General features: G+C 53.4%; 53 protein-coding genes, 1 tRNA gene and 1 pseudogene (1 of these 55 running past the window's edge). 26 read left to right on the top strand and 29 right to left on the bottom strand.

What is annotated here, in order from left to right; genetic code table 11:
* The 7 genes from CSE01S_RS15510 to tkt form a co-directional block, all read right to left on the bottom strand.
* The coding region (locus tag CSE01S_RS15510) for a two-partner secretion domain-containing protein (RefSeq protein ID WP_042290355.1) at nt 1-7,608 on the bottom strand (7,608 nt) is incomplete at its 3' end.
* Between the two features lie 14 nt (nt 7,609-7,622).
* On the bottom strand, nt 7,623-9,359 hold the full coding sequence (locus CSE01S_RS15515; protein WP_052406301.1) for a ShlB/FhaC/HecB family hemolysin secretion/activation protein: 1,737 nt from the start codon (nt 9,357-9,359) through the stop codon (nt 7,623-7,625).
* 24 nt (nt 9,360-9,383) lie between these two features.
* Nucleotides 9,384-10,388, bottom strand: coding sequence for a fimbrial protein (locus tag CSE01S_RS15520; protein ID WP_042290358.1), 1,005 nt, complete (start codon nt 10,386-10,388; stop codon nt 9,384-9,386).
* Nucleotides 10,385-12,832 (bottom strand): fimbria/pilus outer membrane usher protein, encoded by a 2,448-nt coding sequence (locus CSE01S_RS15525; RefSeq protein ID WP_233422709.1) that lies wholly within the window; start codon nt 12,830-12,832, stop codon nt 10,385-10,387. Before CSE01S_RS15525 ends, CSE01S_RS15520 begins: the two co-directional genes overlap by 4 nt.
* 175 nt (nt 12,833-13,007) lie before the next feature.
* Nucleotides 13,008-13,745 (bottom strand): fimbrial biogenesis chaperone, encoded by a 738-nt coding sequence (locus tag CSE01S_RS15530; RefSeq protein WP_042290363.1) that lies wholly within the window; start codon nt 13,743-13,745, stop codon nt 13,008-13,010.
* Nucleotides 13,746-13,823: 78 nt separating this feature from the next.
* On the bottom strand, nt 13,824-14,390 hold the full coding sequence (locus CSE01S_RS15535; RefSeq protein ID WP_042290365.1) for a fimbrial protein: 567 nt from the start codon (nt 14,388-14,390) through the stop codon (nt 13,824-13,826).
* 410 nt (nt 14,391-14,800) lie between these two features.
* Nucleotides 14,801-16,795 carry a transketolase gene (tkt, locus tag CSE01S_RS15540; RefSeq protein WP_042290367.1) on the bottom strand — a complete coding sequence of 665 codons (1,995 nt, stop codon included), beginning with the start codon at nt 16,793-16,795 and terminating at the stop codon, nt 14,801-14,803.
* A gap of 279 nt (nt 16,796-17,074) precedes the next feature.
* Here tkt and loiP point away from each other — a divergent pair, with 279 nt between their 5' ends.
* Nucleotides 17,075-17,833, top strand: coding sequence for a metalloprotease LoiP (loiP, locus tag CSE01S_RS15545; protein ID WP_042290370.1), 759 nt, complete (start codon nt 17,075-17,077; stop codon nt 17,831-17,833).
* A gap of 68 nt (nt 17,834-17,901) precedes the next feature.
* Here loiP and speB read toward each other — a convergent pair whose 3' ends face one another.
* The 4 genes from speB to yqgG form a co-directional block, all read right to left on the bottom strand.
* Complete coding sequence (speB, locus tag CSE01S_RS15550) at nt 17,902-18,822, bottom strand: agmatinase (protein ID WP_042290372.1); 921 nt, start codon at nt 18,820-18,822, stop codon at nt 17,902-17,904.
* Nucleotides 18,823-19,052: 230 nt separating this feature from the next.
* Nucleotides 19,053-21,029, bottom strand: a complete 1,977-nt coding sequence (gene speA / locus CSE01S_RS15555; RefSeq protein WP_042290374.1) for a biosynthetic arginine decarboxylase — start codon at nt 21,027-21,029, stop codon at nt 19,053-19,055.
* A gap of 8 nt (nt 21,030-21,037) precedes the next feature.
* Nucleotides 21,038-21,169, bottom strand: coding sequence for an acid stress response protein YqgB (yqgB, locus tag CSE01S_RS23130; protein WP_042290464.1), 132 nt, complete (start codon nt 21,167-21,169; stop codon nt 21,038-21,040).
* Nucleotides 21,170-21,274: 105 nt separating this feature from the next.
* A complete protein-coding gene (gene yqgG / locus CSE01S_RS23470) occupies nt 21,275-21,409 on the bottom strand; it encodes a small protein YqgG (RefSeq protein WP_269468262.1) in 135 nt (44 codons plus the stop codon).
* Nucleotides 21,410-21,824: 415 nt separating this feature from the next.
* Here yqgG and metK point away from each other — a divergent pair, with 415 nt between their 5' ends.
* Together metK and galP are read left to right on the top strand one after the other, a co-directional pair.
* The gene (metK, locus tag CSE01S_RS15570) at nt 21,825-22,979 is read left to right on the top strand and encodes a methionine adenosyltransferase (RefSeq protein WP_042290376.1); all 1,155 of its coding nucleotides are present in this window, start codon (nt 21,825-21,827) and stop codon (nt 22,977-22,979) included.
* A gap of 373 nt (nt 22,980-23,352) precedes the next feature.
* Complete coding sequence (galP, locus tag CSE01S_RS15575; RefSeq protein WP_256380057.1) at nt 23,353-24,768, top strand: galactose/proton symporter; 1,416 nt, start codon at nt 23,353-23,355, stop codon at nt 24,766-24,768.
* A 50-nt stretch (nt 24,769-24,818) separates the two neighbouring features.
* Here the strand turns inward: galP and hiuH are convergent, their stop codons facing one another.
* Nucleotides 24,819-25,229: a hydroxyisourate hydrolase gene (hiuH, locus tag CSE01S_RS15580; RefSeq protein WP_042290381.1), complete on the bottom strand. Its 411-nt coding sequence runs from the start codon at nt 25,227-25,229 to the stop codon at nt 24,819-24,821.
* A gap of 134 nt (nt 25,230-25,363) precedes the next feature.
* Between hiuH and hprR the strand changes: the two genes are divergently transcribed.
* The 8 genes from hprR (at nt 25,364) to ruvX (ending at nt 31,658) form a co-directional block, all read left to right on the top strand.
* Entirely contained in the window at nt 25,364-26,044 is a 681-nt protein-coding gene (gene hprR / locus CSE01S_RS15585) for a response regulator transcription factor HprR (RefSeq protein WP_042290384.1), read from the top strand.
* Entirely contained in the window at nt 26,034-27,389 is a 1,356-nt protein-coding gene (locus tag CSE01S_RS15590) for a heavy metal sensor histidine kinase (RefSeq protein ID WP_042290387.1), read from the top strand. The genes hprR and CSE01S_RS15590 overlap by 11 nt, the downstream gene beginning before the upstream one ends.
* A 51-nt stretch (nt 27,390-27,440) precedes the next feature.
* Nucleotides 27,441-27,941: a SprT family zinc-dependent metalloprotease gene (locus CSE01S_RS15595; protein WP_042290390.1), complete on the top strand. Its 501-nt coding sequence runs from the start codon at nt 27,441-27,443 to the stop codon at nt 27,939-27,941.
* Between the two features lie 91 nt (nt 27,942-28,032).
* A complete protein-coding gene (gene endA, locus CSE01S_RS15600; RefSeq protein WP_042290392.1) occupies nt 28,033-28,740 on the top strand; it encodes a deoxyribonuclease I in 708 nt (235 codons plus the stop codon).
* A 71-nt stretch (nt 28,741-28,811) separates the two neighbouring features.
* A complete protein-coding gene (rsmE, locus tag CSE01S_RS15605) occupies nt 28,812-29,543 on the top strand; it encodes a 16S rRNA (uracil(1498)-N(3))-methyltransferase (RefSeq protein WP_042290395.1) in 732 nt (243 codons plus the stop codon).
* Nucleotides 29,544-29,555: 12 nt separating this feature from the next.
* Complete coding sequence (gene gshB / locus CSE01S_RS15610) at nt 29,556-30,503, top strand: glutathione synthase (RefSeq protein ID WP_042290397.1); 948 nt, start codon at nt 29,556-29,558, stop codon at nt 30,501-30,503.
* A 175-nt stretch (nt 30,504-30,678) separates the two neighbouring features.
* The gene (locus CSE01S_RS15615) at nt 30,679-31,242 is read left to right on the top strand and encodes a YqgE/AlgH family protein (RefSeq protein WP_042290400.1); all 564 of its coding nucleotides are present in this window, start codon (nt 30,679-30,681) and stop codon (nt 31,240-31,242) included.
* Nucleotides 31,242-31,658 carry a Holliday junction resolvase RuvX gene (ruvX, locus tag CSE01S_RS15620; RefSeq protein WP_042290401.1) on the top strand — a complete coding sequence of 139 codons (417 nt, stop codon included), beginning with the start codon at nt 31,242-31,244 and terminating at the stop codon, nt 31,656-31,658. Before CSE01S_RS15615 ends, ruvX begins: the two co-directional genes overlap by 1 nt.
* 33 nt (nt 31,659-31,691) lie before the next feature.
* Here ruvX and CSE01S_RS15625 read toward each other — a convergent pair whose 3' ends face one another.
* Nucleotides 31,692-32,672, bottom strand: a complete 981-nt coding sequence (locus CSE01S_RS15625) for a type IV pilus twitching motility protein PilT (protein WP_042290403.1) — start codon at nt 32,670-32,672, stop codon at nt 31,692-31,694.
* Between the two features lie 17 nt (nt 32,673-32,689).
* On the opposite strand from CSE01S_RS15625, the gene CSE01S_RS15630 reads away from it, so the two are divergent.
* From CSE01S_RS15630 to CSE01S_RS15665, 8 genes are all read left to right on the top strand, one after another.
* Nucleotides 32,690-33,394: a YggS family pyridoxal phosphate-dependent enzyme gene (locus tag CSE01S_RS15630; RefSeq protein WP_042290467.1), complete on the top strand. Its 705-nt coding sequence runs from the start codon at nt 32,690-32,692 to the stop codon at nt 33,392-33,394.
* 18 nt (nt 33,395-33,412) lie between these two features.
* The gene (locus tag CSE01S_RS15635; RefSeq protein ID WP_042290404.1) at nt 33,413-33,979 is read left to right on the top strand and encodes a YggT family protein; all 567 of its coding nucleotides are present in this window, start codon (nt 33,413-33,415) and stop codon (nt 33,977-33,979) included.
* On the top strand, nt 33,976-34,266 hold the full coding sequence (gene yggU / locus CSE01S_RS15640) for a DUF167 family protein YggU (protein WP_042290406.1): 291 nt from the start codon (nt 33,976-33,978) through the stop codon (nt 34,264-34,266). The genes CSE01S_RS15635 and yggU overlap by 4 nt, the downstream gene beginning before the upstream one ends.
* A 7-nt stretch (nt 34,267-34,273) precedes the next feature.
* Nucleotides 34,274-34,867 carry an XTP/dITP diphosphatase gene (locus CSE01S_RS15645; protein ID WP_042290409.1) on the top strand — a complete coding sequence of 198 codons (594 nt, stop codon included), beginning with the start codon at nt 34,274-34,276 and terminating at the stop codon, nt 34,865-34,867.
* Entirely contained in the window at nt 34,860-35,996 is a 1,137-nt protein-coding gene (hemW, locus tag CSE01S_RS15650; protein ID WP_042290412.1) for a radical SAM family heme chaperone HemW, read from the top strand. Before CSE01S_RS15645 ends, hemW begins: the two co-directional genes overlap by 8 nt.
* Nucleotides 35,997-36,302: 306 nt before the next feature.
* Nucleotides 36,303-37,289, top strand: a complete 987-nt coding sequence (locus tag CSE01S_RS15655) for a TRAP transporter substrate-binding protein (protein ID WP_042290414.1) — start codon at nt 36,303-36,305, stop codon at nt 37,287-37,289.
* Nucleotides 37,290-37,336: 47 nt separating this feature from the next.
* Nucleotides 37,337-37,840, top strand: coding sequence for a TRAP transporter small permease (locus tag CSE01S_RS15660; protein WP_042290470.1), 504 nt, complete (start codon nt 37,337-37,339; stop codon nt 37,838-37,840).
* Entirely contained in the window at nt 37,840-39,141 is a 1,302-nt protein-coding gene (locus tag CSE01S_RS15665; RefSeq protein WP_042290417.1) for a TRAP transporter large permease, read from the top strand. Before CSE01S_RS15660 ends, CSE01S_RS15665 begins: the two co-directional genes overlap by 1 nt.
* A gap of 96 nt (nt 39,142-39,237) precedes the next feature.
* Here CSE01S_RS15665 and ansB read toward each other — a convergent pair whose 3' ends face one another.
* From ansB to trmB, 4 genes are all read right to left on the bottom strand, one after another.
* Nucleotides 39,238-40,284, bottom strand: a complete 1,047-nt coding sequence (gene ansB / locus CSE01S_RS15670; protein WP_042290419.1) for an L-asparaginase 2 — start codon at nt 40,282-40,284, stop codon at nt 39,238-39,240.
* A 189-nt stretch (nt 40,285-40,473) separates the two neighbouring features.
* Entirely contained in the window at nt 40,474-41,193 is a 720-nt protein-coding gene (locus CSE01S_RS15675; RefSeq protein ID WP_042290421.1) for a YggN family protein, read from the bottom strand.
* 50 nt (nt 41,194-41,243) lie between these two features.
* Complete coding sequence (locus tag CSE01S_RS15680; RefSeq protein ID WP_042290424.1) at nt 41,244-41,570, bottom strand: YggL family protein; 327 nt, start codon at nt 41,568-41,570, stop codon at nt 41,244-41,246.
* The gene (gene trmB / locus CSE01S_RS15685; protein ID WP_042290426.1) at nt 41,570-42,289 is read right to left on the bottom strand and encodes a tRNA (guanosine(46)-N7)-methyltransferase TrmB; all 720 of its coding nucleotides are present in this window, start codon (nt 42,287-42,289) and stop codon (nt 41,570-41,572) included. The genes CSE01S_RS15680 and trmB overlap by 1 nt, the downstream gene beginning before the upstream one ends.
* Before the next feature lie 163 nt (nt 42,290-42,452).
* Between trmB and mutY the strand changes: the two genes are divergently transcribed.
* The 4 genes from mutY (at nt 42,453) to CSE01S_RS15710 (ending at nt 46,469) form a co-directional block, all read left to right on the top strand.
* The gene (gene mutY / locus CSE01S_RS15690; RefSeq protein WP_042290473.1) at nt 42,453-43,505 is read left to right on the top strand and encodes an A/G-specific adenine glycosylase; all 1,053 of its coding nucleotides are present in this window, start codon (nt 42,453-42,455) and stop codon (nt 43,503-43,505) included.
* A 27-nt stretch (nt 43,506-43,532) separates the two neighbouring features.
* Nucleotides 43,533-43,808 carry an oxidative damage protection protein gene (locus CSE01S_RS15695; RefSeq protein WP_042290429.1) on the top strand — a complete coding sequence of 92 codons (276 nt, stop codon included), beginning with the start codon at nt 43,533-43,535 and terminating at the stop codon, nt 43,806-43,808.
* Between the two features lie 112 nt (nt 43,809-43,920).
* Complete coding sequence (mltC, locus tag CSE01S_RS15700; protein ID WP_072015011.1) at nt 43,921-45,003, top strand: membrane-bound lytic murein transglycosylase MltC; 1,083 nt, start codon at nt 43,921-43,923, stop codon at nt 45,001-45,003.
* 209 nt (nt 45,004-45,212) lie between these two features.
* A complete protein-coding gene (locus tag CSE01S_RS15710; RefSeq protein WP_042290435.1) occupies nt 45,213-46,469 on the top strand; it encodes a nucleoside permease in 1,257 nt (418 codons plus the stop codon).
* A gap of 43 nt (nt 46,470-46,512) precedes the next feature.
* Here CSE01S_RS15710 and CSE01S_RS15715 read toward each other — a convergent pair whose 3' ends face one another.
* A complete protein-coding gene (locus CSE01S_RS15715) occupies nt 46,513-48,648 on the bottom strand; it encodes an ornithine decarboxylase (RefSeq protein WP_042290436.1) in 2,136 nt (711 codons plus the stop codon).
* Nucleotides 48,649-49,075: 427 nt separating this feature from the next.
* On the opposite strand from CSE01S_RS15715, the gene CSE01S_RS15720 reads away from it, so the two are divergent.
* The 3 genes and pseudogenes from CSE01S_RS15720 to CSE01S_RS15730 all read left to right on the top strand — a co-directional run.
* Complete coding sequence (locus CSE01S_RS15720; RefSeq protein WP_042290438.1) at nt 49,076-49,783, top strand: DUF554 domain-containing protein; 708 nt, start codon at nt 49,076-49,078, stop codon at nt 49,781-49,783.
* 105 nt (nt 49,784-49,888) lie between these two features.
* Nucleotides 49,889-49,964, top strand: a tRNA-Phe gene (locus CSE01S_RS15725).
* A 150-nt stretch (nt 49,965-50,114) separates the two neighbouring features.
* A pseudogene (locus CSE01S_RS15730) lies at nt 50,115-50,291 on the top strand (GNAT family N-acetyltransferase); the annotation flags it as partial.
* A gap of 90 nt (nt 50,292-50,381) precedes the next feature.
* Here the strand turns inward: CSE01S_RS15730 and CSE01S_RS15735 are convergent.
* The 11 genes in view from CSE01S_RS15735 to fliD are tightly spaced (at most 29 nt apart) and all read right to left on the bottom strand, a layout consistent with a single transcriptional unit that may run on beyond the window.
* Entirely contained in the window at nt 50,382-51,023 is a 642-nt protein-coding gene (locus tag CSE01S_RS15735; protein WP_042290440.1) for a hypothetical protein, read from the bottom strand.
* Nucleotides 51,016-52,065 carry a plasmid segregation protein ParM domain-containing protein gene (parM, locus tag CSE01S_RS15740; protein WP_082636856.1) on the bottom strand — a complete coding sequence of 350 codons (1,050 nt, stop codon included), beginning with the start codon at nt 52,063-52,065 and terminating at the stop codon, nt 51,016-51,018. Before parM ends, CSE01S_RS15735 begins: the two co-directional genes overlap by 8 nt.
* A 29-nt stretch (nt 52,066-52,094) precedes the next feature.
* The gene (locus CSE01S_RS23475; RefSeq protein WP_304501108.1) at nt 52,095-52,865 is read right to left on the bottom strand and encodes a C40 family peptidase; all 771 of its coding nucleotides are present in this window, start codon (nt 52,863-52,865) and stop codon (nt 52,095-52,097) included.
* Nucleotides 52,866-52,880: 15 nt separating this feature from the next.
* Nucleotides 52,881-53,798, bottom strand: a complete 918-nt coding sequence (lafU, locus tag CSE01S_RS15750) for a putative lateral flagellar export/assembly protein LafU (RefSeq protein WP_042290444.1) — start codon at nt 53,796-53,798, stop codon at nt 52,881-52,883.
* Entirely contained in the window at nt 53,791-54,660 is an 870-nt protein-coding gene (gene motA, locus CSE01S_RS15755; RefSeq protein ID WP_042290445.1) for a flagellar motor stator protein MotA, read from the bottom strand. Before motA ends, lafU begins: the two co-directional genes overlap by 8 nt.
* Nucleotides 54,661-54,673: 13 nt before the next feature.
* Complete coding sequence (locus CSE01S_RS15760; RefSeq protein WP_042290448.1) at nt 54,674-55,375, bottom strand: FliA/WhiG family RNA polymerase sigma factor; 702 nt, start codon at nt 55,373-55,375, stop codon at nt 54,674-54,676.
* 13 nt (nt 55,376-55,388) lie between these two features.
* Complete coding sequence (locus CSE01S_RS15765) at nt 55,389-55,853, bottom strand: flagellar basal body-associated FliL family protein (RefSeq protein ID WP_042290450.1); 465 nt, start codon at nt 55,851-55,853, stop codon at nt 55,389-55,391.
* Nucleotides 55,854-55,866: 13 nt separating this feature from the next.
* Nucleotides 55,867-56,931 carry a flagellar hook-length control protein FliK gene (locus tag CSE01S_RS21955; RefSeq protein ID WP_052406302.1) on the bottom strand — a complete coding sequence of 355 codons (1,065 nt, stop codon included), beginning with the start codon at nt 56,929-56,931 and terminating at the stop codon, nt 55,867-55,869.
* The gene (locus tag CSE01S_RS15775) at nt 56,928-57,233 is read right to left on the bottom strand and encodes a hypothetical protein (RefSeq protein WP_042290454.1); all 306 of its coding nucleotides are present in this window, start codon (nt 57,231-57,233) and stop codon (nt 56,928-56,930) included. The genes CSE01S_RS21955 and CSE01S_RS15775 overlap by 4 nt, the downstream gene beginning before the upstream one ends.
* Complete coding sequence (fliS, locus tag CSE01S_RS15780) at nt 57,230-57,622, bottom strand: flagellar export chaperone FliS (protein ID WP_042290456.1); 393 nt, start codon at nt 57,620-57,622, stop codon at nt 57,230-57,232. The genes CSE01S_RS15775 and fliS overlap by 4 nt, the downstream gene beginning before the upstream one ends.
* Nucleotides 57,623-57,643: 21 nt before the next feature.
* A protein-coding gene (fliD, locus tag CSE01S_RS15785; RefSeq protein WP_042290459.1) for a flagellar filament capping protein FliD crosses the window boundary here: on the bottom strand, nt 57,644-57,671 show its 3' end. The gene runs 1,298 nt beyond the window's last position; the window shows 28 of its 1,326 coding nt (coding positions 1,299-1,326); its start codon lies off the right edge, out of view; the stop codon is at nt 57,644-57,646.

Here is a 57,671-nt window from a genome sequence, read left to right on the forward strand (position 1 = left end):
GTCCGTCTTCGTTTCGCTGTCTGCCGGTTTCGGCGCCGGTTTCAGATCCTCTGACTTCTGCGGCGTGACGGCCGGAACGTCTTCGCTACGCGGCGGTTTGCCCGGAGTGAAATCTGTCTTTTTCTCGCCGGTGCTACCGTTGCCTTTGTTCTTAGGCGCATCTGGCGTATCAAGATCATAGCTGCCTTTATTTTTCTTACCGATGCCCGGATCGGCCAGCGTAAAGGAGATATTGTTGCCCGCTTCCTTCTCATCACGCGTGACGACAGACATTTCGTCTTTATTGGTATTAATCTCGCCGGTCGTGCCTTTACTGGTGATATCACCAACGGAAATGGTCGATTTTTGCGTTTCATCACGATGAATTTCATCAACCGTATCAACATAAAGGTTTGCCGATGGCACGCCGCCTTTCTTGCCCGGCACGCCACCGATACCCACACCACCGCCACCGTACAGACCATCCTGTTCCACACTGTCTTCGAGGGTTCGGGCGTTAATGTCGCCAGCCACGTTCACGGAGCCGGTACCCTCTTCAGAGACAATATTCGCCCCTGTCATGTTCAGGTCGCCGCCGGTTTTCACGTTCACTTCGCCATTCGTGTGAATGCCAGATTGTTTTGCCGTGGTCGCTGCGTCATGCGCTTCGGAGCCACCACCCGCGTTTACCGCGGCGGTAGGCGTAACCCCTTTACCCGATACGGCGACACCCACCGACGCTCCCCAGTTCTGTCGGGCATTTTCGGTATGAACCGTATCCTGGACGGAGGTAATATCCAGATCCCCTGCCACGTCGACATCCGCGGTATTGGCCTCGATATTTGCCCCGGTCATGGACATATCGCCGCCGGTTTTGATCTTCACGTTATCGGCGGTAATAGTGCTGTTGGTGTAGGTGGTTGAATCACCGGAACCATTTTCTTTATTACCGCTGTAGTCAACGGACGCACCGCCGCTGATTCCGGTCAGATCCACACCAACGCCTGCCGTGACCCCTCCAGAATGTTCTTCGCTGGAGTTGGAATAGCTGGAAGTCGATTTCGCCGCATTCATCGACACGTCGCCACCGGCGTTAATTTCTACCTCCTCGCCCTTAATATCGACACCATTGAGGGTGGTGTCTTTTTTAGTATTGATAGAGATATTTTTCGCATTAATGTTGGTGATATTTTCCGATGTCGTTTCGGTAGTGGATGTCGATTTCTTCGAACCGCCGCCAATCGTTATGGACGCGCCCGCAATATCGTTAAGTAACAAATTTGACGCATCGCCAAGCACTTCTGCGGCAGTGGTCCCCGCATTAAGCTCCTGGCCATCCTGCGATTTCTCGACCAGGTTACCGGCCTTATCGGCGGAATCGGCAAGGGTACTGTGCGCTTCGCCAGAAATACCGAAATTCATCTCTTTATGCGTGGTGGTGGTCTTCTCTTCATCGAGGTATTTAGTGCTGGCGACATCTTCTGCATTAATACTCAGAGAGTCACCCGCGCTCAGGTCAGCCCCACCGATATCCACGGTTTTATTGGCGTTGATCGATCCCGACTCGGCAAAACTGATTGAGGCATTCGTATTCTTTTTACTGTCAGTAACGGTAGAATCACTTTGAGAATTAAATTCGAGACTGAAACCCGCGGTATCGTTTACCGGCGCGCGTCCAGGCTTTTTACCGATAGCCGACGTATCGGATTGTGAACCGGCACTAACGTAATCGCCTGTCGTGGTTGTATTAGACCCACCCGACATCGTGCCATAGTCCGTTTCCACTGTCTGACCACCACCGCTGACCCCAGCCCCCATACGGAATTCGCGGCTGGAGGTGTGCTCTTCCGAATGAGAGACATCCTCTGAGGTTTTAATCGTGACATTGTTTTCTGCCGAGATCGAGCCGGTCTGCGCAGAATAGGTGCCGCCTTCCATCACAACATCATTTTTAGCCTCAATGTTCATATTCCCGCCAGCCGACACATTACTGCCAATAGCGGTGCCCGTCGTGGCGGAGGTATCTGATAACGAGAAATTAAAGGCATTTTGCACATCGTTATCAATGGTGCGGGTCGCATCAATTTCATGCAGGTCGTTGAAGGTTACGTCCCCTTCTGTGGCCTTCATATTGACATCCTGACCCGCGGTAATATCTGACGCGTTTGAGGTGATTGATTTCGCTTCCATGCTGATGCTACCGCCAGCAGTCACGCCATCGTCGTAGGCATGAATAATCTGCTTGCCATCTTCACCCCGACCCACGCTTGCCGTCATGGTGATATCGCCATTTTCAGCGCTCATCGCAATATCACCGTCGGCACTGATAGCCGCGCCATTATTGTTGATATCGCCATTGGTGGTCGTCATGCTCATATCGCCACCCGCGGAAATACCGGAGTTCATACCGTTACTGACGTTATTAATATCGCCGTCAGAGACCAACGTCATGTCGCCGCCAGACGAAATTGAGCCATTCATATTGTTGATTTCACTGGCATCAACGTTCATGTCATTACCAGCATGGATTGTCGCGCTGCCGCCGTTAACGTCGCCGCTTTCCATCTGACGCAGCGTTTCCGGGCACAGATAAACAACCGGAACCAATACATCCACACCGTTTACATTTTGGTTAACAAACCAGACGATATCTTTATCCAGATTGCTACGCTGCTCCTGAGACAACGGTTCGCCAACCACCAGGCCAAGCTCACTATCCTTCGCCGCTTCACCTGCGTTATCCATTAATGCCTGGACAAGCGCATCGCCCTCCAGGCCGTCGCGAATTGAGAAGAAGCTGCCAACCGAGGCGGAAATTTCGCGGCGAATCAGCTCAGAGGTAAAATAATTATCGCCGATCACATTGACCGGCTGTTGCGGATCGTACCCCACCTGATCAAAGAAATAGTCCGATCCGGTATAACCGCTCTGGTCTATCATCGATGGACGGGTTTCAAAAATCGGCACGATATTGTTAGCGGGTCCCGGATAATCCTCGCCATTTTTCGCCGCTTCTGTGGTTTTCTTGAAATCGGTGGAGATTTCAAACATTCCCGGGATCGAGATCATATCTTTGATGGTCGGCATGGGGCTGATACCCATGGACAGCTCATCAATAGTTTTGGTATTGACGTTAACATCATAGCCCGCAATAACGGTGTCAACGGTATAATCACCTACATCAACATCGCTGATATTGGCGTTGGCGTTAATCACCCCTGCCCCGGCAATACCATTATCCAGCACCCCACCATTCTGCGTGAAGTTGCCGCCAGCGGTAATTTCGCCTTTTTCCTGCGGCACATAATAGGTTTTATTGGCCTTCAGCCCTGCATTGTCTGATGCGGTTTGTTGCGCCCAAATATTACACAATTTGTTATAATTAGACGTTTGCCAGTTTTCGCCGAAAATTCGGATCATCATGCTGTTAAATAATGTTGATTGATTACCTAACATCACTACTGCATTAAACCAGAGCTCTTTTTCCGCATCAGTGCCGCCCCCTTTTGTGTCAATTTTGTTTGCCGCACTGCCTCCGCCAAATTCAAAGTCAAGGAATTGATAAAGCGTATCGAATTCCCAGCTCGACTGGTGCTCTGATGCAAGCTCCCAGCGATAGGTAATGGAGCCTTCCTTGCTGAGCGGAAGTTGCAAGTAATCGTAAAGCGTAAGTTCGCCATAGCGCGGCGAGTTATAGACGTTACCTGTGATGGTGATATCTTTCGCCGCCTGTATCAGACCACCGGTATTAATCACATCGTGGGTATCGTAAATATCACGCTGGTTGATATTGATATTGCCACCTGCGCTGATCTCCGCCTGGTTTTCCAGTTGCAGACCGGATGTGACGGTCGGCATATATAACCCAATATGCGTATAAGATTTCGTCATTGCATGTTCGATCGTCTCATACGATACAGTTGCAATCTGCGAGCCAGTGATTGAAATTTCATCACCGCTGTAGGTGCTTTCATTGGTAATGACTTCAGCATCAAGATAAATATCTTTTTCTGACCGGATTATCCCCGCCTGGTTCCAGATTTCTTTCGCGATAATCGACAAATCACCCATGCTAAGCACATTGCCGCCAACGGCATTGATAAACTGTCCGTTGCGCGCTTCAAGACTCAAATCGCCCATTGTCCACAGCAGACTTTGCGCGCCATTAGTCACATTCTTCGCATTAATATCTAAATCACCGCCGGTGACGATAGACATGTTATTGACGAAGTCGCCTTCGGCGTCCACGTTCATATCGCCGATGATTTCCAGCATGGCATTGTTCGTAAAATCACCCTGCGTCGAAATGTTCAGCTCACTTCCTGCCCGAATGTTTTTACTGAGATTGTCAAGGGTCAAACTGGCGTCGAGATCAAGAGACAAAATCCGCCCGGCTTCCAGAATACCAGAGGTATTATTCAGGCTGGCCAGTTTGAGCGTCAGATCGCGATCGGCAACAATAGACGAGTTGTCGTCATTCGCCATAGCCCTGGCGTTGACGTTAATATCATAACCGGCGATAAGCGAATCAGCGCTGTTGTTAATATCACCGTTCGTCACGTTCAGCGTGGTGGTTCGGCCACCGACGATTACCGCCGAATTTGTGTTATTTAAAACCTGCGCAATATTCAGCGTCAGGTTATTATCAGACGAGACAATAGCGCCGCCATCATCATTCGTCAGATTATTAGCATCGATAGTCAGGTCGCCGCCCGCGACCAGAGTTGATGCGTATTCCCCCGTGCCGCCGCTGTTGGTCAAGGTATCCGCGGCGATAGTCAGCGTACCGTCAACCGCCTGAATCAAGGAACCTGACAGGTTCGTCAGCAGACCGATCGCATTGAGTACAGTATGCATACTTGCTGTAATCACGGCCTGGTCGGCGTTGGTCAGGGCATCCACATCTTCAATCGTCAGGTTACGCAAGGCCATTAACACATGGTCGCTCCCCTGGTTAATCAGGTTTCTGATATTGCGGATAATCAGATCGGTTCCGGCCTGTACAACGCCTTCATTTTTAAGCGTATCGCCATTTTGCAGGGTGATCGCACTGTTGCTAAGGATGACAGCCTGGTTAGTCAGTTCCCGAACGCCGTCAAACGTCATATCGCCTGACGCCACAATGGAAGCGTCGGAAGCGTTATTCAGCGTATCAACGGAAGTTATATTGAGCGCGCCACCTGCCTGAATCACCGCGCCACCGCTGTTGGTTAATGAATCAACATTGTTGATGGCAAGCTGCGTGCCACTGACCACCACCGCGCCATTCTGGTTTGAAATGTCGGACAGATGGCTGAGTGAAAGAGCGCCTTCGGCAATCAGCTGGGAATTATCGTTTTTAAGGGATTCAATATTCGACAATTGCAGGCTATCACCGCTGTAGATTGTCCCGGTATTGACGTTATTAAGCGTATCAATCTGATCGAGCAGGAGCGTCGTCGCCTGAATTGTCGATGCGTCATTCGTCAGCGTATTAATACCAGTAAGCGTAAGATCTTCCGTGGCTAAGATAACCCCATCCTGGGTATTAGACAGCGACGCAAGATTGGTCAACGAAACGGACTTGCCCTGGATCCAACCGGCACCGTCATTCACCACTGTCGTCACGTTTTCGCCATCCAGTGACAGTTTACCCGCCGCCAGAATTTCACCGCCGCTGGTGTTGGCGAGCTGCTTGCTCACCTTCAATTCCATATCGCCCGACGAACTGAGCGTACCGCCAGCATTGCTTAGCTTCGCGGTCTTCACCTGAACTTTCTGTTTAGCATTCACGGTGCCGCCGTTTTCAAGAGTGGCATCTGCATCAGAAGTCGTTAGCGCGATACTGCGGCCTTCAATGGTGCCGGTATTTTTCAGCGACTTGCCTTTCGCAGTGACGGTAACGTCATTTTTATTGCTGATGATATTGCCGCTGTTGTCGATATCGCCTTCAGCACTTACATCGATGGTTGCATCGTCGCTACTGATCGTACCGCTATTGATAAGGTTTCCGCGGCTGGCAAGCTGCATTTCCCCTTGCGTAACGCCGATTACCCCTTTGTTATTGAGGGCGCTGGCATTCATCACCAGTTTTTTATCGGCAAAGATTCGGCCGCTGTTATCCAGGTCGCCAACGGTGAGCGTCTGGGTGCCAGACGCATAGATCACGCCATTATTTTTCGCCGATCCGGAAGCGATAACGATATTGCCGCTGGCGTTAACGGCACCGCTGCTTTCAAACGCGCCAGTCAGATTAACCTGCAAAGTACCTTTTTTCGCCAGTACAGAGCCGCCGTTATTGGTCATACTGCCTGCGGTAATCTGAATATCTCCGCTGTGGCTGATAACCTGAACATCCGATACCAGTGAGCTGAACGCGACTTCCTTACCGTCCACCAGGACGACGAAGTCACCCTTTTTCAGCGTCACAACGCCATTGCTGATGATATTGCCATTTGCATCCAGCGCCTGGAGTTTGCCATTTAGCGTATATTGTCCGGCAACGTTGATCTGGATGGCTGGTACAGAGGTCGTCGCCGTCGCGTTGGTAATCAGCGAGGCGGCATTTTGCACCAGCGAACTGGCGTCAATACGGATCTTACCCGCAGAGGAAATCACATCGTTATTGAGGGTAACGCCAGCAAGCGCATTAAACACAATGTCATTTTGCGCTTCAACGCCCATCGCGCTATTGCTGGATTTGGTGGTCGCAATATTGTTGCCGTTTAGCGTAATATTTTTATCGCTGTGCAGACTGGCCAGCGTGATATCCCCGTCGGCGCTAATCTCTAAATCACCGCTGGAAATAATACCACCTGCGTGGCGCACACCCGCGCCAGATTCGGTGCTGATTAACTGAATTTTACCGCCGTACATGGAACCCAGCGCGCTACCATCGATAGCAACAGCAGGCCCCTGCCCATCGCCCTGGCTACGAACGGTATGGCTACGGTTGGCAAGCTCATAGTCGTTCTGTCCGGCCAAAACCTTCAGGTCTGCCTTACCGGCGATTTCGCCTTCAAGCTGGGCGCTGCGGCTGACGATATCAAAATAGCTTAAGCCTTCAGTGTTAATACCCTGCCCGGTGACGGTGATGTTTCCCTTATCGACGGCAAGTTTATAAGTACCGTCCTGATTTGCCTGTACTTTACCGGTGCTGAGGGTCAGACTATTGGCGTTAATGGTCGTCGCGCCGTTGACGCTAATACCATTTTCGTTCGCAATAATAATGTCGGCTTTTTTACCGAAAACTTCCATCGTGCCATTAATATACGAGGCCTTCGCACCTGTGACTTCGCTGATAATCGCACTGGCTTCCTGCTGCAGTTGACCATTTTTAACCGCGTAACCTCCAATTTTGGTCACGCCTTCTTGCATGCTGTTATTAAAGACAACGTCTTTCTGGTCAACGTTAAATTCAGTGAATTTATTTAATGAAACGCCCTTCGCATTAGGGTTAGCGATATTAATCAACGGCGTGCCATTCGCCGTCTGGCCCATCGTGGGACCGTTCGATTGACGATTGTCCGGTGTGGTGGCTGCTTCAACGGCAGGCGATAAAATACTCGCCAATGACAGATATAATGGGCCAAGTTTTTTATGCAAATTGCTGGCATTCAACTTCTCAGCTTTAACATTTTGTCGATTCATAATGTGTCCCTAAATTAAAAAGTAATTTCCGTTTTGTAATAGACAACTGCATCATCTACAGTCTGTTCATCCATTGAATCTGGTTTTCTGATGGGCCAACCTGCCATAACATAGGAGGAGAAATATTTACCGCTTGCTTTGATACCTACTGACGCGCCCATCATGAACTGCCCATCACACGCATCGACACCCTCAGGACAATTATCTTTAGTGAATCCGAGATCGTAGCCCATATAAGGCGTCAACTGATAAACACCAGCCACACCCACATCAAAAGGGAATTGCAGAGTATTTGCGATCCATGCTCCGCTATCGCTCATTACATTATCGTCTTTGAAGCCCCGAACCGTATATTCATCGCCAATTGTGACTTTTGCGTCACTCACCAGCACATCTGGCGAATACTGGAAGCCACTGTTTAATTCATACGTAACCCCCAGCCTTCCCACTTTATAAAGAGGGCGAGTCCAGCTGACAATGCCGTTATATTTAATATAATTGAGGTCAAAACCCTCCAGGTCCGGATCGCCTTTCCAGGCCGAACCAAACCATGGAACCCCAGCCGTTACGCCAATATCACCATAGACCCAACCACCGCCCAACGCGCCGACGTACGTCAGGCCAGAAGCAAGCGAGGTGTATTTTTTTGAACTGACATCGATTTGCGAATGTTCAATTCCATTGTAGTTATCCCGGCGCTCAACTTTCATCCACGCGCTTGTTTTACCGGTTGCACCACGCATAAGCATACGGCTTACACGCAGTGACGCGCGTTCTGAGTTTCCGTCTGACTCATAAATGTCGTACCCACCATCAATGCTTTTAGTGTATTGAGATTTATAGTAATTCGCATCAAATCCCCAATATCCCAATGGGACACCATAGCTAAAAGACCAGGAGTCCTGTTTGTCATCCGGATTATTAAGGTTGTTCCAGGAGTAATAAGCATTAAAAATATCATTTAGCCCGGCAATATTTTTACCGGTAAAACTGCCATAGTATTGCTGCCAGCCCTCCGCCTGAGTGCCCGAGTTATTGAGACCTGCGGTGAGAGATACCGGAAATGATGGCTGATGCAGTAAATTGAGATCGGAATAGCCATTAATCACCGAGGGCTGAACATGAATATTATCAGCATCCGATACGCGTAATAAATTTTCCACGCTCTGGTCAATATCCTGCATATTGAGCACCTTCCCTTTGGCAAAGGGATAGGCGGTAAATAAACGCGTGTGTTCACGAAATGAAGGTTCTTGACCGTTCACTTTAAAATCGTTAATCTTTCCCCACAGTACACGAAGCGTTAACGAGCCGCTTTTAATATTACCAGGTTCAATACTTATAAGGGTTGTAGCATAGCCACGAGCAATATAAAAATCCGTCAGTTCTTTGACCAACGAAAAAATTTCGGCTTTTCCCAGTTCCTTTCCCACATAGCGCTGAACGATTTCTTCTCGTTGCGGCGAGCTGTCGAACCGATCGTCATCCAGAATGACAATTTTATCGACTTTAAATTTCCACTGTGAATCAGCCGGCAGCCCGCCTTCTTCTTCGCTACCGCGCAGCGCTCTTTGTTTTTGCAAAAGCGCTTCTGTACGTTTCGCCTCTTCAATTAAAAACTGATTACTTTGTCTTTCGAGTCTGTCCAGTTCTTGCTTATTTTGCTGACCGGGAAGCATAGCGGCATGTGCCACTTGTAAAAGTGGCACAATTAAAACCATCTGTTTTAATAAAAAGCGTGAATATATCATCACATCATTCCCTGATATTTATATTTAATTTATCATTGTGTATACAACAACGCCCACAACTTTTCCGGCTGTCAGCTGCGAATCGCGCTGGATGTTGGTCGGCACATATATTTGTGCCTGATAGGTATTGGTCCGCATTGATGTGACCGGGTACTCTTTAGCTTGTCCAAGCGTTAGCGCAGTAGAGCTGTAACGGCTTTTTTCATAAAGACGTATCGCAAAATTTTCCGCGTATCCCTCGCCTGTCTCAACACCCAGTACCCCCGTGAGAGAAGCGAACTGTGAGTTAATCACTGTGTCAAACTGCAGCTTGACGTTTGCGGGTTCGGGGCAGGCCACAGTAATAGTGAACTCTTTTTTATCCCCTTGCTTCGAATTATCTTTAACAAAATCAGCCAGACTATAGGTTCCCAAATCGATATAATTTGTTGATGGATAAAGAGTGCACGAACTGGGTATAACTTTAATCGCCGTGCCAAAATTAATAGATAAAATGGATAATTTATCGCTGGAATCTGCTGTCGGAATAACCGAGGCCTCTGCAACGCTTCCTACCGGAATATAACTCTCCCCAGCATTGAGCGTCCCCGTCTGAACAAACTCGACCAGCACCGTGCTATTTTTTATCGAACATCCGGCAGCACATGTCACCGCAGCTCCTGAGTTACCGGGTAACCAGGCGTCAGCGGCTTGAGTAGGCCACTTCATGCGGATACCGATACCCGGAATTTCCGTGACATAGACATTATCGATCTGCGAGGTAATGTAATTGCGCGTATAAGAGGAATGCCAGGTTGACTGCGTAGCGCTATTACACTTATAGCTAATATCCGGCACCGAAAAGGTTTTACTCCAGAGTACAGTACCTGCAGCCCCCTTCTCTGCAGGCTTAAGTGTAATATCATCTGTGATATTCAACATCGCCAACGGTGACGTTAATTCACAAAGCGCAGCATAAGCTTGATTACTACTGACCGAAAACAGTATGCCCGCCGCTAACATCAATAGCCCTGATAAAATCCGTTTCATTTTGTTAATTCTTCCTTTTCGCAATGAATATCGACAGCTTTAAAAGCGCTCTCTGATTCATCAGCATTATGTTCTTTTTCAGTCACGTCATAACTTGACCGGCACTGGAATGACTGCTTTTGTTTTTTCCATTTAATTAAAAGCGTATTTTTCCCTTTTTGCAGTGAAACCATAGCAAGACCATTCTGGCCAACCATGCCAATATTATCCCCCTCGCCATTGAGTATGGGCGCGCCAAAAGGAATAATCTCCCCCGTATTCAATACGAAATGGACAAAAGTTTGCTTATCCTTTTGCGCATCCATTTTTATGAGGACGGCTGCCCCGGCGGTAGGAACAATTGTACGGCGCGTATCATCGACTTCTACGTCAAAGCGAGTACCTTTAGGATCGGCGTACACTTCATTGTATCTGTAGGGTGACAGATAACTGATAATCCCATATCCATTATCTTTAATGATTGCATTCGAGTCCGGATACACATGCGATCCTTCAGCCCCTTTCGCTTCAACAATACCAATGGTATCAGCGAGCATTGGCACAAAGTTAACCCCGCCCTGGTGCACTACCATTCCGCCGTTGAAGTTCACGCCTGCCATGAAACTGTCTCTGGACTGGCTGTAGGTCACGCCGCCGGAAGCACTTTCTCCCGTATAGGACAGGTTCATACCGAAGTTGGTTTCTGGCTGGTTTGACTGGCTGAAGTAACCGCCAAAACCGAACTGCGAACGCTCGCCGGCAGAGCCATTTAAGGAGGTACGGAAATTCGCGTCGTCGCTGTTATAGCTAAAGTTAGCGCCGAGGCGCACGTTTCTGTCGTACTGGTTGCCAAGCGGCAGACTGACGTTTAGATAAACCGTATCTTCACGTTCGCCATCTTCGCTATGCGTGCGGCCAAAAGAGATACCCCAGGTCGTTCTGCCAAACTGGTTGTTATACCCAACGACAAAGTTGGACTTTTCATTCTGTCCTAACTCATCATTCCAGACGTTGCCAACAAATCCGCTCACATAAAAACTTCCCCAACCGGGAGGTAATGTCTGATTGATGTTGGCTTCAAGACGCTCGCGATAGCGTGATGGATAGTAATCCGTATCGCCCGTATCAAGGCTGCGTTTAAGGCTTATCGCATCGGACAAGGAGTAGTAATTTTTGCTCGAATAACGGTAGCCGACCAAACTGAAGTTGGTGCCGATATCCGGCAGGCTCTTCGCCAGGCTTATCCGCAGACTCATATCGCAAAACGTACCGCAATCCTGAGTCTCCGGCTGATCGTCGAAGTGGGTAAAAGAACGTGTTACATCAAGACCCAGCGCGCCGAGGCGGGTATTCACCGCTAAACCTGTCATTAATGAAGCGTAGTCGCCGTCGAAAGCGCTTTGCCCACCGAGATAACCCGTGAGGTTATTGAGCAGACCATATTGGATAGTCCCTTCCAGCAGTTGCGGATCCTCGGAAAGCCACGTGTCGCGGATCTCGCCGGCAGACATGGAGTAGCGTGAATAGCCTTCTCGCAACAACTGCGGGACGCTGGAATACGGTACGGAGAAATGCGTTTCATCGCCATTGGTTTCCTTGACGGTGACCTCCAGGTCGCCGTTGTAACCGGTGGCATACAGATCGCTAATCGCAAACTCGCCCGGTGGGACGACTTTTTCGAAAATCGTATTCCCCGCCTGCGTGATAGTAACCGTGGCGTTGCTGTTCGCAATCCCACGCACCACAGGCGCGTAATTACGCACGGAATCCGGTAACATCCGATCATCCGTCGCCAGGCGCGCACCCCGTAGCGCCGTGGTATCGAAAAAATCACCAGTGGTGTTGAGATCGCCCAACACAATTGTCGACTTAATCGGCGCAATAGCGCGTTCAGCATAAGCCTGAATATGTTGTATACCAGACTCACTCGTATCACTGCCGGACATCATGCTGTCATAGGTTGTAAAACGCCACGCCCCTAAAGACAACGAGTTGTGCATGTTACCGTAGAGGTAATTCGAGTTATCCTCCCCCGGACGATAGCGCGCGCTGGTTGCGCTAAAGGTGTAGGAAGACATTAACGCAGGCACACCGTCATCCCATAATTCCGGACTGATATACCCTACCGGCGTATTTAACAGCATCGCCTGAGGAATGGTGACGTCAAGCTGTTCATCGTCCTGGTTGTATTTCACGGTAGCGCCAGGAATTAACGCCGGCAGGATAATGCAGTCTGCGTTCTTCCAGTTCTCCGGCAGCTTTGACGTATCAACGTCAAAGCGGATGATCATTTCGGGTTTCAGGCAGGCGTTGACCCCCTGTTCGTTTTGCGCCGCAACGAATGTGATCATCCATGCGTCAATTTTTGTACGATTGCTGTAGACCTCCAGCTTATAGTCCCCGGGCAGGATTTTGTCTTTGCCGTCGAACTGCGTGAGGTCAATTCCGCTATCATAAAACTTCATAAACCCACGAGAAAAATTTATGGCCTGGCCTTCACTCGCCGCCGATGCGGAAAATGAGGACAGTACCGCAACAGCAACCCAGGTCGTCATAAGTCGCTTGATTTGATGTTGTGTTATATCTTTTTTAATAAAAGGGAACATGCAGCAACCATCCTGGCAACAATATCCTTAACGTTTAGAACGTATAAGTACGTTTGATATAAGCACCTAAATCGGTAATGTAGTTGTATTTAAATACGCCTTTCCCCTGTACAGCATTAACCTGCGGAAAGTGGTAAGTCAGTTGGCTGTAAGGCGCAAGTATCTGTCCTTCCACTTCACTCTCTTTACCCTCGGCGTTGAGCAGCCAGGCGTTCGTCATACTGACGTAATAAGGCGATCTATTCGTACCCGTAACGGCATAGCCTTTCGCGGTTTTTTGTAATTCCCATGTTAAATTATCCGCCGCTTCCATCGGGTTTCCTTTCAAACCTGCCGGACGGTAGAAGAATTTAATCAGCGTCCTGAATGCCATTTTTATCTGATTCTTGTTCGCATCCTCAGGTAATTCAGGTGGGATATCTAATACGTTCAACCAGAGCATGGTTTCACGATCTTTAGGGTATTTATTAATGGCCTCGTCGGTCTGGAAGATACGGAATACTTTCCCTTTTTGGCTGTTAATGCGGGCTACCGGCGGGTTAATAAAGAAGGGTAGCTGCTCCTTCTCGGCACCGATGTTTTTCTCTGTGGTAGATAGCCACACTTGCGTTAATGTGGGCTGGGCCCCCACGTTGTTAATACGTACGCTTTGTTCTTTTTCTGCCGCATTAAGCACAACGCGCGTCGTCATAATTTGAATCGTCGACATGGCCTGAAACGAGCAAGCCAGACTTAACACCGCCGCGATACCGACACTCAACTTCCTTATCATTCAACCTGCTCCTTCAGATGAATTTAATGGCGGATGTTCTCCGCCATTTGGCTAATACATGATTAATTTATTAGGGGATCACTGATATTTGATGGAATAAACCACTTCAGTACTGACCTCACCAGCGGTAGCCGCGCCGCCGGTAGCAACATACTGCGCCCAGTAGTCAAACTGCGCAGTATTACCGCTCACCGTTTTGGTGATCGCTGATTCGTTGGCCGTCGTCAGATTCAGAATCGCTTTATTAGCATCAAGCAAACCCACCTGCACTTTATTCGCGCCGCCGCTATCTGCAGCAACGGTGTTTTTCAGGTTACCGGTAGCATTGTCGATATTTGTACTTTGCGCGAGTTCAAAGAAGACGCTGGCAACCTTTCCGTTCGCACAGTTTGCGCCGCTGAGTTTAATAAAGAATGGTGTGTCCCCTGCACGCTCACCATCCGCCGCTAATGCCGTGATGCTGATGGGTGGCAGATGTACAGTAAAGTCCGGGGTCGTGGAGGTGCCGGTAGCATCGCCCCCCGTTATTGTACAGGTCGCATCGCTAATCGTCCCTTCAAAGGTAATTGTTCCATCTTCCGCAGCGGCAACATTCCCGGCGCAAATGAGAACCGTCAGTAATGCACTTTTCGCAATATAATTCATACTATATCCATATATAAAATAATAGTGAAATGAGGATGCATTCTAGTTTTTTTTGCTTGTGTCAACTACATTCCGGTCCTAAATATAATCCTAAAATGGACCAATATTTATTTTATGAATGAATATTGCACTGTTTAATTTTGAACACAGCTGATATATAAGGAATTATTTCTTTTATTACTTGAATTTATATTTATTAAGTAAATATATAGCACGTGCAGTGTCCAAATATGGAGTTGTTTTATTCAAGAAATTCATTGAGTAAAATAATTTTTATGATGTTTTTTGCGCGGGTAAGAGGAGAAAAAAGAGAAAAAAAATCCGGAAATGCGTGTCATTTCCGGATTCAGATTTTGCGCGAATGAACTCGCGTTATGTTGCTATGCGGTCCATTTCAAGCGAGTACGCCATTATCGCAGCAGGTCTTTCGCTTTAGCCACCACGTTGTCCACGGTGAAACCAAATTCTTCGAACAGTTGCTCAGCAGGCGCGGATTCGCCGAAGGTCGTCATGCCCACAATAGCGCCGTTGAGGCCTACGTATTTGAACCAGTAGTCAGCGATGCCGGCTTCAACCGCCACGCGTGCGGTAACGGCTTTTGGCAGTACCGCTTCACGATAGGCGGCATCCTGCTTGTCAAACGCGTCGGTAGACGGCATGGAGACCACACGCGCCTTCACGCCTTCTGCGGTCAGTTTGTCCCATGCGGCCACCGCCAGCTCAACTTCTGAACCGGTAGCGATGAAGATCAGCTCAGGTTGACCAGCACAGTCTTTCAGCACGTAACCACCGCGCGCGATGTTCGCCAGTTGCTCTTCGGTACGTTCCTGCTGCGCCAGATTCTGACGGGAAAGAATCAGTGCGGTCGGACCGTCCTGACGCTCAACGCCGTATTTCCACGCCACGGCGGATTCCACCTGGTCGCACGGGCGCCATGTGCTCATGTTCGGGGTCACGCGCAGGGAAGCCACCTGTTCAACCGGCTGGTGAGTCGGACCGTCTTCACCCAGACCGATGGAGTCGTGGGTGTAAACCATCACCTGACGCTGTTTCATCAGCGCAGCCATACGCACCGCGTTACGGGCGTATTCAACAAACATCAGGAAGGTGGAGGTATACGGCAAGAAACCACCGTGCAGAGAGATACCGTTAGCGATAGCGGTCATACCGAATTCACGCACGCCGTAATGGATGTAGTTACCGGCAGTGTCTTCGTTGATCGGCTTAGAACCAGACCACAGGGTCAGGTTAGAAGGCGCCAGGTCAGCGGAGCCGCCGAGGAATTCAGGCAGCAGAGGACCAAAGGCTTCGATCGCATTCTGAGACGCTTTACGGCTGGCGATTTTAGACGGATTCGCCTGCAGCTTCGCGATAAACTCGTTCGCTTTCGCGTCGAAGTCAGCCGGCATTTCACCTTTCATACGGCGGGTGAATTCTGCCGCTTCCTGTGGGAAAGCCTTCGCGTAGGCAGCGAATTTCTCGTTCCAGGCCGCTTCTTTCGCCTGGCCGGCTTCTTTCGCATCCCATTGAGCATAGATTTCAGACGGGATTTCAAACGGCGCGTATTTCCAGCCCAGTTGTTCGCGGGTCAGCGCGATTTCGGCATCGCCCAGCGGCGCACCGTGGGAGTCGTGGGTACCCGCTTTATTCGGAGAACCGAAACCAATGATGGTTTTGCACATCAGCAGGGACGGTTTGTCGGTGACAGCGCGCGCTTCTTCTACCGCACGTTTGATTGCGTCAGCGTCGTGACCGTCTACGCCGCGCACCACGTGCCAGCCGTAGGCTTCGAAACGCTTCGCGGTATCGTCAGTGAACCAGCCTTCAACGTGACCATCGATGGAGATCCCGTTGTCATCGTAGAACGCCACCAGTTTACCGAGTTTCAGGGTACCAGCCAGCGAGCAGACCTCGTGAGAGATGCCTTCCATCATGCAGCCGTCGCCCATAAACGCGTAGGTGTAGTGGTTAACAATGTCATGACCCGGGCGGTTAAACTGGGCGGCCAGCGTTTTTTCCGCAATCGCCATGCCCACTGCGTTAGCAATACCCTGTCCCAGCGGGCCGGTCGTGGTTTCAACACCAGCGGTGTAGCCCACTTCCGGGTGGCCCGGGGTTTTGGAATGCAGCTGACGGAAGTTCTGCAGTTCCGACATTGGCAGATCGTAGCCAGTGAGGTGCAGCAGGCTGTAAATCAGCATGGAGCCGTGGCCGTTAGACAGCACAAAGCGGTCACGGTCAGCCCAGGACGGGTTGCTCGGGTTGTGGTTCAGGAAATCACGCCACAGGACTTCGGCAATGTCAGCCATACCCATAGGGGCGCCCGGGTGACCGGATTTGGCTTTCTGTACTGCGTCCATGCTCAGCGCACGAATAGCATTAGCAAGCTCTTTACGTGAGGACATTTTGACTCCAGATCGGATGATGAAGGCCATGCCCGTAACGACTTGACGACAGCGCGTTTTGGGCTACGCCGGAAAAAAGTGCGAACAATGTAACCCAAGCCGCCTGCCATGTACATGGAGCATCCTTTTGCCGCTTCAGAAATCTCCGGATCGTGCTCGCATGTTGCGCAATCTGCTCGCCCGCTTGTTGTTCTTTTCTTTATACTTAGTCATAAGCGCCGGTTCATCTGCTCAGGCGCACTTTTAGAACAATCCTCATTTCATGCGGAAGAAAAAAACATGAAGATTCGCGCTTTACTGCTTGCTATGGGCATGGCGACGGTGTTGACCGGCTGCCAGAATATGGACTCCAACGGACTGCTTTCATCGGGCGCCGAAGCGTTTCAGGCCTATAGCCTGAGCGATGCGCAGGTGAAAGCGCTAAGCGACCAGGCTTGCGCAGAGATGGACGGGAAAGCCACTCTCGCGCCTGCCAGCAGCGAGTACGCGAAACGCCTGAGTAAAATCGCCGCCGCGCTGGGCGATAACATCAACGGACAGGCGGTTAACTATAAGGTTTACATGGCGAAAGACGTGAACGCTTTTGCTATGGCGAACGGCTGTATCCGCGTCTACAGCGGCCTGATGGACATGATGACGGATAACGAAGTGGAAGCGGTTATCGGTCACGAAATGGGTCACGTGGCGCTCGGCCACGTGAAGAAAGGGATGCAAGTTGCGCTGGGCACCAATGCTGTACGCGCGGCGGCGGCATCCGCGGGCGGAATTGTCGGCAGTCTGTCCCAGTCACAGCTCGGGGATCTGGGTGAAAAACTGGTGAACTCGCAGTTCTCCCAGCGCCAGGAATCAGAAGCTGATGACTACTCTTACGACTTATTGCGCAAACGCGGCCTCAGTCCGGCGGGTCTGGCGACCAGCTTCGAGAAACTGGCGAAGCTGGAAGAAGGCCGTCAAAGCTCTATGTTTGACGATCACCCGGCATCGGCTGAACGTGCGCAGCATATTCGCGATCGCATGAAAGCGGACGGTATCAAGTAACGATTTTTCACCCCGGCAACGCCGGTTATGACACGGGCAGCGCGCTGCCCGCTTTCAAAATGGCGAGATTACTCGCCTTTCTTCGCCGCCTGGATATAAAGCATCTCTAATGCCAGCGTCGCGGCAGCCAGTGCGGTAATTTCCGACTGGTCATAAGCTGGCGCGACTTCCACCACGTCCATACCGACGATATTCAGATCCTTCAGGCCACGAACCAGCTTAATGGCGCGATCGGAAGTCAGACCGCCAATAACCGGCGTACCGGTTCCCGGAGCAAACGCCGGATCCAGACAGTCGATGTCAAACGTCAGGTAAACCGGCATGTCGCCGACGATCTGCTTCACCTGCGCGAGGATATCGTCCACGCCGCGATCGTTGACCTGGCAGGCGTCCAGCACGGTAAAGCCGTTGTCTTTGTCAAACTCGGTACGAATACCGATCTGTACAGAATGATTCGGGTCGATCAAGCCTTCGTTCGGCGCGGTGTAGAACATGGTGCCATGGTCAAATTCACAGCCGTTCGCGTAGGTGTCGGTATGCGCATCAAAGTGCACCAGCGCCATTTTGCCGAAGTGCTTCGCGTGGGCGCGCAGCAGCGGCAGAGTCACGAAGTGGTCGCCACCGAAGGAGAGCATCCGCTTGCCAGCAGCCAGCAATTTCTCTGCGTGCGCCTGCAGCTTTTCGCTCATTTCACGGGCATCGCCGAACGCATACACCAGATCGCCGCAGTCAACAACGTTCAGGCGCTCGCGCATATCGAAGTTCCACGGGAAGCGGTTGTGCTCCCAGGCGAGGTTAGTCGAAACCTGACGGATCGCCGCCGGGCCATGACGCCCGCCTGCGCGCCCCGACGTCGCCATATCAAACGGAACGCCGGTGATCACCCAGTCAGCGTCGCTGTCGTACGGCTGGAAGTTCATTGGAAGGCGTAAAAAACCAAACGCGTTAGATACCAGAGAGTTATCGTACTGATGACCTAAAGTGCTCATGACCAGACCTCATTTAAAGTCGATACATTAAAAACAGATGAAAAAAAATCCCTTCCGCGTCGTTAAACCCGACGAGGAAGGGATTGATTCGTAAATCGCTTATTGGGACGAATTATCGCCGTTAATTCATACGGGTTCAAGTGAGTATAGCATCCTGCCGGTTGACGGATTCACCCTATCCGGCGCGGAATTGTCGGCCCGGACAGCGCAGCGCCGCCGGGCATCAACCGCTACTCGTCTTCCAGATACGTGTACCCGTAAAGACCGGCTTCAAACTCTTCAAGGAACTGCTGCTGTAGCGCATCGTCCAGTCCGGTCTGTTTCACCTGATCGCGGAAGTGGGTCAGCAGCGTTTTCGGATCTAATTGCACATATTGCAACATGTCCGCCACGGTATCCCCTTCGTCTGACAGCTCAACCTCGACGCTGCCGTCAGGGAAGACAAACACGTCAACCGCTTCGGTGTCGCCAAACAGGTTATGCATGTTGCCAAGGATCTCCTGATACGCGCCGACCATAAAGAAGCCAAGCATTGGCGGGTTATCCGGATCGTATTCCGGCATCGGCATCGTGGTAGCGATACCGTCACCGTCGATGTAGTGATCGATAGCGCCGTCAGAATCGCAGGTGATGTCCAGCAGTACCGCGCGGCGCTCCGGCACCTGATCCAGTCCTTCCAGCGGCAATACCGGGAACAACTGATCGATCCCCCACGCATCCGGCATCGACTGGAACAGGGAAAAGTTGACGTACATTTTGTCCGCCATCCGCTCCTGCAGTTCGTCAATGATCGGGCGATGCGCGCGGTTGCTCGGGTCGAGCTGTTTCTGCACTTCATGACACATGTTCAGATACAGCTGCTCGGCCCAGGCGCGTTCCTGAAGGCTAAAGGTTCCGGACGAATAACCCACATGAATATCGTGCAGGTCCATCTGGCTATCGTGCAGCCATTCACGCAGCGAACGGCGGGTGCCTGGTTCATGCATTTCCTGCCAGGTTTCCCACATGCTTTGCAGCGCGCGCGGCGCGTCGTCCGCAGGCGGCGTTGCTTCCGTGTATTCGTTACGCTCTACGCCGATGATATTGGAAACCAGCACCGTATGGTGCGCGGTAACGGCGCGACCTGACTCGGTGATCACCGTCGGGTGCGGCAGGCCGTGCTCGTCGCAGGCATCGCCAATCGCCCAAATAATATTGTTAGCGTATTCATTAAGGCCGTAGTTTACCGAGCAGTCAGACTGCGAGCGGGTGCCTTCATAGTCCACACCAAGACCGCCACCAACGTCGAAACACTGGATGTTCACGCCCAGTTTGTGCAGCTCTACGTAGAAACGCGCCGACTCACGCACACCAGTGGCGATATCGCGAATGTTGGCCATTTGCGAACCGAGATGGAAGTGCAGCAGTTGAATGCTGTCGAGACGCCCGCGTTCGCGCAGAATCTCCACCAGTTGCAGCACCTGCGCCGCCGCCAGGCCGAATTTCGACTTTTCGCCGCCGGAAGACTGCCATTTACCCGAGCCTTGCGAGGCCAGGCGGGCGCGCACGCCGAGGCGCGGCACGACGTTCAGACGCTCGGCCTCTTCCAGAACGATAGCGATTTCCGTCATCTTCTCGATAACCAGATAGACCTTATGGCCCATCTTTTCGCCAATCAGCGCCAGACGGATGTATTCACGGTCTTTATAACCGTTACACACGATCACGCTACGGGTCATGCCCGCGTGCGCCAGTACCGCCATCAGCTCAGCTTTTGACCCCGCCTCCAGCCCCAGCGGTTCGCCAGAGTGGATCAAGGATTCAATGACGCGACGGTGCTGGTTTACTTTGATCGGGTAAACGAGGAAATAGTCGCCGTTATAGCCATACGATTCCCGCGCGCGTTTAAACGCGGCGTTAATGGAACGCAGACGGTGTTGCAGGATCTGCGGAAAGCAGAAGAGTGCAGGCAGACGCTGCCCCTGCGCTTCGCGAGCCTTCACCAGTTTGGCGAGGTCGACGCGCGCTTGCGGAACGTCAGGATCCGGGCACACGCTGATGTGGCCCAGCTCGTTGACGTCATAGTAATTATTGCCCCACCAGGCAATATTGTAAGTACGCAGCATCTTGCTGGCTTCCTGGGAGCTCATTGCAACCTCCTGCATGGAGCGTAGTACACCCTGTTCGCCCGCTGACGAAGGCGAACCCATAGACATATCGTCAGACATAGCGAACCTCAACTCTTTGTATTAAGTGTAAAACAGTTGACTACTATCGCAGCGTAACACTGCGATAACAACCCATAAACGGCGCTAAGTTTCAGCACATCGTGCTGAAAGCGAGGCCGTGCGACCGGTTTCTTATTCATATCATTGTAAAACACGTAACCGAACTTAAGTATGACAAGGTTCGGCGAAACCACGAGAAACCTCCTGAGATTCAGGAGTGCCCTTGTTCAGAAATCACAAAGCGATCAACCGGCCCTGGAGTCCTGAGAAGCGCCGAGATGGGTATAACATCGGCAGGTATGCAAAACAGAGATGCAGAATGCGGGGGACATGCGCACACCAGAACGGTGCGTCAGATTCAGCAGTAAACAACGGTTCATTATTTCGTATCACCTCCACGGCCGCCCCGCAGGACAAGCCAAAAGCCAAAGCATTCGTTTTAACCCGGCTGGAAGTGGCGACACGATGAATCCATCGAGCGCTTTTTTGTGTGAGCCGCGCGCCGCGATTTATACCGATAAGCGATTTAAAAAGCAAAACATAAATGCGCAGATTGCCATCAGTGTTTGTAAAAATTTCCACACACGTTTACAACGCAGTGAGAGATGATTCAAAAAAAACTGGAAATCGGGTGAAGAAGTAACCTAAAATAGCCGTCCAGATGTTAATCCATCCATACTGATTAACACTCAGACTGCCAGTGTCACTAACCTGCAAGCCCTGGTGGAATCTTCTACCCTGGCTTTTCCGCACAACAGTTTGAGCTAACCAAATTCTCTTTAGGTGAAACAAAAAATGGCTAAACACCTTTTTACGTCCGAGTCCGTATCAGAAGGGCATCCTGACAAAATCGCTGACCAAATCTCTGATGCCGTGCTGGATGCGATCCTGGAACAGGATCCGAAAGCGCGCGTCGCCTGTGAAACCTACGTCAAAACCGGTATGGTTTTAGTGGGTGGTGAAATCACCACCAGCGCATGGGTCGATATCGAAGAGATCACCCGTAACACCGTGCGCGAAATTGGCTATGTGCATTCCGACATGGGCTTTGACGCCAACTCTTGTGCGGTTCTGAGCGCCATTGGCAAACAGTCGCCAGACATCAACCAGGGCGTAGACCGTGCCGATCCGCTGGAGCAAGGCGCGGGCGACCAGGGTCTGATGTTCGGCTATGCCACCAACGAAACCGACGTGCTGATGCCTGCGCCGGTCACCTACGCGCACCGTCTGGTACAACGTCAGGCTGAAGTCCGTAAAAACGGCACCCTGCCGTGGCTGCGTCCGGATGCGAAAAGCCAGGTTACCTTCCAGTACGATGACGGTAAAATTGTCGGCATCGACGCGGTCGTGCTGTCCACCCAGCATGCTGAAGATATCGAGCAGAAAACGCTGCAGGAAGCGGTGATGGAAGAGATCATCAAGCCGATTCTGCCAACCGAATGGCTGTCTTCCGCCACCAAATTCTTCATCAACCCGACCGGTCGTTTCGTTATCGGCGGCCCGATGGGCGACTGTGGTCTGACTGGCCGTAAAATCATCGTCGATACTTACGGCGGTATGGCGCGTCACGGCGGCGGCGCATTCTCCGGTAAAGATCCATCAAAAGTTGACCGTTCCGCAGCCTACGCGGCGCGTTACGTGGCGAAAAACATCGTTGCAGCGGGTCTGGCTGACCGTTGTGAAATCCAGGTGTCTTATGCCATCGGGGTGGCTGAACCGACTTCCATCATGGTGGAAACCTTCGGTACGGAAAAAGTGCCGACTGAACAGTTAACCCTGCTGGTGCGTGAATTCTTTGATCTTCGCCCTTACGGCCTGATTCAGATGCTGGATCTGCTGCACCCGATCTACAAAGAAACCGCTGCGTATGGTCACTTTGGCCGCGAACATTTCCCGTGGGAAAAAACCGACAAAGCGCAGGTACTGCGCGACGCTGCCGGTCTGAAATAATCCCTTCTCTGCATATCCGGCCCGCATCCTACAACGCAGGCCGGATACGCGTTGCCCTTCCGGCAAAACCTCCCTGCGTCATCTACACTTTACACGACCTCATAACGTATTCATGAAAGCGATTACATTCGCTTTTCTCCCCCTCTGACCGCCATTTCCCTTCGCCATGATCCCGCTCGCAGAGTTGTTACATTGTTTTTCAGCTTTGTCTTAAATTCAGACAAACGCTCCCGTACTAAGGTTAGTAAAAGGTTTTAATTTCAGAAAGTTAAAACATTAATGGGATAAATGATAGTGTAACCGATTACACCAACGTGATAACAATCACATATTTTTACGGTGCACTGACCTACCCTTACCATCATCAAAACTGATAACCCAATCGGAGGGCATAATGCCTGACAATAAAAAACAGGGGCGTTCAAATAAGGCGATGACATTTTTTGTCTGCTTCCTTGCAGCCCTGGCAGGATTACTTTTTGGCCTGGATATCGGCGTTATTGCCGGCGCGTTACCGTTTATTACTGACGAGTTCCAGATTTCCGCCCACACCCAGGAGTGGGTTGTCAGCTCCATGATGTTCGGTGCGGCAGTGGGCGCCGTCGGCAGCGGCTGGCTCTCCTTCAAGCTCGGGCGTAAAAAAAGCCTGATGATTGGCGCGATCTTGTTTGTTGCTGGTTCGCTGTTTTCCGCCGCTGCGCCTAACGTCGAGGTGCTGATTCTTTCCCGCGTACTGCTGGGGCTGGCCGTCGGCGTCGCCTCTTACACCGCCCCGCTGTATCTGTCTGAGATTGCGCCGGAGAAAATTCGCGGCAGTATGATTTCCATGTATCAGTTGATGATCACCATTGGTATTCTCGGCGCCTATCTTTCAGATACCGCCTTTAGCTACAGCGGCGCATGGCGCTGGATGCTGGGCATTATCATCATTCCGGCTATCCTGCTGCTGATCGGCGTTTTCTTCCTCCCCGACAGCCCGCGCTGGTTTGCCGCGAAACGCCGCTTCCACGACGCGGAACGGGTGCTGCTGCGCCTGCGTGACACCAGCGCTGAAGCGAAGCGCGAGCTGGACGAAATCCGTGAAAGTTTGCAGGTAAAACAAAGCGGCTGGGCGCTGTTTAAAGAGAACAGCAACTTCCGCCGCGCGGTATTCCTCGGCGTGCTGTTACAGGTGATGCAGCAGTTCACCGGGATGAACGTCATCATGTATTACGCGCCGAAAATCTTCGAACTGGCGGGTTACACGAACACCACCGAACAGATGTGGGGTACCGTTATTGTCGGTCTGACTAACGTACTGGCCACCTTTATCGCTATCGGCCTGGTTGACCGCTGGGGCCGTAAGCCGACGTTGACGCTGGGCTTCCTGGTCATGGCGGCAGGGATGGGAATTATGGGGACGATGATGCACGTTGGCATCCACTCGCCGGCAGCCCAGTACTTCGCCATCGCCATGCTGTTGATGTTTATCATCGGGTTTGCCATGAGCGCCGGTCCGCTGATCTGGGTCCTGTGTTCTGAAATTCAGCCACTGAAAGGTCGCGATTTCGGTATCACCTGCTCTACCGCCACCAACTGGATCGCCAACATGATCGTCGGGGCAACATTCCTGACCATGCTCAACAACCTGGGCAGCGCTAACACCTTCTGGGTGTACGCCGCGCTGAACGTGCTGTTCATTCTGCTCACGCTGTGGCTGGTGCCGGAAACCAAACATGTGTCGCTGGAACACATCGAGCGTAACCTGATGAAAGGCCGCAAGCTGCGCGAAATCGGCGCGCACGACTAATCTTCCCTGCGCGTCCTCTCGTCTGAGAGGACGCCCGTTTCTCTTAACGCTTAGCTTCCCCGATAGGTCGAGTAACCGTATTGACTCAGCAGTAAGGGAACGTGGTAGTGTTCGCTGGTATTGCTGATATGAAATTCAACGGGAACTTCAGGGAAAAAACTCGCCTGCTGTTTGCTGTCGAAGTACGGTTTGGTTTTAAACGTTACGCGATAATCCCCAGGTTTTGCCGCCTGTTCAGGCCATAGCGCCTTAATTCTGCCGTCCCGATCGGTGCGGCCGCTGTTTAACTGCTGCCAGCCGTCCTGACGTTTTTGCTCAAGGATAACCTCAACATTCGCCGCAGGCTTGCCGGTTTGCTGATCGAGAATATGTACGCTCAGCAGGTTAGTGGCTGCCGCCATCGCCATGGCGGGTACAGACATTGCGCTGAGTAACGCTACGGTCAAAATAGTTTTTTTCATGTGTCGCTCCGTATGGGGTGAGTGAGACAAATGTAGATGAACCGCCCGCTGCTAACCTGACATTCGCATTACATTTTCGTCATCTTTGGTGTTATTTTTAGCCGTGACCCGCCGCGTGTGACATAGTGAATTCCATGAAGATTTTGCTGATTGAAGATAACCAGAAAACCCGCGACTGGGTAAGCCAGGGGCTGACGGAAGCAGGCTATGTCGTCGACCAGGCCAGCGATGGCAAAATGGGACTCCGTCTCGCGCTGCATGAACCTTATAGCCTGATCGTTCTGGATATCATGCTGCCAGAACTGGACGGCTGGCAGGTGTTGAAAGCGATCAGAACCGCACAGCAAACGCCGGTCATTTGTCTGACCGCTCGCGACGCCATTGAGGACCGGGTAAAAGGGCTGGAGTCCGGCGCCAATGATTATCTGGTGAAGCCTTTTTCTTTCGCCGAACTGCTGGCGCGGGTGCGCGCGCTGTTGAGAAATCACAGTCGCGGCCAGACCCGAATAAAAATCAGCGGGCTGGAAATGGACTCCGTCAGGCAAAGCGTTTCCCGCGAAGGAAAGGCCATTGTCTTAACCCGGAAAGAGTTTCTGCTGCTCTGGCTGCTGGCGTCCAGAGCCGGAGAAATCATCCCCAGAGCGGTCATCGCCAGCGAGGTATGGGGAATCAATTTCGACAGTGAGACCAACACGGTAGACGTCGCCATCCGCCGCCTGCGGGCAAAAATCGACGATCCGTTTGAGGTGAAGCTGATCGGCACCGTCAGAGGGATGGGTTACCGCCTGTGCGCCGGAGAAAACAATGAAGCGTGAACTCTCCATGACGTTGCGCCTGACGATGTTATTTGTGTTGGTGCTGACCCTCGCCTGCGCTGGCGTCAGCTGGACGCTGTATCGCGCGCTGAGTAAAGAGCTGACCTGGCGTGATGACATCACTCTGATTAACCGCGCGGAGCAAATCCGACAACTGCTTGTTGACGGCGCGAAAGCGGAAAATCTTCCCCTTTATTTCAACCGGATGATGGACACCCGCCAGGATATTCTGCTTATCCACTCCCCCACGTCGGAAAATATTGCCGTTAATCATACCGGGGTCAATCCAGCGGTTCTGGATGCCCTTCCGGCGCAGCAAAAACCGACGCTGGCGTCCCTCGCCAAAAGGGATATTGCCGGTACGCAACTTTCAGCGGTGCGCATCATCGCGAGTAGCGACGCCCGCCCTGTCACCATTACCGTCGCCAGACTGGCATCGGAACGCCAGGACATGCTTGAGCAGTACCGGAATAACAGCCTGGCGATCGGCATCCTCGCCATCCTGGTGTGCTCAGCGCTCAGCCCCTTTCTGGTCAGGCGAGGACTAAAAGCGATAACATCGCTCAGTCAGCAGACGGCTAATATCGACAGTCGTGGGCTGAGCCAGCCGCTGGACGAAAATGCGCTCCCCGTCGAGTTGAAGCCGTTGGGCAGCGCGCTGAACGTAATGCGCCAGAAGCTCTGTGATGACTTTACGCGCCTGAATCAGTTTGCTGACGATCTGGCGCACGAGCTGCGTACCCCGGTCAATATTCTGTTGGGCCATAACCAGGTGGCGTTAAGCAAAGCGCGCACGGCTGAACAATATCAACACACGCTGGCGAGCAATATTGAGGAGCTTGAGGGACTTTCGCGTCTAACGGAAAACATCCTTTTCCTCGCCAGGGCGGAGCATCATACTATTTTGCTCGCCAAAGAAGCGGTGGCTTACTCCGCGGTCATCAACAACCTTGTCGAGTTTCTTGAGTACGAAGCCGAAGAAAAGAACATCCGCTTTTTCGTATCAGGCGATGCAACGATTCAGGCGGACCGGACGTTGCTGCAAAGGGTATTAATGAACCTGCTCAGTAATGCGATCCGCTATTCGCCGGCGCAGGCGACCGTGGAGATTGAGGCCAGTGGCAACCCTGACCAAACGGTTATCGAGATCCGTAATCCAGGCACCGTCGCCCTGAACGCCGATAAGCTGTTTCATCGCTTCTGGCGAGGAGACAATGCTCGTCAGTCTGCGGGTTATGGGCTGGGATTATCGCTGGTTAAAGCCATTATGACTCTGCATTCCGCCACAGTGAGCTACCGCTTTCGCGACGGAAAGCATATTTTCGCCCTGCACTTTCCTGCCTGACAGGTAAGCGCTGGTTGCAGTCGCCTTTTTTAGCCATTATTCTCTGCCGTTATGAAAACAGCCCGTCTCCCCATCGCCGTCCAGCAGGCCGTTATGCGCAGCCTGCGGGAAAATCTCGCCAGGGCAAACCTGAAACTGGCGCGCAGCTATCCTGAACCTAAGCTGGTTTATCAGCAGCGTGGCACCTCCGCCGGCACCGCCTGGCTGGAAAGCTACGAAATTCGCCTGAACCCGGTCTTGCTGATGGAGAACACTGACGCATTTATCAGCGAAGTGGTTCCCCACGAGCTGGCGCATTTGCTGGTCTGGAAGCACTTTGGCCGCGTGGCGCCGCACGGTAAAGAGTGGAAATGGATGATGGAAAGCGTACTTGGCGTGCCTGCACGGCGCACCCATGAGTTTGCGCTCCAGTCAGTGCGCCGCAATACCTATCCTTATCGCTGTCAGTGTCAGGAACATCAATTGACCGTCCGCCGCCATAATCGTGTGGTACGCGGTGAGGCCACCTACCGCTGCGTTCACTGCGGCGAACCCTTAGTGCCACTGAAATAATCAGAACTATCAGGAACTTTCCTGATCTGACTGATTGCATCCCAAATCATCTTTCGCTACGTTGCGGGCTCGTTTTGACACGGAGTGTGTGATGTACCGTCATTTGAGTGTTACCGCTGCGCTGCTGGCAACGGTATTTTCAGGCCCGGCCCTTGCTGCCGGAATCAACAGCTTTTCACAAGCCAAAGCCGCTGGCGTCAAGATCTACGCCGACGTACCTGGCGACTTCTACTGCGGATGTAAAATCAACTGGCAGGGGAAAAAAGGGGTCGTTGATCTCGCATCCTGCGGCTATAAAGTGCGTAAAAATGAAAACCGCGCCAGCCGAATTGAATGGGAACACGTGGTTCCTGCATGGCAGTTTGGCCACCAGCGTCAGTGCTGGCAGGACGGTGGGCGTAAAAACTGCGCCAAAGACCCGGTCTATCGCAAAATGGAAAGCGACATGCATAACCTGCAGCCCGCCGTTGGCGAGGTTAACGGCGATCGCGGCAACTTTATGTACAGCCAATGGAACGGCGGCGACGGTCAATACGGGCAGTGTGCAATGAAGGTCGACTTTAAAGCGAAGGCCGCCGAGCCGCCCGCCCGCGCTCGCGGCGCCATCGCCCGAACGTACTTTTACATGCGCGACCAGTACGATCTGACCCTTTCCCGCCAGCAAACCCAACTTTTCAACGCGTGGAATAAGATGTACCCGGTCAGCGACTGGGAGTGCGAGCGCGACGAACGTATCGCGAAGGTGCAAGGCAACCACAACCCGTATGTGCAACGCGCTTGCCAGGCGCAAAAGAGCTAACCTACACTAGCGGGATTCATATTAAACCTCCCCGCGCCAACGGGCGTGGGGCAAGACGCGGACTGTTAACCATGCGAATTCCCCGCATTTATCACCGTGAACCCATTATCGCTAACACGCAATTTTCATTGTGCGAAGATGCCGCGAATCATATCGGGCGCGTACTGCGGATGGGGCCGGGTCAGGCGCTGCAGCTGTTTGACGGCAGCAATCAGGTTTTTGACGCCGAAATTACCCATGCCAGTAAAAAGAGCGTGGAGGTAAAGGTTCTGCGCGGAGAAACAGACGATCGCGAATCGCCGTTACATATTCACCTTGGACAGGTGATGTCGCGCGGTGAAAAAATGGAATTCACCATCCAGAAATCGATCGAGCTTGGTGTAAGCCTCATTACGCCACTTTTTTCTGAGCGCTGCGGCGTTAAACTGGATAATGAACGTCTGAACAAGAAGCTGCAGCAGTGGCAAAAAATCGCCATCGCCGCCTGCGAACAGTGTGGCCGCAACCGGGTGCCGGAAATCCGCCCGGCGATGGACCTGGAAGCCTGGTGCGCGGAACAGGAAGAAGGGTTAAAACTGAACCTTCATCCCCGCGCCAGCAACAGTATTAATACGCTGCCGCTGCCGGTTGAACGCGTTCGTCTGCTGATTGGCCCGGAAGGCGGGCTGTCGGCAGATGAAATCGCCATGACCGCACGCTACCAGTTTACTGATATTCTGTTAGGACCTCGCGTTCTGCGTACTGAGACAACTGCGCTCACCGCCATCACCGCGCTGCAGGTGCGTTTTGGCGATCTGGGCTAACGGAGAAGAATAATGATCAAGCTCGGCATCGTGATGGACCCCATCGCAAGCATCAACATCAAGAAAGACTCCAGCTTCGCTATGCTGCTGGAAGCGCAACGTCGTGGTTACGAACTTCATTATATGGAGATGGCCGATCTTTATTTGATCAATGGTGAAGCCCGCGCGCATACGCGCACGCTGAGCGTCGAGCAGAACTACGACAAATGGTATGACTTTACCGGCGAGCAGGATCTGGCGCTGGCGGATCTCGACGTGATTCTGATGCGTAAAGATCCGCCGTTTGATACCGAATTTATTTACGCCACCTACATTCTGGAGCGCGCCGAAGAGAAAGGTACACTGATCGTGAACAAACCGCAGAGTCTGCGCGACTGTAATGAAAAACTGTTCACCGCCTGGTTCTCTGACCTGACGCCGGAAACGCTGGTCACCCGCAACAAAGCACAGTTGAAAGCCTTCTGGCAAAAACACAGCGACATTATTCTTAAGCCGCTGGACGGCATGGGCGGCGCGTCCATTTTCCGGGTGAAAGAGGGAGATCCGAACCTCGGAGTGATTGCCGAGACCCTGACCGAGCATGGCACCCGTTACTGCATGGCGCAGAACTATCTGCCGGCGATTGTCGATGGCGATAAGCGCGTGCTGGTGGTGGATGGCGAGCCGGTGCCGTACTGCCTGGCGCGTATCCCGCAGGGCGGCGAAACCCGTGGCAACCTCGCCGCGGGCGGTCGTGGCGAACCGCGTCCATTAACCGACAGCGACTGGGAAATCGCGCGCCGCATTGGGCCAACGCTGAAAGCTAAAGGGCTGATTTTTGTCGGTCTGGACATCATTGGCGATCGCCTGACCGAGATTAACGTCACCAGCCCGACCTGTATTCGCGAGATTGAAGCGGAGTTCCCCGTCTCCATTACCGGCATGCTGATGGACGCCATCGAAGCGCGCCTTGCCAGGTAAAATCTGACGCCGGACGCGACGCCTGGTCGTCGTGTCCGGCTGACATTTTGCGTCCCTGTTCGCCAGATAAAGCGAAGCCCCATCCGGCAACGCGTTTCTAAGAGTGACAATTTAACGCTTTCCACACATACTGACCCCTGTTGATTTTTTAAACCAGGACACAGAACCTCTGACAATGAATTTACAGCATCACTTTCTTATTGCCATGCCTGCTCTCCAGGATCCGATTTTCCGCCGCTCTGTGGTCTATATTTGCGAACATAATGAAGATGGCGCAATGGGGATTATTGTTAACAAACCGCTGGAAAACTTGCAGATTGAAGGAATTCTGGAAAAGCTGAAAATCACCCCGGAACCGCGCGATCCGGCTATTCGCCTGGATAAAGCGGTGATGCTCGGCGGCCCGCTGGCGGAAGATCGCGGGTTTATCCTGCACACCCCTCCGTCGCGTTTTTCATCAAGCATTCGCATTTCCGATAACACGGTCATTACCACTTCCCGTGACGTACTGGAAACCTTAGGCACCCGCGAACAACCCTCTGAAGTGCTGGTCGCGCTGGGCTACGCGTCGTGGGATAAAGGCCAACTGGAGCAAGAGTTGCTGGATAACGCCTGGCTGACCGCACCCGCCGATCTCAATATTCTGTTCAAAACGCCGATAGCCGACCGCTGGCGCGACGCTGCCAGACTGATTGGCATCGACATTCAGACCATGCCCGGCGTGGCGGGGCATGCCTGATGAGCGGAACGTTACTGGCCTTTGATTTTGGCACCAAAAGTATCGGCGTGGCGATTGGTCAACGCGTCACCGGCACCGCCCGCCCGCTTCCGGCCATTAAAGCGCAGGACGGCACGCCGGACTGGCTACTCGTCGAACGCCTGCTCAAAGAGTGGCAGCCGGATGAAATCATCGTTGGCTTGCCGCTAAACATGGACGGCACCGAGCAACCGCTCACTGCCCGCGCGCGCAAATTTGCTAACCGCATCCATGGTCGATTTGGCGTGACGGTAACGCTGCATGACGAACGCCTGAGCACCGTTGAAGCACGGTCTGGCCTGTTTGAGCAAGGCGGCTATCGTGCGCTCAACAAAGGTAAGATTGACTCCGCTTCTGCAGTCATCATTCTCGAAAGCTATTTCGAGCAGGGTTATTGAGGCGCCCTCTGCGTTGACACGCCGCTTAGCTGGCTACACTCGCCCCTGCGCCTGACGCTGCTGCCAACTCTGGGCAAAGGTCATCATTCCTGCCTGCTGTCCGGTCTGAATGACATGGGGTAGTTGGTACGTTTTGCCCTCACGAATTAAATTTCCCGTCGCTGGGGTGTTGATCAGCAATTCAAACAGCGCAACGCGCCCTTCCTGCTTGTCGGGCTCCAGCTTTTGCGACAGAACGGCGCGCAGACTGCCCGCCAGTTGGCTGCGCACCGGCTCTTTTTCCTGCGCCGGAAAGGTATCCACCAGCCGCTCGACGGCCTGCGCCGCGCCGCGGGTATGTAGCGTCGCCAATACCAGATGCCCGGTTTCCGCCGCCGTCAGCGCCAGGCGGATGGTCTCGCTGTCCCGCAGTTCCCCGAGCAGAATAACGTCTGGGTCTTCCCGCAGCGCCGCGCGTAATCCCGCGGCAAACGATGAGCAATGCATACCGATCTCACGCTGTTGAATCAGGCAGCGTTGGCTGGCGTAAATGTACTCAATGGGATCTTCCAGCGTCAGAATATGTCCGTCGGTATGGCGGTTGAGCCAGTCCACCATTGCCGCCAGGGTGGTGGATTTACCGCTGCCCGTCGCTCCGGTCACCAGTATCAGTCCGTTCTCGCTGGCAAGCAGTTCAGGCAGTGCCGCAGGCGTCGCCAGCGCTTCCAGGGTGGCACAACGGGAGGGCAACAAGCGCAGCGCCAGCGATATCCCCCGCTGTTGACGAAAGGCGCTGGCCCGCAAGCGCTGGTTACCCGTAAGCGTGACGGCGAAATCAAGCTGCCCTTCCTGCTGAAACACCGCCTGCTGTCGCGCATCAAGCCATTGCGCCAACAGGCTGTCCATATCCGGTATAGGGAATGGCGCCGCCTCAAGCCGTCCTCGCTTGCGCCATCGCGCCGGCCACGCATTGCTTAGGTGTAGATCCGAGACATTATGCTTTACACTAAGGGCCACAATTTCTTCCATATTCATAGATGCATCCTCGGAAAATGAACGATATCGCGCATAACCTGGCACAGGTCCGGGACAAAATCTCAGCCGCCGCATCGCGTTGCGGTCGCGCTTCAGAAGAAGTTACGTTGCTTGCAGTCAGTAAAACCAAACCTGCGAGCGCCATCGAAGAAGCCATCGCTGCCGGACAGCGTGCATTTGGCGAAAATTACGTGCAGGAAGGGGTGGAGAAAATCCGCCATTTTCAGGCGCAAGGCGTTGAAGGCCTGCAATGGCACTTTATCGGCCCGCTACAGTCCAATAAAAGCCGTCTGGTGGCGGAGCATTTTGACTGGTGCCATACCATTGACCGTCTGCGCATCGCCGCGCGTCTGAGCGAGCAACGTCCGGCTGAACTTCCTCCACTTAACGTGCTGATTCAAATCAATATTAGTGATGAGAACAGCAAGTCCGGGATTTCGCTGGAGGCCCTGGATGCGCTTGCTGCGGAGGTCGTTGAATTACCCCATCTTCGCCTGCGTGGTCTGATGGCGATTCCGGCGCCAGAGTCAGATTATGTAAGGCAGTTTGAAGTCGCACGCCAAATGGCTGTAGCATTTGCCGGGCTGCAAGCGCGCTATCCTGACGTCGACACGCTGTCACTGGGCATGTCGGACGATATGGATGCCGCTATCGCCGCCGGTAGTACGATGGTCCGTATCGGCACCGCCATCTTTGGCGCCCGGGATTACACAAAAAATTAAGGAAAACTGAGGAACGCGATGAATACGTTGACCTTCCTGCTCTCAACGGTAATTGAGCTGTACACCATGGTGCTGTTGTTGCGCGTGTGGATGCAGTGGGCTCGCTGCGATTTTTACAACCCTTTCTCCCAGTTCGTGGTGAAAGTCACGCAGCCGATTATTGGCCCCTTGCGCCGCATCATTCCACCGATGGGCCCTATCGACAGCGCCTCTTTGCTGGTGGCGTTTATCCTCAGCTTTATCAAAGCGATCGTGCTGTTTAAGGTGGTGACCTTCCTGCCGATTATCTGGATTGCCGCGCTGCTGATCGTGCTGAAGACTATCGGTCTGCTGATTTTCTGGGTGCTGCTGGTGATGGCGATTATGAGTTGGGTCAGCCAGGGCCGCAGCCCGATCGAATTCGTGCTGATGCAGTTGGCCGACCCGCTGCTGCGCCCGATACGCCGCATTTTGCCCGGTATGGGCGGTATTGATTTCTCCCCGATGATCCTTGTTCTGCTGCTGTATGTGATCAACATGGGGATTGGCGAGCTGTTACAGGCCACCGGAAACATGCTGCTGCCGGGGCTGTGGATGGCGCTATGAGTGCCGTAACGCGCTGCGAAGACGGTCTGGTTTTACGGTTGTATATTCAGCCGAAAGCCAGCCGTGACAGCATTGTCGGTTTACACGGCGACGAACTGAAAGTCGCCATTACCGCTCCGCCGGTAGACGGCCAGGCGAACAGCCATCTGGTGAAGTTTCTCGGCAAGCAGTTCCGCGTGGCGAAAAGCCAGGTCATTATTGAAAAGGGCGAACTTGGCCGCCATAAACAGGTTAAAATTCTTCATCCGCAACAGATCCCGCCCGAAGTCTCGGCGTTAACAGATTAGGTATCCTATGCAAAAAGTTGTCCTCGCTACCGGCAATGCCGGTAAAGTGCGTGAGCTTGCATCGCTGCTGAGCGATTTCGGGCTTGAAGTCGTGGCGCAAACGGCACTCGGCGTCGATTCCGCCGAAGAGACCGGCCTGACTTTCATTGAAAATGCGATCCTGAAAGCGCGCCATGCGGCTCAGGTTACCGGTTTACCGGCGATTGCCGACGACTCCGGTCTGGCGGTTGACGCGCTGGGCGGCGCGCCGGGGATCTACTCCGCGCGCTACGCCGGTGAGGACGCCACTGACCAGCAGAATCTGGAAAAGCTGTTGCACACCATGCAGGACATTCCGGACGATAAACGCCAGGCGCGTTTCCACTGTGTGCTGGTTTATCTGCGCCACGCGAACGATCCGACCCCATTGGTCTGCCACGGCAGTTGGCCGGGCGTTATCACACGCGAAGCGGCAGGTAGCGGCGGCTTTGGCTACGACCCCATTTTCTTTGTCCCTTCGGAAGGCAAAACCGCGGCTGAACTGACCCGCGAAGAAAAAATCGCGATTTCCCACCGTGGACAGGCGCTGAAGCTGTTACTGGAAGCCTTGCGTAATGGTTAAGCTACCGCCGCTGAGTCTTTATATTCACATTCCGTGGTGCGTGCAGAAATGCCCGTACTGCGACTTTAATTCGCATGCGTTAAAGGGCGAAGTGCCGCACGACGATTACGTTCAGCACCTGCTGAGCGATCTGGATGCGGACGTCGCATACGCACAGGGGCGTGAAGTAAAGACCCTTTTCATTGGCGGCGGTACGCCGAGTTTGCTTTCCGGCCCGGCGATGCAAACGCTGCTCGATGGCGTGCGAGCGCGCCTGAATCTGGCCGCCGATGCGGAAATCACCATGGAAGCGAATCCCGGAACGGTAGAGGCCGATCGCTTCGTCGACTATCAACGCGCTGGCGTTAACCGTATCTCCATCGGCGTACAGAGCTTTAGTGAGCCGAAGCTGAAACGGCTTGGGCGTATTCACGGCCCGGAAGAAGCGCTACGTGCGGCGAATCTGGCCTGCGGGCTGGGTCTGCGCAGTTTTAACCTTGATCTGATGCACGGCCTGCCGGACCAGACGCTGGAAGAGGCGCTTGGCGATCTGAAACAGGCGATTGCGCTTAATCCACCGCATCTTTCCTGGTATCAGCTGACCATTGAACCGAACACGCTGTTTGGCTCACGCCCACCGGTACTGCCGGATGACGATGCGCTGTGGGATATTTTCGAACAAGGACACCAGTTGCTGACCGCCGCCGGTTATCAGCAATACGAAACCTCTGCCTATGCCAGACCGGGCTATCAGTGCCAGCACAACCTGAACTACTGGCGCTTTGGCGACTATCTGGGGATTGGCTGCGGCGCACACGGCAAAGTCACCTTCCCGGACGGCAGGATCTTGCGCACCACGAAAACCCGTCATCCGCGCGGCTATATGCAAGGACGGTATCTGGAAAGCCAGCGTGATGTGGCGCAAGCGGACAAACCGTTCGAATTCTTTATGAACCGCTTCCGTTTGCTGGAAGCCGCGCCCCGTCGCGAATTCAGCGAATACACCGGCCTGAGCGAAACGACGATTCGCCGGCAAATCGACGACGCGAAAGCGCAGGGTTATCTGACCGAAAGCGAAGAATACTGGCAGATCACTCAGCACGGTAAACTGTTTCTCAACTCTCTCCTCGAACTATTTCTTGCCGAATAAATAGCGCGCGCCTTTTTAAAGGCGCCCATTCCTCCGACCAATAAATTCGATAAAACCGAACGGTAAGCGCGGTATTTCCACATAATATTCTTCTTCATTATTTTTATTGAAATAAAAAAACCCTGCACTGCGAAAAATATATCCAACATGGCGCACAAAACAGATACAAACTCCTTTCGGCTGACGCATTAGTGATTAAGATGGCGCACAGATGTACGACAACTATGTCAATCTATCATACAGAAATTAAATTACTGACAGCAGATATAAACCACTATCTTCCCTCTGGAGCATGGAGCCTACCTTATGAAGATCAGATCGTTTTCTCGTTCATTATTATGCGCTTCCCTTCTTGCACTATTGAGCGCCGGCGCCAGCGCGGCGGAAAAAGTGACGCTAAAACTGGCGCACAATCTCGAGCGTAGCCATGTCGTCCATCAGGCGTTTGAAGAGCTGGCAAAAGAGGTGAAACAACTTTCTGACGGTAAAATGACGGTGCGTATTTACCCCAGCAGCCAAATGGGCAATGCCCGCGAAACAATGGAACTGCTACAAAATGGCGCGCTGGATATGACAAAAGGTTCCGCCAGCGATCTGGAATCTTTTGATAACGTCTACGCAATTTATAATTTGCCTTTCTTATTTAAAGATCAGAATCATTTCAATAAAGTGGTATTTGGCGAAGTCGGTAAAGAAATTATGGATTCCACTAAAGACAAAGGATTCTTTGCCCTTTCCGCCTATGTTGCCGGTACGCGTAGCTTTTACGCCAAAAAACCCATTACCCGGCCTGAAGACCTGAAAGGTTTAAAAATCCGCGTTCAGGCCAGCCCGACGACCATTAAAATGATCGAGCTGATGGGCGGTTCGCCCACGCCCATCTCCTTTGGGGAAGTTTATACCGCCATGCAACAAGGGGTGGTAGATGGCGCGGAGAACAACGTGCCTTCCTGGGTACAGACGCGTCACATTGAAATCGCCAAAGTGTTTTCTGAGGACGAGCATGCCTCTATTCCTGATTTTCTGGTGATCTCAACGAAAACCTGGGACAAGCTCACGCCTGAACAGCAGCAGATCCTGAGTACCGCAGCGAAAAACTCTGAAGCTCATCAGCAAAAACTGTGGGACAAGATCGACGCCGATACCCGCGCGCAAGCGAAAGCCATGGGCGGCGAAATCATAAAAGTCGAGAAAGCCCCGTTCCGTGCAGCGGTACAGCCCCTGTTTGATGACTTCAAGAAAGATTCCAGGCAAGCCGCGCTGCTGGAAAAATTTGAAAACGCCGCGCAATAACCACTCTTCCGGGCCAGCCGCAGGCCCGGCACACCGGGATTTTAATGATGATATTTAACCGCCTAAAACTTGCGGTAGACCGCGTCATTGCCGCATTTTCCGTCATCGTCATGATTGCGCTGGTGATCTGCGTGGTCTGGCAGGTTTTTAGCCGCTATGTGCTCAACCAGCCCAGCACGTTAACCGATGAACTGGCGCGCTTTTTAATGATTTGGGTTGGCCTGTTGGGCGCGGCCTATACGGTCGGCGCACAGCGCCACCTGTCAATTGACCTGCTGGCGATGTCGCTCGACAAACGCAAGCAGGCCCTGCTTAGTCTGCTGATCAACGTGATGATTTTCGGCTTCGCCGGATCCGTCATCGTTACCGGTGGCCTGAAGCTGATCGAGAAAACGCTGGCGACAGCGCAGGTGTCTGCGGCGATGCAGATCCCGATGGGCTACGTGTACTTTATCCTGCCGCTGTGCGGCGTGGTGATGATGTTCTATGCCCTGTGCTTTATTTATCAAAGCCTTCAACAACTGAAAAACGGTACGCAGGGAGTCGTCTGATGGACAGTTATATCGCTCTCACCCTCTTTGGCTGCTTCTTTATTCTGGTCTTTATTGGCGTTCCGATTTCCTTTTCCATCGGCATTGCCACCGTCGCCTCGATGCTGTTGATGTTCCCGTGGGATATCGCCGTTATCACTGTTTCACAGCGACTGGCAAACGGCCTGGATAACTTTGCGCTGCTGGCCATTCCCTTCTTTATTTTCGCCGGTACGCTGATGAACAGCGGTGGCATCGCCATCCGCCTGATCAATCTGGCGCAGGTGATGGTGGGCCGGGTACCGGGATCGCTTGGCCATGTCAACGTACTGGCCAACATGATGTTTGGCTCCATTTCGGGTTCGGCGGTAGCCGCTGCCGCCGCAGTGGGCGGTACGCTTAACCCGATCCAGACAAAACAAGGTTACGATCCCACGTTTTCCACCGCGGTGAACGTCTCCTCCTGTATCACCGGACTGTTGATCCCACCTTCCAATGTGCTGATCGTCTTTTCACTTACCGCAGGCGGCGTTTCGGTGGCCTCGCTGTTTATGGCGGGTTATTTGCCGGGCATTCTGATGGGACTGGCGATCATGGTGGTCTGCGCGATCATCGCCAAACGCCGCCATTATCCGCTTTCAGAACGCCCAACCTGCGCTCAGGCCTTCAGGGCATTGATAGACGCTCTGCCCAGCCTGTTGCTGGTGATTATCGTTATGGGCGGCATTCTCGGCGGGATTTTTACCGCGACGGAAGCCTCTGCCATTGCGGTGGTGTATACCTTTATCCTGTCGGTGCTGATTTATCGTGAAGTGAAATGGCGTGACCTGCCGAAGCTGATTCTGGAGTCAGTGGTGACGACCTCGATCGTCCTGCTCCTGATTGGCTTCTCGGTCGGGATGTCATGGGCGATGACCAACGCGGACATTCCGTACATGATCAGCGACACGCTGATGGGCATTTCGGACAATCCGATCATCATTCTGCTGTTAATCAATATCGTGTTGCTGATCGTCGGTATCTTTATGGATATGACGCCTGCCGTACTGATCTTCACGCCCATCTTCCTGCCTATCGCGCAGGAGCTGGGAATGGATCCGGTTCATTTCGGTATTATGATGGTTTCCAACCTCTGTATCGGGTTGCTTACGCCACCGGTGGGAAGCGCGCTGTTTGTCGGCTGTTCCATTTCCGGCGTGAAGATTCAGCAGCTGATTCGGCCACTGCTGCCGTTTTACGCCGCGCTGCTGATCGCGCTGATGATGATCGTCTACATCCCGCAAATTTCGCTGTTCGTGCCGCAACTGCTGGGTTTAATGTAAACACGAAAAGCCGGGTGAGGCAGGACCTTCACCCGGCAAGCGCCTGATGGCGCTACGCTTCTCTGGGCTACAACGACACGTAGCCGCCCTGCGCTATTAGTACTGATTAAACATCGTCTGGATTTGCTTCGGATCTTTAGTCTGGGTTAACGCCAGTTGCAGCAGCACGCGCGCTTTCTGCGGGTTCAGCGTACCGGAAGCCACAAAACCGTACTTCGCGTCGTCGATTTCTGCATCCTGAGTGGTAGAACCGGTCGGAACGCGAGAAGAACGCACCACTACCGTACCTTTATGCGCCGCCGTCGCCAGGGTATCGAAAACCGTTTTATACAGGTTGCCGTTACCCACGCCCGCGCTCACAATCCCTTCATAACCGGCATCCACCAGCGCTTTAGCCGGCAGATCAGAAGCGTTGGCGTAATTATACACAATGCCTACTTTCGGCAGTTCGCTCAGCTTAGAGACGTCGAATGGGGTAGATGTCGTGTGCTTACGCGCCGGGGTGCGCTGATAGTCAATTTTACCGTTGTGAATGTAGCCCAGCGGCCCGTAGTTAACGGACTTAAAGGTGGCGACATCGGTGGTGTTAGTCTTGGTCACGTCACGCCCGTCAAGCACAGTATCGTTCATCACCACCAGCACGCCACGGTTAGCGGAGGCTTTGTCTGCCGCCGTTACGACCGCATTATAAAGGTTGAACGGACCGTCGGCGCTCATCGACGTGGATGGACGCATCGCCCCCACCAGCACCACCGGCTTGTTGCATTTCACGGTAAGATCGAGGAAATAGGCCGTTTCTTCCATGGTGTCGGTACCGTGGGTGATCACGAAACCATCGGTGCTGTCGCATTCGTTATTGATTTTCTTCGCCAGGGTTAACCAGACCTCGTCGTTCATATCCTGCGAGCCGATATTCACCACCTGTTCGCCTTTGACGTTCGCGATCTCCTTCAACTGAGGTACCGCGTTCACCAGGTTTTCCACACCGACTTTGCCCGCTGTGTAGTTAGATTTGGTGGCGGAATCACCGCCGCCAGCAATGGTGCCACCGGTCGCTAAAATAGTGACGTTCGGTAAGGCCAGCGCCGCGCCGCTAAAGCCCATCACCAGTGCGGCAAGTGCCGTTTTCCTGAAAAACTCCATGTTATTTCTCCAGTTACGTGAATTTGCCGCATTATCCCAATGCCACAGATGAATAATGTGATTTCATCCAATTAACCAGATAAATATATTTTTCAGATTGTTAAATTTAGAGGTGGCTATCAAAACGAAGCGGAAAGGGAAGATAAAACGGCACAGAGACGATCTGTGCCATTGTTTTTTAAGAAAGAATTATTTCAGGCTGCTGACCAGCGCCTTGCGGTTGTCTTCCAGGGTGACCACACGGCTACAAACATCTTTGCCGAACTGCTGGAAGTCTTTTTCCTGATTCTTCCATTCATTCTGGATGGCGGTTTGCAAACCACCGAGGCTGCCGAGTACGCCCTGGAGCGGATTACCGCCGCCTTTGAGCACGGCTTTCGCCCCCATCTCGTTAATGCTGTCCTGCAAAATGCCGCCCATCGCCTGGTTCACCAGTTGTTGACCGTCGGCGCGCACTTGATCAATCGCTTTATAGTGGAACGTCAGACCGTCGGTACGGTGCTCAATGATCCGGTTCATTTGCTCTTTAAGTTGAGCATCAAGTTTGGTCAGGCGACCGCGCATGTTGCTGCTCTCGCCGACTTCTTTAGCGATAATGTTGTCCAGCGCGACGCGGCCTTTTTCCACGCGTGAGCGGGCGCCTTCATCAATCCACGGCAGGGTGCTGCGCAGCGCCGCCTGATAATCTTTCGCCTGTTCGCGTTGCGCCGCGCTCAGGGAGTATTGCTTGCCGTTGTACATCACATTGCCGTCCGGCGTGATGACCAGATTGCCGTTTTCGCCCTTCACTTGCACAGTTTGCGGGCTAAGAATCACATCGTCACGCGGCGTGACGCTGCACTGGTAATCTGCATGGGCGGACATCGCAGTAACAGAAAGCGCTGCCGCCAGCAGCATTTTGCGCATCATAACTTTCCCTCAAGACAAATCGGGCCGGCATTTGCCGACCCTTTGCTTTATTAGTCCCACCAAACGTCAAAAAGTTCGCTGGTGCGCACTTCTTCAAGTTTGTGATCTTCTAACCATTTACGCACGATGGTCTGGTGCTCTTCTGTGCATTTGCCGATTTCCTGCATGCAGATCAGACCTTCCCAGGCCAGATAACCGCTGCCGTCAAAGGCCAGTTTGTTCGGTTCGATCACGTCGTTGATAAAGTCATCAACGGTTTTATCAATCTGATCTTCAGAAGTGCCTTCCGGGAAACGCCATGCAACCGAAAACCCTAATTCCTGGAATTCGTCGATGTGCATTTTTTTACGCAGACGACGGCTACGGTTCTTTGCCATTATTTCACCCTCTCGAACATTAAGTCCCATACGCCGTGACCAAGACGATGGCCACGTTGTTCAAATTTGGTTACCGGGCGCGAGGCCGGGCGCGGTACGTAATCGTGACTCTCCGACAGGTTTTTATAGCCGTCAATTGAAGACATCACTTCCAGCATATGTTCCGCATAGGCTTCCCAGTCGGTCGCCATGTGGAACACGCCGCCCAGCTTCAGCTTGCTTTTCACCAGTTCAGCAAACGGCACCTGAACGATACGGCGTTTATTATGACGTGCTTTATGCCACGGGTCAGGGAAAAAGAGTTGAACCATCGATAAAGAATTGTCAGGAATCATTTTGTGCAGTACTTCAACGGCGTCGTGACACATCACGCGCAGGTTTTCGACGCCTTCTTCATGGGCGGAAGCCAGACACGCCCCCACGCCCGGCGAATGCACTTCAATACCGAGGAAGTTTTGCTCCGGGCGCGCTTTCGCCATCGCCACCAGCGAAGCCCCCATGCCGAAACCAATCTCAAGCGTCACCGGCGCTTCGCGGCCAAACAGCGTCGCGAATTCCACGGGATCTTCGCTAAACTCAACGCCCATCACCGGCCAGTAGTTTTCCAGCGCGTGTTCCTGCCCTTTGGTCAGTCGCCCCTGGCGACGCACAAAACTGCGAATCCGGCGCAGCGGGCGGCCGTTTTCATCAAATTCCGGTGAAATGACGTCGTTTTTCATAAAAGTTAAGTCTGCTTGTGATTGAGTTCTGAAAACGGGCATTATCCAAAGTTAGTTGCCGGATGCAAGTAAAGGAAGATGACACGCTGCGGAAAGTTCCGGTTTACACCCTGTTGCCGCTGTGCTGCAATCTGGCCCCCCGACAATAATGATTTTGGTGACCATGCAAGCGTCTCAATTTTCAGCCCAGGTTCTGGACTGGTACGACAAATACGGGCGAAAAACCCTGCCCTGGCAAATTGACAAGACGCCTTACAAAGTATGGCTCTCGGAAGTGATGTTGCAACAAACGCAGGTTGCGACGGTTATTCCCTATTTTGAACGGTTTATGCGTCATTTCCCGACGGTGACCGATCTCGCTAACGCGCCGCTGGACGAAGTGTTGCATCTGTGGACCGGACTGGGCTACTACGCCCGCGCGCGCAACCTGCACAAAGCCGCCCAGCAGGTCGCCACGCTGCACCGCGGCGTCTTTCCGGAAACGTTTGATGAGGTCGCGGCGCTGCCCGGCGTTGGCCGTTCCACCGCCGGAGCGGTACTTTCTCTGTCACTGGATAAACCTTTTCCGATTCTCGACGGCAACGTCAAACGCGTGCTGGCACGCTGCTATGCTGTTAGCGGCTGGCCGGGGAAAAAAGAGGTCGAGAAAAAACTGTGGGATCTGAGCGAAGACGTGACGCCGGTCAACGGCGTGGCCCGTTTTAACCAGGCGATGATGGATTTAGGCGCGATGGTCTGCACACGCTCAAAACCGAAATGTACGATTTGTCCGCTACAGCACGGTTGCGTGGCGGCGGCCACCGACAGTTGGTCGCGTTATCCCGGGAAAAAACCGAAACAAACGCTGCCCGAGCGTACTGGCTATTTTTTACTGATGCAGCATCAAGATGAAGTCTTACTCACCCAGCGTCCACCCAGCGGACTGTGGGGTGGGCTGTACTGCTTCCCGCAGTTTGCCAACGAAACAGAATTACGCGAGTGGCTGGCGCAACGGCAGGTTAACGCGGATACTTTGACCCAGCTTAACGCGTTTCGCCATACCTTCAGCCATTTCCACTTAGATATTGTGCCTATGTGGCTGAGCGTGTCCTCAACGGGTTCCTGCATGGATGAAGGCAGCGCGCTCTGGTATAACTTAGCGCAACCGCCGTCCGTTGGTCTGGCGGCTCCCGTGGAGCGTTTATTACAGCAGTTACGCACCGGCGCGCCGGTTTGACGCATCGGTCGATAAAGAGGATTTGTTATGAGCAGAACGATTTTTTGCACTTTCCTGCAGCGTGAAGCAGAAGGCCAGGATTTCCAGCTGTACCCGGGCGAACTGGGAAAACGCATTTATAACGAGATTTCAAAAGAGGCATGGGCGCAGTGGCAACACAAGCAGACCATGCTGATCAACGAAAAGAAACTCAACATGATGAACGTCGAGCACCGCAAACTGCTGGAGCAGGAAATGGTCAACTTCCTGTTTGAAGGCAAAGACGTGCATATCGAAGGGTATACGCCGGAAGACGATAAATAATGCGTTGCCGGATAGCGCCGCGCTTATCCGGCCCGGACATCATGCCGTCTCCAGGACGAGTATCCTGCGGCGAAATGGCATAACGACAAACACAACACGCACTCCCGGAATGATGAAAAAATTACTCGCGCTTGCCGTTATTGCGCCGTTGCTCATCTCCTGTTCCAGCTCGACCAAAAAAGGCGATTCTTATAACGAAGCCTGGGTCAAGGATACCAACGGTTTTGACATTTTGATGGGGCAGTTTGCCCATAACATTGAAAACTTGTGGGGCTATCAGGAAGTGCTGATTGCCGGTCCGAAGGACTATGTAAAGTATACCGATCAGTATCAGACCCGCAGCCATATTAACTTCGACGCCGGTACGATTACCGTTGAAACCATTGCCGGAACAGATCCCGCCGCGCATTTGCGTCGCGCAATCATAAAAACGCTGCTGATGGGCGACGATCCGAGTTCGGTCGACCTGTACTCGGATGTGGATGACATCCAGATCTCCCGTGAGCCGTTCCTGTATGGCCAGGTACTGGATAACACGGGTCAACCGATCCGCTGGGAAGGCCGCGCCACCCAATTCGCCGATTACCTGTTACAAACGCGCCTGCAAAGCCGCAGCAATGGGATCCGCAAAATCTTCAGCGTAACGATCAATCTGGTGCCGAATCACCTGGATAAACGTGCGCACAAATACCTCGGTATGGTGCGCAAAGCGTCGCACAAATATGGCGTTGACGAGTCGCTGATTCTGGCGATTATGCAGACTGAGTCGTCATTTAACCCTTATGCAGTGAGCCGCTCCGACGCCCTGGGCCTGATGCAGGTTGTGCAGCACACCGCAGGCAAAGATGTCTTCCGCTCCCAGGGGCGTTCCGGAACGCCAAGCCGCAGCTATCTGTTTGATCCGGCAAGTAACATTGATACCGGGACGGCCTATCTGGCAATGCTCAGCAATGTTTACCTGGGCGGCATCGACAACCCGACTTCCCGACGCTATGCGGTGATCACCGCCTATAACGGCGGCGCGGGGAGCGTCCTGCGCGTCTTCTCAAACGATAAAGTTCAGGCGGCGAATATTATTAACAGTATGACGCCAGGAGATGTCTACCAGACCCTGACCACCCGCCACCCGTCGTCGGAATCGCGTCGCTACCTTTATAAAGTGAACTCCGCGCAGAAATCCTACCGTCGTCAGTAATCCCCTCTGCCCGCCCGGCAAATTTGCCGGGTGGGCAGCTTCAGAATGTTAACTTCGTCACTCTTTTGCATTGCAAAAAGATATTGTTTGCAATTATTTGTCACAGGTAACAAAAAACCAGCCGTAGTCGTTGATAGAATTACATCATATTGAAACGGCAAATGTGCCAATTGGAACATTCAATCGCCTTTTGGTGTGAGGAAATTAACATGAATCTTAAGCTGCAGCTGAAAATACTCTCGTTTCTGCAGTTCTGCCTGTGGGGTAGCTGGCTGACGACGCTCGGTTCCTATATGTTTGTCACCCTCAAATTTGACGGTGCTTCCATTGGCGCGGTGTATAGCTCGCTGGGGATCGCGGCAGTCTTTATGCCGACGCTACTGGGGATCGTTGCCGACAAATGGCTGAGCGCGAAATGGGTTTACGCCCTCTGTCATATCGTCGGGGCGGCAACGCTATTTATGGCCGCGGAAGTTACCACGCCGGGCGCGATGTTCTTTGTGATCCTGCTGAACTCGCTGGCCTACATGCCGACGCTCGGTCTGATCAACACCATTTCCTATTATCGTCTCCAGTCTGCGGGGATGGACATCGTCACCGACTTCCCGCCAATCCGCATCTGGGGCACCATCGGGTTTATCATGGCGATGTGGGGCGTGAGCTTCTCCGGCTTTGAACTAAGCCATATGCAGCTGTACATTGGCGCAGCGCTGTCGGTACTGCTGGTGCTGTTCACCCTGACGCTGCCGCATATTCCGGTTGCAAATCAACAGAAGAACCAGAGCTGGTCCTCCATGCTGGGTCTGGACGCGTTTGCGCTGTTCAAAAACAAGCGTATGGCGATCTTCTTTATCTTCTCCATGATGCTGGGCGCGGAGCTGCAAATTACCAATATGTTCGGGAATACCTTCCTGCACAGCTTTGATAACAACCCGCTGTTCTCCGGAAGCTTTATCGTTGAACACGCGTCGGTGATGATGTCGATTTCGCAGATCTCCGAAACGCTGTTCATCCTGACCATTCCGTTCTTCCTTAGCCGCTACGGCATCAAAAACGTTATGCTGATCAGTATCGTAGCGTGGATGCTGCGCTTCGGTCTGTTCGCCTACGGTGACCCGACGCCGTTCGGTACCGTGCTGCTGGTTCTGTCGATGATTGTGTACGGCTGCGCCTTCGACTTTTTCAACATCTCCGGTTCTGTGTTTGTGGAAAAAGAGGTTCGCCCGGAAATCCGCGCCAGCGCGCAGGGCATGTTCCTGATGATGACCAACGGCTTCGGTTGTATTCTCGGCGGCGTGGTAAGCGGAAAAGTGGTGGAGCATTACACCCTGAACGGCATTACCGACTGGCAAACCGTGTGGCTGATCTTCGCGGGCTACTCGCTGGTGCTGGCCTTCGCCTTCGTGGCGCTGTTTAAGTACAAGCACGTTCGCGTACCGACGGGTACGCAGTCTGTGGCGCATTAATCCGATTGCCGGATGGCGTTCGCCATCCGGCCTGGACGCGGCGTTACTTCAACACGTAGCCATACAGCCGCTTAATGCCATCGGCGTCTTTTTCACTGTAAACTCCCTGTAATTCCGGCGAGAAGCCCGGCAGCATATTCACCCCTTCTTCCAGCGCCAGGAAATAGCGCTGTACCGCGCCGCCCCATACTTCACCGGGCACCACGCACAGCACGCCCGGTGGATACGGCAGTGCGCCTTCTGCGGCAATACGCCCTTCGGCATCGCTAATGCGTACCAACTCAACGTCGCCGCGAATAAAGGCGCTGTTGGCATCCTGTGGGTTCATTGCCACCTTCGGCAGGCTTTCCTGACGGAACATTGCCTTTTGCAACTCTTTGACGTTAAAGCTGACATACACATCGTGCATTTCCTGACACAGCTCGCGCAGCGTGTAATCGCGGTAGCGCACGGGATATTTGTTGAAGATGGTCGGCAGTACGTCCGCAAGCGGCGTGTCGTCTTCGATATGCTGTTCAAACTGGGCCAGCATCGCCACCAGGTGGGCCATTTTCTCTGCGCTTTCGGCAGGCGTCAGCAGAAACAGGATGGAGTTGAGATCGCATTTTTCCGGTACAATGCCGTTTTCCCGCAGGTAGTGGGCGAGTATCGTCGCCGGAATGCCAAAGTCGGTATAGCGTCCGGTTTCGGCATCAATGCCCGGCGTTGTGAGCAGCAGCTTACACGGATCGACAAAATACTGGTCATCGGCATAGCCTGCAAATCCGTGCCATTTGGCGCCTGGCTCAAAGCTGAAGAAACGTCGCTCGCGGGCAATCCGTTCCGTCGGATAATCCTGCCAGGCTTTGCCGTCCACCACGGGCGGGATAAACGGCTGGAGCAACTTACAGCTGGCGAGGATGGCTTTACGCGCTTCAATTCCCAGTTCTACGCACTCCGCCCACAGTCGTCGGCCGCTCTCCCCTTCATGGATTTTGGCGTTCACATCCAGGGCGGCAAACAGTGGATAAAACGGGCTGGTGGACGCATGCAGCATAAACGCGTTGTTCAGTCGCTTATGTGGACAAAAACGCGCCTGACCACGAAGGTGGTTATCTTTTTTATGGATTTGTGAAGTCTGCGAGAACCCGGCCTGCTGCTTGTGTACCGACTGGGTGACGAAAATACCCGGATCGTTTTCATTCAGTTCCAGCAGCAGCGGTGAACCGTCCGCCATCATCGGGATAAACTGCTCGTAGCCCACCCAGGCGGAATCAAACAAAATGTAGTCGCACAGATGGCCGATGTTGTCGATCACCTGTCGGGCGTTATAGATGGTGCCGTCATAGGTGCCAAGCTGGATGATCGCAAGGCGAAACGGACGCGGCGCCCCGGCTTTGTGCGGCGCTACGCGACGAATCTGCGCACGCAGGTAGTCTTCATTAAAACAGTGATTATCGATCCCGCCGATAAAACCAAACGGATTGCGCGCCGCTTCCAGATACACCGGCGTCGCCCCGGCCTGGATCAGCGCCCCATGATGGTTTGACTTGTGGTTATTACGGTCGAACAGCACCAGATCGCCACGGGTCAACAGCGCATTCGTTACCACTTTATTGGCCGCCGACGTGCCGTTCAGCACAAAGTAGGTTTTATCGGCGTGAAACACTTTTGCCGCAAACTTTTGCGCATGTTTTGCCGATCCTTCGTGGATCAGCAGATCGCCGAGCTTAACGTCGGCGTTACACATGTCCGCGCGGAAAACGTTCTCGCCAAAGAAGTCATAAAAATGCCGCCCGGCCGGATGCTTTTTAAAAAACGCGCCATGCTGATGACCTGGACAGGCAAAGGTGCTGTTGCCCATTTCCACATACTGCGTCAGGGTGTCGTAAAAGGGCGGCAGGAGATTTTCTTCATACTGGCAGGCAGCGGCTTCCAGCTCAAGCCACTCCTGCGCATTGCCGCTGATGATCGCCTGCACGCCTGCTGGCGTATCGGTTTTCTCATCACTCAGGATAAATACCGGCAGATGGAATCCCGTACGCTTAAGCAGCGCCAGAATGCCGCTACGGCTGTCGGCGACAGTCAGCACGACGGCGGCCACATCGGTAAAGTCGGTGCTGTCCAGCGCGACTACGCCACGGTGAGTAGATAAACGCGAAACCAGTTCACTACTGGCGGCAATGTTCATAGATTTCATAAGCGCAAAAACCCGTTTCGGGAGAAAAAAGTCCCGGACAAGGCGTATCGCCCTGTCCCACGAGATGTTGGGTCAAACTGGTCACCAGCTCCGACCGCCAGACATCAGTAAAAGCAGACCGTTTCTGATCTTACTGTTGTCCCGCGTGAGCATGCGCTACCCTCACCGCATGGTGAGTAAAGGAAAGGGAGTAACGAGAAGGGGCACGCATCGCACCAGACGGCGATGATGATAAAGGCGATGTGAAGACGCGACATTCATCCCATGCGGCCCCAACAGACTGGAGAAAATTCGCGCAATGATGGCACCTTTACCCGGCAGGCGCAAGATCAAATCTCTATGCACACAGGCCACGGATAAACAAGCATTAAAGGTGAGAACCAGGTCATAATAATGCACTCTGACAAAATATTTAGCAGGAGCTAACGTGGTAATCGGACCTTTCATTAACGCCAGCGCAGTGTTGCTCGGCGGCGTTATCGGTGCCCTTCTCAGCCAACGTTTACCGGAACGGATTCGTGTCTCAATGACGTCGATTTTCGGCCTGGCGTCGCTTGGTATTGGTATTTTACTGGTGGTCAAATGCGCCAATCTGCCGGTCATGGTTCTGGCAACGCTGATCGGCGCACTGATAGGCGAGTTTTGCTATCTGGAAAAAGGCATCAACAATGCGGTGGCGAAAGCGCAGGCGCTCTTTTCAAGGCCGGGGAAAAAACAACCACATGAGTCGTTTATTCAGAACTTTGTCGCCATTATTGTTCTGTTTTGCGCCAGCGGCACCGGCATTTTCGGTGCGATGCGCGAAGGGATGACTGGTGATCCCAGTATCCTGATTGCCAAATCTTTTCTCGATTTTTTTACGGCGATGATTTTCGCCTGCTCGCTCGGTATTGCCGTGTCGGCCATTTCGGCGCCAATGCTGTTAATCCAGCTGTCGCTGGCAGCCTGCGCGGCGCTGATCCTGCCGCTCACCACGCCAGCGATGATGGCAGACTTCAGTGCCGTTGGCGGATTACTGCTGGTCGCCACCGGTTTGCGCATCTGCGGCATCAAGATGTTCGCAGTGGTCAATATGCTCCCTGCCCTACTGCTGGCAATGCCGCTTTCCGCCGCCTGGACGGCATTTTTCGCCTGAGAATGCGTGCAATAACAGCAAAGTGGTGATAGATTGTGCAGTCTGCGTTGATTTGAAGAAATTTCGTTGACGAAACGAGGCGGATCGGTTTTAATGCGCCCCGTTGCCCGGATAGCTCAGTCGGTAGAGCAGGGGATTGAAAATCCCCGTGTCCTTGGTTCGATTCCGAGTCCGGGCACCAAATTCATATCAACGGACCTCCATGGAGGTCCGTTTTTGCATTTTAGCTGGCCTCAGCCGACAAAACCTATCGGTATCCGGTTTTTTTTCCAAATATAATCGCCTGTCAGATTGATTTACGCCCTGCCTAACGGCGAAAAATATGACGTCTGGAGCAGACCTTCTTTAGTATGCCGTTCTTCGATGTTATAGAGTGGCTGAAAATAGTGGTGTTCGCGCGATCATGGCTCACTCTCTGTCTGAAGAAGCCAAATACTTTTATATTCACCAAGGCTTTAAGGTATCGCAAACCCAGGCGCTAACGTTGATTCTCAAACTGCCACTATAGCCTTAAGATGGAAAGGGTACAGAGCCTACCATTCAACCCATTGAAATATATCGGCAATTAGTGTCCCCTCTCCTCACGGAGAGGAGCACCTCAAAAAATCCCTTTTTGTTTAATCTGTTTCATCTTCTGCGTCTGGGCCTCAAGCGTGCTTAAATCTATCTCTTCCGCCCCGGACGTTTTTGCGCTTTCCGCCGCAGGCGTCGTCCGGGCGATCATCTTCAGTTGTTGCAACAACACATGTTGCTTTTCCAGCAGCGCTTTCAGTTGTGCGATTTCATCGTGCATCGCCGCCAGTTCACCCTCATCTTTCTCTTTCACAACTGGCTGCCGTTGCATCGCGTCGGACATCAGCGCACGCAGCTGGCGCAACTGCGGCTTGCTGAACTCCAGGCAGTTTTGCGGGGCGGAAGCGGGCTCCGCCGCGGCGACCGGCAGCAGTTGTCCTTCACTCAGTTCGGCACAAAGCGCCTCCAGCGTCAGCGTTTCACGACCAATCGATTCGGCGATATGGCTGCAAAGCTGCGGATTCAGCATCTGCAGCTGTAGCCCAGCCAGATAGACGTTACGGTGAAAACGACGCATCTCCATACTGGCGTCACTCGCATTTCCGCCCGCCTGGTTGATGTCATCGTGCCATTTTTTCAGATGCAGCATCGCGCGCAGATCCGCACGCGAATGCTCCGGCGACAAATGCAGGGAGAGATTAACCCGGCGAATTTGCCTGTTATTCATCGTCGCCGACCTCGACCATCTGCGGCGCAGCCACCTGCTCAACGCCGCTTTCCGCATGGTACAGGCAGATTTCGCGCGACAGCGCGCTTTGCGGATTGTCGATGGTCACCACGCGATCGCCCAGGGTCGCATAAGTCTGACGTACAGCGGATTCAATCAGATGCGCCCCGCCGCCGACCAGATAAACGCGGTTCGGGTTTTTGGCGAATTTTTTCGCTTCATACGCCACCTGGTCGCCCAGCTCCTGAATTTTAATCGCCACGCGCTCAAGAATGTCGTCGATGCGCGACTCATCGTTAATCACGCTTTTCACAAACGCCATATCATGGCGGCGTTTGATCAGTTCATTCGCCACCAGATAGCTGGAGTCGCTGTCTGCGGCGGCCAGCAGCTTGCGGGTGGCGTCAGTCACCATCGCCACACCAATCTCATTGTTACCGTAAATCGCGGAGACATCGTCAAATTCGCCGACGATCACTCCCATATCCAGCGTGGTGCCGCCGCAGTCAATCACCAGCGACTTCGTAAACTCGTTGACGTTCGAATTCAATAGATGCGAAAGCGCCGCCGGCAGACTCTCCGGCATCACCTGCACATCGACGATACGGAACAGTTCGCCCTTATTGAGGGAAATGTCGCGCGTCAGATTGCGGCGCTTCGCTTCGATGCGGCTTTCGTTACGCTGGCAATCGTCCGGGTTGTAGAACTGGGTAATCGGCAGCGTGACCACGATATCCACGTCGCACGGCGTCATGCCAGTTTGCAGCAGCGCGTGATGTACCGCCAGCAGATTCAGATCGTCATACTGGTAGTCGATGTGCGTGGTCGACAGCGCCTTATCGGAGGTGGCGTCGTAGGTGTATTTCGTGGTGCCGATGGTGTAGTTGTAAACCGACTGTCCGCGCAGCAGCGCGGCGCTTTTCCAGTCTTTGCGAAAAGAGTTCGGCGACACAACGGTTTTCAGTGTGCCGTTTTCAATCCAGCTGATTTTGACGTTGGTGGAGCCATCATCAATGGCGAATTTCATACGGGTTGCGGTCATGGGTGGTATCTCAATCTAAAGGGTATTTTTCACAACGCGGCGTCTTCACTCAGAATGCGGCGCGCGCCAAGATAATGTGATTGCCAGAAATTGTCTGAAAGCTGGCTAATGCGGATTTTCAGCCCGGTACGTGGCGCTTCAATAAACTTATCGTCGCCCAGATAGACGCCAACGTGATCGGCGCCGGGGCGCTGGTTGATGTTGAAGAACACCAGATCGCCGTTGCGCAGTTTGTCTCTGCGCACCGGCTTCAGATGATTCGCCTGATACATTTCATTCGCCGTGCGCGGCAGCTTGCGCTCCAGCACCGCATTGTAGGCGTAGAAGACCAGTCCGCTGCAATCAAAGCCCTCGGTGGGGGTTTTACCGCCCCAGACGTAAGGTTTGCCGAGCTGCCCTTCCAGGCGGCGGATCACCGTGCGCAGTTTGGCCGCGCGCTGAAGCGCCTCCCGGGTCACGGGCGCCTTTTCATCCAGCGAGCGCGTCCAGAGCGCATCGACGGTGCCGGGTCGCCAGCGGGAATGCATCGCCAGCATTTCGCGATTTTTCAGCCGCGTCGCGCGTTTTTGCTCGATGTCCCGGCGCTTCTGCTCCGGCGTTAAGGGTACGGTCACCGTCCGCTTTTTGACCTTAGCCATCAACCGCAGACGGTTCTGTTGCCTCGCCAGTTCCGCGCTTTCCGACGACGGCTGAGAACGGGCGGCGCTATATCCGGAGTTTGCCAACAGCACCAGCGCCAGCAGAAAAAGAGGTGCCCGAAGAACGGGCAAGCCAGAAGTAAAAGAGAGAAAACGTTTCACGCGACAACTCTTTTATTATGGATTTTTCGAGATTTTCTCGACCAGCGGCTTAATGATTTTCTCACCATGCTGGCCAAAAAACTGATACAGTGACTCACTGGCAGAGTGCGTTAACACCATGATTTCAATACGGCGATTCGCAGAACTCAGCGGCTGGTTCGGGTCGAGGAGCATCTGATCAGCCATGCCGCTGACCTGCAACACTTTGTTCGGGTCGAGCCCGCCTTTCGTCAGCACTGCACGCGCCTGCATGGCGCGCTCGCCGGAGAGATTCCAGTTGTTATACAGCACCTGATCGCGAAAACGCGTGGCGTCCGTATGGCCGGTAATAATGATCTTGTTATCTATCTTATTCAGTTCCGGCGCAAAGCGGGTCAGCAGCCGGTTAAAGAACGGCGTCAGAACGGCGCTGCTGCGCTGGAACATCTCCCGTTTCCTATCGTCAGAAACCAGAATGCGTAACCCCTGCGGCACAATCTCCATTTTAAGGTTGGACTGCGCGTCATACGCGGAGGTGATCTGCATAATGATGCGCGCCAGCTCCTCAATCTCGGCGTTCGAACGGGTGTTAACGTCTTTGAGACTTTCCGACTGCTTAACCTGCTGCGCCAGCTGTTTTTTCTGTTCTGCCGTGTTTTTCTGCGGATCGCGTTTGCCGACGATGGTCAGATCGCCGCCCACATCTTTCTGGGTGATCGGCGAAATCGCATGGCCTTCAAATATCGTCTCGCCGCCGTTGAGCAGAGAGACAATCTCTTTACGCTCCTCTTCGGTGACCGCGCCCATGATCCACAGCACCATAAACAGCGCCATCATCGCCAGCGTAAAATCGGCGAAAGCCACTTTCCACGCGCCGCCATGGATCTCCTCATGCCCTTTACGCGACGAGCGCTTGATGATTGTGGTGTGGTGATCTTTACCGCGACTACGCATCGGCCATACCCGTCATCTGGTTCACCCAGCCATCAAGAGTGGCAAAGGTTGGTTTAGAATCCATCGGCAACATTTTGCGTCCGGCGTCGACCGCCAGCAGGGTCGGTTTGCCTGCGACATGGTTGACCAGCACAGTACGCACGCACTCCAGCACCGCAATCTGCTTTTTGGTGCGCTGCTCCATGGCGTTCGCGACAGGATCCATCAGACAGTAACAGAAGAAAACGCCGAGGAAGGTGCCCACCAGCGCTGCCGCGACCTTCACGCCGATCACGGCAATCGAGCCATCAATGGACTGCATGGTGATAATTATCCCGAGCACCGCGGCGCAGATCCCGAAGCCCGGCATCGCTTCAGCGGTACGCTGCAGCGAGCGCGACGGCTGGAGCAGGTTCTCTTCCATCGCGCCGAGTTCCTGCTCCAGAATCCCCTCCAGCTCATGTTCGTTGATCTTGCCCATTGCCATCAGGCGGAAGTTATCGGAGATAAACATGACCAGCGCTTTATCACGCAGCATTTGCGGATATTTCTGGAACAACGGGCTATTGGCCGGCGATTCGATGTGCTCGTCCAGCACCTTCAGGCCGCCGTCCTGCACCAGCTCCAGTAGTTCATACAGCAGCATCAGCAGCTCGCGCTGGTATTCGCTGGTGTACTCGTTTTTGCGCATAATGCCGCGGAACTGGCGATACATCTCGCCCAGAACGGCTTTCGGGTTCGCCAGAACCATTGCGCCCATGCCCGCACCGAGGATGATGATGATTTCACCCGGCTGCCAGAATGATGCTAAATGCCCGCCAGACATAATAAAACCGCCGACAACACACCCCATGATGATGAGAATACCTAAGAATTTCTGCATAAACCTTTCACTTTCACTTCTGGAAAAAAGACTGAATTTTTTGCGCGATTTTTTTATTGAGCTGACAGACTCTCGCCTCGGTGAGATCAAGCACCAGGGCAATCTCTTTCAGGCTCATTTCCTGCTGGTAATAGAGCGTGAGGATCAACTGTTCACGTTCATCGAGGCTTGCCAGCGCGTTGCGCAGCGTGCGGCTGACAATCATCTCCTCTTCAAGGGGGCGGCTATCCAGCGCCCCGGCATGCACATCATTGCTCAGGAGATCGTCAAGGCTCTCCAGCGCTTTGGCGCAATCCAGCAGCAGATACTCCTGATACTCATCAGCCGTAATGGAAAGATGGCGGCTAAGATCATCAAACGTCGGCGGGCGGCCCAACAGCCGCGCCACTTCGCGAATGGCATCGTTGATCTTGTGCGTTTTCTGTCGCAGTCGACGCGGCCGCCAGTCAAGCTGACGCAGTTCGTCCAGCACCGCGCCGCGAATACGCGGCGCAGCATAGGCGGCAAACTGCTCGTCAGGATGACCATAGCGACGCAGCGAGCTTAACAGCCCCATCAGCGCGCTCTGCTCCATATCTTCGCGGTCAAGCACGCTGCTGGCCTGGTATGCCAGCTGTTTCACAATTTTGTTAACCAACGGCAGATACTGGCTGAGGTAGCGCGCTTCGTCTGCGGGCGTCAGCGTTTCGCTGGCAATAAAATCCATCATGTCCATTACGGCTTATTAATCACTGGAAAACCATTTTGCTGATGATCACGTCATCAAATGGTACATTCATGTTCAGGCTGCTGAAGCGCGCCTCGTAGGCCGTCTTCAGTTTGTTATGCAGCTCACCCACGCTTAAGGCGCGCACTGCACTGTATTCCATATCGGAAAGCAGGCTGACGGTCGCCCCGCGAATTGCCGGGATCATCTCTTCCGATTTACGGGTGTTATCCGGGCCGTTGGTCGCCAGGTTAAGTTCCAGCAGCAGGTAACGCTCCGTACGGCCGCTCCCTTTCAGGGTGATCACCAGATTTTTGATCTCCACAAACTCCACCGAATGCGACCCGGAAGAGGAAAAGAGTTTATCGATCGCCGTCGCGCTCTCATCGGAACGCAGCAGGTGGGTGCCGACCACGGTTAAACCGGCCGCCATCACGGCGGTCACAAGGGCGATAATCACCCCAAATAAAAGTGTTTTTGTATTCATAGTGTTCTTTCTGTTAAACGGTCAGTAATACCGAATCATCTTTACGGCGTGTTTCATCCGCCACCGTGGCGCCTGTGGCGATCTCCGGCGCGGACTGAATCGCCGCTTGCTGTTCGGCAAAAGGCGAACCCTTCTCCTGCTGCTGTCCACCGGACTGCGATGAGACCTGCACGTTGACCTGCACGAAATTTTGTTCCGTCAGGCTCTGACGCAGATCGTTGCTGGTCTGCTGTAACGCACGGTATACCTCGGCGTGGCTGGCGTTGATTTGTACTTGCATCCGACCGTTATCGATCTGCAACGAGATGTCTATTTTGCCCATCTCCGGCGGGTCAAGACGGATGGTGGCGTGCTGGATCTGATTCTTCACCTGCACCTGCAGACGTTCGCCCAGTACTCGCTGGAGCTGCTGCGTCCAGCGGGAATCTTCCGTATCCAACTTCAATGGCGCGCCCTGCGAGGTGCGGGCGTCGTTACTCACCGTGACGACACTGCTGCTCTGTGTGCCAGCAGGCTGCACAGCAAGCTCAGGCGTTACCGCGGTCATCGCCGTCATCAGCTGCGGCGCGACCTGAAGCTGTCTCCCCATTGCGGGCGTGACCGGCAGCGCCGTTTCCGCCCCCGATACCGCTTGCGGCAGTCCTGTCGCCCTGTTCAGCGCAGGCGCGTATCCACTGAGCGCGTCGGGCGTTTGCTGAAGCAGGGAATGCGTCGTCGCCGCCTCGCCGGTACGCATGTTTTCGACGTTAATCGGCTGCGGGCGCGGCATCAGCAACGCATCCAGCAGTTGTTGTTGCGCATCGACTCTCAGCAGGGAGGAATCCTCCACCGTCGCGTCCTTCGCCTCTTCGCTCGCTTTCTGTCGAATCCCCTCGGCGCTGACGCTGACGGCGGGCGCGTTTTCCCCCTGCCCGGCCATCAGCGTATTCACCACATTCAGCAGCGCGTCGCTAAAGGCCACTGGCGTCTGGGCGCTGGCGGCTGTCACCGCCGGGCTGCTTCCGGTAATCGGCTCCGCCTGCACCGGCGATCCCGAGGCATTACCCGCGCCAGCCGCGAGCGTGAGAAGATCCATCATCGTAAATCCTCCGCATCCATAAAGGCTGCGTAGGCCGTTGCGCCTTCGCGATTACGTACGGAGAGCGCCATTTTGGCTTCCACAATCTCAAGCTGCCCCATGCAGTATTCGCGCGCCTGGCGGTGAATATTCGCCAGGGTTTTCAGCGCCTGCTGCTCGGCGCCGTTCAGGGTTTTTCCCTGAATGTCCGCCAGCAGCGCGGCGATTTCACCATCGGCGCGCTGTACCGCCGGCCAGTTATGATCGGCGGTCACCTGGCGCAGCGTGGCCGCCAGGGTTTGCAGAGAGGAGAGATAACTCATGCAGCCTGACCCATTTTTTCCCAGCCGTCCTGGATGTTGCCGAGAATGTTTTCCACTTCTTCGATCTGTTCAACAGAGAGCTTATGGCTGGCGTCATAGAGTCGGTAGACGCAGTAGTCGTAGAGATTCGCCAGGCTCAGGGCCAGTTCGCCGCCCTTTTCGAAGTCGAGCGCGCTGGTCAGCGCGTTGAGAATATCGATGCATTTATTGATGCTCTGCGCCTTGCGCTCAAAGCGACGCGCGGCAATATGACTTTTCGCGCGAATTAATTCATCCATTAGCCCGTTAAACAGCATCAGCACCAACTGGTGCGGATTCGCCGCCGCCGACTGAATCGCGAGATCTTCCTGGTGGTAAAGGCCGTAGCCTTCCCGATCGTTACCGTACATTACGCTCAGATTCCCTTAGAATTAGCTAAACATGCTCATGGTGTTATTC

Origin of the sequence: Citrobacter sedlakii NBRC 105722 (assembly GCF_000759835.1) — a bacterium.
GTDB lineage: Bacteria > Pseudomonadota > Gammaproteobacteria > Enterobacterales > Enterobacteriaceae > Citrobacter_A > Citrobacter_A sedlakii.

Excerpts from the sequence above, each read along its gene's own strand:
- CSE01S_RS15515 (WP_052406301.1), bottom strand. The coding sequence starts at position 9,359 with ATGATATATTCACGCTTTTTATTAAAACAGATGGTTTTAATTGTGCCA.
- CSE01S_RS15520 (WP_042290358.1), bottom strand. The coding sequence starts at position 10,388 with ATGAAACGGATTTTATCAGGGCTATTGATGTTAGCGGCGGGCATACTG.
- CSE01S_RS15525 (WP_233422709.1), bottom strand. The coding sequence starts at position 12,832 with ATGAAGTTTTATGATAGCGGAATTGACCTCACGCAGTTCGACGGCAAA.
- CSE01S_RS15530 (WP_042290363.1), bottom strand. The coding sequence starts at position 13,745 with ATGATAAGGAAGTTGAGTGTCGGTATCGCGGCGGTGTTAAGTCTGGCT.
- CSE01S_RS15535 (WP_042290365.1), bottom strand. The coding sequence starts at position 14,390 with ATGAATTATATTGCGAAAAGTGCATTACTGACGGTTCTCATTTGCGCC.
- tkt (WP_042290367.1), bottom strand. The coding sequence starts at position 16,795 with ATGTCCTCACGTAAAGAGCTTGCTAATGCTATTCGTGCGCTGAGCATG.
- loiP (WP_042290370.1), top strand. The coding sequence starts at position 17,075 with ATGAAGATTCGCGCTTTACTGCTTGCTATGGGCATGGCGACGGTGTTG.
- speB (WP_042290372.1), bottom strand. The coding sequence starts at position 18,822 with ATGAGCACTTTAGGTCATCAGTACGATAACTCTCTGGTATCTAACGCG.
- speA (WP_042290374.1), bottom strand. The coding sequence starts at position 21,029 with ATGTCTGACGATATGTCTATGGGTTCGCCTTCGTCAGCGGGCGAACAG.
- yqgB (WP_042290464.1), bottom strand. The coding sequence starts at position 21,169 with ATGAATAAGAAACCGGTCGCACGGCCTCGCTTTCAGCACGATGTGCTG.
- yqgG (WP_269468262.1), bottom strand. The coding sequence starts at position 21,409 with ATGAACCGTTGTTTACTGCTGAATCTGACGCACCGTTCTGGTGTGCGC.
- metK (WP_042290376.1), top strand. The coding sequence starts at position 21,825 with ATGGCTAAACACCTTTTTACGTCCGAGTCCGTATCAGAAGGGCATCCT.
- hiuH (WP_042290381.1), bottom strand. The coding sequence starts at position 25,229 with ATGAAAAAAACTATTTTGACCGTAGCGTTACTCAGCGCAATGTCTGTA.
- hprR (WP_042290384.1), top strand. The coding sequence starts at position 25,364 with ATGAAGATTTTGCTGATTGAAGATAACCAGAAAACCCGCGACTGGGTA.
- CSE01S_RS15590 (WP_042290387.1), top strand. The coding sequence starts at position 26,034 with ATGAAGCGTGAACTCTCCATGACGTTGCGCCTGACGATGTTATTTGTG.
- CSE01S_RS15595 (WP_042290390.1), top strand. The coding sequence starts at position 27,441 with ATGAAAACAGCCCGTCTCCCCATCGCCGTCCAGCAGGCCGTTATGCGC.
- endA (WP_042290392.1), top strand. The coding sequence starts at position 28,033 with ATGTACCGTCATTTGAGTGTTACCGCTGCGCTGCTGGCAACGGTATTT.
- rsmE (WP_042290395.1), top strand. The coding sequence starts at position 28,812 with ATGCGAATTCCCCGCATTTATCACCGTGAACCCATTATCGCTAACACG.
- gshB (WP_042290397.1), top strand. The coding sequence starts at position 29,556 with ATGATCAAGCTCGGCATCGTGATGGACCCCATCGCAAGCATCAACATC.
- CSE01S_RS15615 (WP_042290400.1), top strand. The coding sequence starts at position 30,679 with ATGAATTTACAGCATCACTTTCTTATTGCCATGCCTGCTCTCCAGGAT.
- ruvX (WP_042290401.1), top strand. The coding sequence starts at position 31,242 with ATGAGCGGAACGTTACTGGCCTTTGATTTTGGCACCAAAAGTATCGGC.
- CSE01S_RS15625 (WP_042290403.1), bottom strand. The coding sequence starts at position 32,672 with ATGAATATGGAAGAAATTGTGGCCCTTAGTGTAAAGCATAATGTCTCG.
- CSE01S_RS15630 (WP_042290467.1), top strand. The coding sequence starts at position 32,690 with ATGAACGATATCGCGCATAACCTGGCACAGGTCCGGGACAAAATCTCA.
- CSE01S_RS15635 (WP_042290404.1), top strand. The coding sequence starts at position 33,413 with ATGAATACGTTGACCTTCCTGCTCTCAACGGTAATTGAGCTGTACACC.
- yggU (WP_042290406.1), top strand. The coding sequence starts at position 33,976 with ATGAGTGCCGTAACGCGCTGCGAAGACGGTCTGGTTTTACGGTTGTAT.
- CSE01S_RS15645 (WP_042290409.1), top strand. The coding sequence starts at position 34,274 with ATGCAAAAAGTTGTCCTCGCTACCGGCAATGCCGGTAAAGTGCGTGAG.
- hemW (WP_042290412.1), top strand. The coding sequence starts at position 34,860 with ATGGTTAAGCTACCGCCGCTGAGTCTTTATATTCACATTCCGTGGTGC.
- CSE01S_RS15655 (WP_042290414.1), top strand. The coding sequence starts at position 36,303 with ATGAAGATCAGATCGTTTTCTCGTTCATTATTATGCGCTTCCCTTCTT.
- CSE01S_RS15660 (WP_042290470.1), top strand. The coding sequence starts at position 37,337 with ATGATATTTAACCGCCTAAAACTTGCGGTAGACCGCGTCATTGCCGCA.
- CSE01S_RS15665 (WP_042290417.1), top strand. The coding sequence starts at position 37,840 with ATGGACAGTTATATCGCTCTCACCCTCTTTGGCTGCTTCTTTATTCTG.
- ansB (WP_042290419.1), bottom strand. The coding sequence starts at position 40,284 with ATGGAGTTTTTCAGGAAAACGGCACTTGCCGCACTGGTGATGGGCTTT.
- CSE01S_RS15675 (WP_042290421.1), bottom strand. The coding sequence starts at position 41,193 with ATGATGCGCAAAATGCTGCTGGCGGCAGCGCTTTCTGTTACTGCGATG.
- CSE01S_RS15680 (WP_042290424.1), bottom strand. The coding sequence starts at position 41,570 with ATGGCAAAGAACCGTAGCCGTCGTCTGCGTAAAAAAATGCACATCGAC.
- trmB (WP_042290426.1), bottom strand. The coding sequence starts at position 42,289 with ATGAAAAACGACGTCATTTCACCGGAATTTGATGAAAACGGCCGCCCG.
- mutY (WP_042290473.1), top strand. The coding sequence starts at position 42,453 with ATGCAAGCGTCTCAATTTTCAGCCCAGGTTCTGGACTGGTACGACAAA.
- CSE01S_RS15695 (WP_042290429.1), top strand. The coding sequence starts at position 43,533 with ATGAGCAGAACGATTTTTTGCACTTTCCTGCAGCGTGAAGCAGAAGGC.
- mltC (WP_072015011.1), top strand. The coding sequence starts at position 43,921 with ATGAAAAAATTACTCGCGCTTGCCGTTATTGCGCCGTTGCTCATCTCC.
- CSE01S_RS15710 (WP_042290435.1), top strand. The coding sequence starts at position 45,213 with ATGAATCTTAAGCTGCAGCTGAAAATACTCTCGTTTCTGCAGTTCTGC.
- CSE01S_RS15715 (WP_042290436.1), bottom strand. The coding sequence starts at position 48,648 with ATGAAATCTATGAACATTGCCGCCAGTAGTGAACTGGTTTCGCGTTTA.
- CSE01S_RS15735 (WP_042290440.1), bottom strand. The coding sequence starts at position 51,023 with ATGAATAACAGGCAAATTCGCCGGGTTAATCTCTCCCTGCATTTGTCG.
- parM (WP_082636856.1), bottom strand. The coding sequence starts at position 52,065 with ATGACCGCAACCCGTATGAAATTCGCCATTGATGATGGCTCCACCAAC.
- lafU (WP_042290444.1), bottom strand. The coding sequence starts at position 53,798 with ATGCGTAGTCGCGGTAAAGATCACCACACCACAATCATCAAGCGCTCG.
- motA (WP_042290445.1), bottom strand. The coding sequence starts at position 54,660 with ATGCAGAAATTCTTAGGTATTCTCATCATCATGGGGTGTGTTGTCGGC.
- CSE01S_RS15760 (WP_042290448.1), bottom strand. The coding sequence starts at position 55,375 with ATGGACATGATGGATTTTATTGCCAGCGAAACGCTGACGCCCGCAGAC.
- CSE01S_RS15765 (WP_042290450.1), bottom strand. The coding sequence starts at position 55,853 with ATGAATACAAAAACACTTTTATTTGGGGTGATTATCGCCCTTGTGACC.
- CSE01S_RS21955 (WP_052406302.1), bottom strand. The coding sequence starts at position 56,931 with ATGATGGATCTTCTCACGCTCGCGGCTGGCGCGGGTAATGCCTCGGGA.
- CSE01S_RS15775 (WP_042290454.1), bottom strand. The coding sequence starts at position 57,233 with ATGAGTTATCTCTCCTCTCTGCAAACCCTGGCGGCCACGCTGCGCCAG.
- fliS (WP_042290456.1), bottom strand. The coding sequence starts at position 57,622 with ATGTACGGTAACGATCGGGAAGGCTACGGCCTTTACCACCAGGAAGAT.